Source organism: Tolypothrix sp. FACHB-123 (assembly GCF_014697075.1).
In the GTDB taxonomy this organism is placed as follows: Bacteria; Cyanobacteriota; Cyanobacteriia; order Cyanobacteriales; family Nostocaceae; genus Aulosira.
Genome location: NZ_JACJRE010000034.1, coordinates 1 through 57,671, shown reverse-complemented (window position 1 = coordinate 57,671; position 57,671 = coordinate 1). Strand labels below are relative to the sequence as shown.

At 41.1% G+C, this 57,671-nt stretch carries 48 protein-coding genes and 3 pseudogenes (1 of these 51 running past the window's edge); 29 read left to right on the top strand and 22 right to left on the bottom strand.

Annotated elements, in window-relative coordinates; translation table 11 throughout:
• Together rppA and H6G41_RS21250 are read right to left on the bottom strand one after the other, a co-directional pair.
• Positions 1-603: the 5' portion of a two-component system response regulator RppA gene (rppA, locus tag H6G41_RS21255; protein WP_190748332.1), read on the bottom strand. 96 nt of this gene lie to the left of the window's left edge; 603 of the gene's 699 nt are visible here — the first part of the coding sequence; the start codon lies at positions 601-603; its stop codon lies beyond the left edge, outside the window.
• A gap of 141 nt (positions 604-744) precedes the next feature.
• Positions 745-1,080, bottom strand: a complete 336-nt coding sequence (locus tag H6G41_RS21250; RefSeq protein ID WP_190748331.1) for an alpha/beta fold hydrolase — start codon at positions 1,078-1,080, stop codon at positions 745-747.
• A 36-nt stretch (positions 1,081-1,116) separates the two neighbouring features.
• On the opposite strand from H6G41_RS21250, the gene H6G41_RS21245 reads away from it, so the two are divergent.
• A complete protein-coding gene (locus H6G41_RS21245; protein WP_190748330.1) occupies positions 1,117-2,616 on the top strand; it encodes an IS1380 family transposase in 1,500 nt (499 codons plus the stop codon).
• A 238-nt stretch (positions 2,617-2,854) separates the two neighbouring features.
• Here H6G41_RS21245 and H6G41_RS21240 read toward each other — a convergent pair whose 3' ends face one another.
• Complete coding sequence (locus H6G41_RS21240) at positions 2,855-3,574, bottom strand: alpha/beta fold hydrolase (protein WP_190748329.1); 720 nt, start codon at positions 3,572-3,574, stop codon at positions 2,855-2,857.
• 38 nt (positions 3,575-3,612) lie between these two features.
• Between H6G41_RS21240 and H6G41_RS36225 the strand changes: the two genes are divergently transcribed.
• Both H6G41_RS36225 and H6G41_RS35255 read left to right on the top strand, forming a co-directional pair.
• Positions 3,613-3,756 carry a tyrosine-type recombinase/integrase gene (locus tag H6G41_RS36225; RefSeq protein WP_374939440.1) on the top strand — a complete coding sequence of 48 codons (144 nt, stop codon included), beginning with the start codon at positions 3,613-3,615 and terminating at the stop codon, positions 3,754-3,756.
• Between the two features lie 238 nt (positions 3,757-3,994).
• On the top strand, positions 3,995-4,249 hold the full coding sequence (locus tag H6G41_RS35255; RefSeq protein WP_242037995.1) for a hypothetical protein: 255 nt from the start codon (positions 3,995-3,997) through the stop codon (positions 4,247-4,249).
• A gap of 99 nt (positions 4,250-4,348) precedes the next feature.
• Here H6G41_RS35255 and H6G41_RS21225 read toward each other — a convergent pair whose 3' ends face one another.
• From H6G41_RS21225 to H6G41_RS21215, 3 genes and pseudogenes are all read right to left on the bottom strand, one after another.
• Positions 4,349-5,311, bottom strand: a complete 963-nt coding sequence (locus H6G41_RS21225; protein ID WP_190748327.1) for a pyridoxamine 5'-phosphate oxidase family protein — start codon at positions 5,309-5,311, stop codon at positions 4,349-4,351.
• Between the two features lie 72 nt (positions 5,312-5,383).
• Positions 5,384-5,983 carry a glutathione S-transferase family protein gene (locus H6G41_RS21220; RefSeq protein WP_190748325.1) on the bottom strand — a complete coding sequence of 200 codons (600 nt, stop codon included), beginning with the start codon at positions 5,981-5,983 and terminating at the stop codon, positions 5,384-5,386.
• 265 nt (positions 5,984-6,248) lie between these two features.
• Positions 6,249-6,488: pseudogene (locus H6G41_RS21215) on the bottom strand (NAD(P)/FAD-dependent oxidoreductase); the annotation flags it as partial.
• 411 nt (positions 6,489-6,899) lie between these two features.
• Here H6G41_RS21215 and H6G41_RS21210 point away from each other — a divergent pair.
• From H6G41_RS21210 to H6G41_RS21200, 3 genes and pseudogenes are all read left to right on the top strand, one after another.
• Positions 6,900-7,805: a LysR substrate-binding domain-containing protein gene (locus H6G41_RS21210; protein WP_190748323.1), complete on the top strand. Its 906-nt coding sequence runs from the start codon at positions 6,900-6,902 to the stop codon at positions 7,803-7,805.
• A 223-nt stretch (positions 7,806-8,028) separates the two neighbouring features.
• Positions 8,029-8,169, top strand: a pseudogene (locus H6G41_RS21205) (tyrosine-type recombinase/integrase); the annotation flags it as partial.
• A 67-nt stretch (positions 8,170-8,236) separates the two neighbouring features.
• A pseudogene (locus H6G41_RS21200) lies at positions 8,237-9,633 on the top strand (efflux RND transporter permease subunit); the annotation flags it as partial.
• Between the two features lie 309 nt (positions 9,634-9,942).
• Here the strand turns inward: H6G41_RS21200 and H6G41_RS21190 are convergent.
• Both H6G41_RS21190 and H6G41_RS21185 read right to left on the bottom strand, forming a co-directional pair.
• On the bottom strand, positions 9,943-10,485 hold the full coding sequence (locus H6G41_RS21190) for an HD domain-containing protein (RefSeq protein ID WP_190748321.1): 543 nt from the start codon (positions 10,483-10,485) through the stop codon (positions 9,943-9,945).
• Between the two features lie 18 nt (positions 10,486-10,503).
• Positions 10,504-10,707, bottom strand: coding sequence for a hypothetical protein (locus tag H6G41_RS21185; RefSeq protein ID WP_190748319.1), 204 nt, complete (start codon positions 10,705-10,707; stop codon positions 10,504-10,506).
• A gap of 218 nt (positions 10,708-10,925) precedes the next feature.
• Between H6G41_RS21185 and H6G41_RS21180 the strand changes: the two genes are divergently transcribed.
• From H6G41_RS21180 to H6G41_RS21170, 3 genes are all read left to right on the top strand, one after another.
• The gene (locus H6G41_RS21180) at positions 10,926-11,480 is read left to right on the top strand and encodes an alpha/beta hydrolase (RefSeq protein WP_190748317.1); all 555 of its coding nucleotides are present in this window, start codon (positions 10,926-10,928) and stop codon (positions 11,478-11,480) included.
• A 132-nt stretch (positions 11,481-11,612) separates the two neighbouring features.
• Positions 11,613-11,942 (top strand): hypothetical protein, encoded by a 330-nt coding sequence (locus H6G41_RS21175; protein WP_190748315.1) that lies wholly within the window; start codon positions 11,613-11,615, stop codon positions 11,940-11,942.
• 656 nt (positions 11,943-12,598) lie between these two features.
• Positions 12,599-13,006, top strand: coding sequence for a hypothetical protein (locus H6G41_RS21170; RefSeq protein WP_190748313.1), 408 nt, complete (start codon positions 12,599-12,601; stop codon positions 13,004-13,006).
• A gap of 86 nt (positions 13,007-13,092) precedes the next feature.
• Here H6G41_RS21170 and H6G41_RS21165 read toward each other — a convergent pair whose 3' ends face one another.
• The 5 genes from H6G41_RS21165 to H6G41_RS21145 form a co-directional block, all read right to left on the bottom strand.
• On the bottom strand, positions 13,093-15,903 hold the full coding sequence (locus H6G41_RS21165) for a DUF5682 family protein (protein ID WP_190748311.1): 2,811 nt from the start codon (positions 15,901-15,903) through the stop codon (positions 13,093-13,095).
• A gap of 128 nt (positions 15,904-16,031) precedes the next feature.
• The gene (locus H6G41_RS21160) at positions 16,032-17,186 is read right to left on the bottom strand and encodes an AAA family ATPase (protein ID WP_199316244.1); all 1,155 of its coding nucleotides are present in this window, start codon (positions 17,184-17,186) and stop codon (positions 16,032-16,034) included.
• A gap of 150 nt (positions 17,187-17,336) precedes the next feature.
• Positions 17,337-18,761 (bottom strand): VWA domain-containing protein, encoded by a 1,425-nt coding sequence (locus H6G41_RS21155; protein ID WP_190748309.1) that lies wholly within the window; start codon positions 18,759-18,761, stop codon positions 17,337-17,339.
• A 9-nt stretch (positions 18,762-18,770) separates the two neighbouring features.
• Positions 18,771-20,159, bottom strand: a complete 1,389-nt coding sequence (locus H6G41_RS21150) for a hypothetical protein (protein ID WP_190748307.1) — start codon at positions 20,157-20,159, stop codon at positions 18,771-18,773.
• 137 nt (positions 20,160-20,296) lie between these two features.
• Positions 20,297-20,836 carry a hypothetical protein gene (locus H6G41_RS21145; protein WP_199316243.1) on the bottom strand — a complete coding sequence of 180 codons (540 nt, stop codon included), beginning with the start codon at positions 20,834-20,836 and terminating at the stop codon, positions 20,297-20,299.
• A 963-nt stretch (positions 20,837-21,799) separates the two neighbouring features.
• On the opposite strand from H6G41_RS21145, the gene H6G41_RS21140 reads away from it, so the two are divergent.
• Together H6G41_RS21140 and H6G41_RS21135 are read left to right on the top strand one after the other, a co-directional pair.
• Positions 21,800-27,247: a translocation/assembly module TamB domain-containing protein gene (locus H6G41_RS21140; protein ID WP_190748305.1), complete on the top strand. Its 5,448-nt coding sequence runs from the start codon at positions 21,800-21,802 to the stop codon at positions 27,245-27,247.
• 87 nt (positions 27,248-27,334) lie between these two features.
• On the top strand, positions 27,335-28,024 hold the full coding sequence (locus tag H6G41_RS21135; protein WP_190748302.1) for a Uma2 family endonuclease: 690 nt from the start codon (positions 27,335-27,337) through the stop codon (positions 28,022-28,024).
• A gap of 193 nt (positions 28,025-28,217) precedes the next feature.
• Here the strand turns inward: H6G41_RS21135 and H6G41_RS21130 are convergent, their stop codons facing one another.
• Complete coding sequence (locus H6G41_RS21130) at positions 28,218-29,336, bottom strand: ferrochelatase (protein ID WP_190748300.1); 1,119 nt, start codon at positions 29,334-29,336, stop codon at positions 28,218-28,220.
• 500 nt (positions 29,337-29,836) lie between these two features.
• Here H6G41_RS21130 and H6G41_RS21125 point away from each other — a divergent pair, with 500 nt between their 5' ends.
• From H6G41_RS21125 to dacB, 5 genes are all read left to right on the top strand, one after another.
• Positions 29,837-30,409 (top strand): hypothetical protein, encoded by a 573-nt coding sequence (locus tag H6G41_RS21125; RefSeq protein WP_190748298.1) that lies wholly within the window; start codon positions 29,837-29,839, stop codon positions 30,407-30,409.
• Positions 30,410-30,615: 206 nt separating this feature from the next.
• Positions 30,616-31,878 (top strand): MFS transporter, encoded by a 1,263-nt coding sequence (locus tag H6G41_RS21120; protein ID WP_190748296.1) that lies wholly within the window; start codon positions 30,616-30,618, stop codon positions 31,876-31,878.
• A 278-nt stretch (positions 31,879-32,156) separates the two neighbouring features.
• Positions 32,157-34,052: a biosynthetic-type acetolactate synthase large subunit gene (ilvB, locus tag H6G41_RS21115; RefSeq protein WP_374939439.1), complete on the top strand. Its 1,896-nt coding sequence runs from the start codon at positions 32,157-32,159 to the stop codon at positions 34,050-34,052.
• 223 nt (positions 34,053-34,275) lie between these two features.
• The gene (locus H6G41_RS21110) at positions 34,276-34,746 is read left to right on the top strand and encodes a tellurite resistance TerB family protein (protein ID WP_190748292.1); all 471 of its coding nucleotides are present in this window, start codon (positions 34,276-34,278) and stop codon (positions 34,744-34,746) included.
• Between the two features lie 232 nt (positions 34,747-34,978).
• Positions 34,979-36,448: a D-alanyl-D-alanine carboxypeptidase/D-alanyl-D-alanine-endopeptidase gene (gene dacB, locus H6G41_RS21105; RefSeq protein ID WP_190748290.1), complete on the top strand. Its 1,470-nt coding sequence runs from the start codon at positions 34,979-34,981 to the stop codon at positions 36,446-36,448.
• Between the two features lie 59 nt (positions 36,449-36,507).
• Here the strand turns inward: dacB and H6G41_RS21100 are convergent, their stop codons facing one another.
• The 3 genes from H6G41_RS21100 to H6G41_RS21090 form a co-directional block, all read right to left on the bottom strand.
• Positions 36,508-37,683, bottom strand: a complete 1,176-nt coding sequence (locus H6G41_RS21100; RefSeq protein ID WP_190748288.1) for a DNA double-strand break repair nuclease NurA — start codon at positions 37,681-37,683, stop codon at positions 36,508-36,510.
• Positions 37,684-37,953: 270 nt separating this feature from the next.
• A complete protein-coding gene (locus tag H6G41_RS21095) occupies positions 37,954-39,156 on the bottom strand; it encodes an ATP-binding protein (RefSeq protein ID WP_190748287.1) in 1,203 nt (400 codons plus the stop codon).
• Between the two features lie 683 nt (positions 39,157-39,839).
• On the bottom strand, positions 39,840-40,037 hold the full coding sequence (locus H6G41_RS21090; protein WP_190748284.1) for a hypothetical protein: 198 nt from the start codon (positions 40,035-40,037) through the stop codon (positions 39,840-39,842).
• A gap of 221 nt (positions 40,038-40,258) precedes the next feature.
• On the opposite strand from H6G41_RS21090, the gene H6G41_RS21085 reads away from it, so the two are divergent.
• A complete protein-coding gene (locus H6G41_RS21085) occupies positions 40,259-40,765 on the top strand; it encodes a GNAT family N-acetyltransferase (protein WP_190748282.1) in 507 nt (168 codons plus the stop codon).
• Positions 40,766-40,781: 16 nt separating this feature from the next.
• Here H6G41_RS21085 and H6G41_RS21080 read toward each other — a convergent pair whose 3' ends face one another.
• On the bottom strand, positions 40,782-41,396 hold the full coding sequence (locus H6G41_RS21080) for a class I SAM-dependent methyltransferase (RefSeq protein ID WP_190748280.1): 615 nt from the start codon (positions 41,394-41,396) through the stop codon (positions 40,782-40,784).
• Between the two features lie 473 nt (positions 41,397-41,869).
• On the opposite strand from H6G41_RS21080, the gene H6G41_RS21075 reads away from it, so the two are divergent.
• The 7 genes from H6G41_RS21075 (at position 41,870) to H6G41_RS21045 (ending at position 47,898) form a co-directional block, all read left to right on the top strand.
• Positions 41,870-42,157, top strand: a complete 288-nt coding sequence (locus tag H6G41_RS21075) for a Mo-dependent nitrogenase C-terminal domain-containing protein (RefSeq protein WP_190748278.1) — start codon at positions 41,870-41,872, stop codon at positions 42,155-42,157.
• A 189-nt stretch (positions 42,158-42,346) separates the two neighbouring features.
• Positions 42,347-43,021, top strand: a complete 675-nt coding sequence (locus H6G41_RS21070; RefSeq protein WP_190748276.1) for a response regulator transcription factor — start codon at positions 42,347-42,349, stop codon at positions 43,019-43,021.
• A gap of 316 nt (positions 43,022-43,337) precedes the next feature.
• Complete coding sequence (arsM, locus tag H6G41_RS21065) at positions 43,338-44,306, top strand: arsenosugar biosynthesis arsenite methyltransferase ArsM (RefSeq protein ID WP_190748274.1); 969 nt, start codon at positions 43,338-43,340, stop codon at positions 44,304-44,306.
• A 155-nt stretch (positions 44,307-44,461) separates the two neighbouring features.
• Complete coding sequence (arsS, locus tag H6G41_RS21060) at positions 44,462-45,469, top strand: arsenosugar biosynthesis radical SAM (seleno)protein ArsS (RefSeq protein ID WP_190748272.1); 1,008 nt, start codon at positions 44,462-44,464, stop codon at positions 45,467-45,469.
• A 641-nt stretch (positions 45,470-46,110) separates the two neighbouring features.
• The gene (locus H6G41_RS21055) at positions 46,111-46,482 is read left to right on the top strand and encodes a four-helix bundle copper-binding protein (RefSeq protein WP_190748372.1); all 372 of its coding nucleotides are present in this window, start codon (positions 46,111-46,113) and stop codon (positions 46,480-46,482) included.
• A gap of 88 nt (positions 46,483-46,570) precedes the next feature.
• Complete coding sequence (locus H6G41_RS21050; protein WP_190540479.1) at positions 46,571-47,371, top strand: hypothetical protein; 801 nt, start codon at positions 46,571-46,573, stop codon at positions 47,369-47,371.
• Positions 47,372-47,442: 71 nt separating this feature from the next.
• Entirely contained in the window at positions 47,443-47,898 is a 456-nt protein-coding gene (locus H6G41_RS21045; RefSeq protein ID WP_190748270.1) for a hypothetical protein, read from the top strand.
• Between the two features lie 530 nt (positions 47,899-48,428).
• On the opposite strand, the gene H6G41_RS21040 is transcribed toward H6G41_RS21045, so the two are convergent.
• On the bottom strand, positions 48,429-52,208 hold the full coding sequence (locus H6G41_RS21040) for a tetratricopeptide repeat protein (RefSeq protein ID WP_190748269.1): 3,780 nt from the start codon (positions 52,206-52,208) through the stop codon (positions 48,429-48,431).
• Here H6G41_RS21040 and H6G41_RS35830 point away from each other — a divergent pair.
• The 5 genes from H6G41_RS35830 to H6G41_RS21020 all read left to right on the top strand — a co-directional run bounded on the left by H6G41_RS35830 (position 52,202) and on the right by H6G41_RS21020 (position 56,132).
• Positions 52,202-52,333: a hypothetical protein gene (locus H6G41_RS35830; protein ID WP_277878169.1), complete on the top strand. Its 132-nt coding sequence runs from the start codon at positions 52,202-52,204 to the stop codon at positions 52,331-52,333. The genes H6G41_RS21040 and H6G41_RS35830 overlap by 7 nt on opposite strands.
• A 153-nt stretch (positions 52,334-52,486) precedes the next feature.
• The gene (locus tag H6G41_RS21035; RefSeq protein ID WP_190748370.1) at positions 52,487-53,227 is read left to right on the top strand and encodes a prolipoprotein diacylglyceryl transferase; all 741 of its coding nucleotides are present in this window, start codon (positions 52,487-52,489) and stop codon (positions 53,225-53,227) included.
• A gap of 231 nt (positions 53,228-53,458) precedes the next feature.
• Positions 53,459-54,877 carry a radical SAM protein gene (locus tag H6G41_RS21030; protein WP_190748267.1) on the top strand — a complete coding sequence of 473 codons (1,419 nt, stop codon included), beginning with the start codon at positions 53,459-53,461 and terminating at the stop codon, positions 54,875-54,877.
• 36 nt (positions 54,878-54,913) lie between these two features.
• Positions 54,914-55,234, top strand: coding sequence for a hypothetical protein (locus tag H6G41_RS21025; protein ID WP_190748265.1), 321 nt, complete (start codon positions 54,914-54,916; stop codon positions 55,232-55,234).
• Positions 55,235-55,442: 208 nt separating this feature from the next.
• Positions 55,443-56,132 carry a hypothetical protein gene (locus H6G41_RS21020; protein ID WP_190748263.1) on the top strand — a complete coding sequence of 230 codons (690 nt, stop codon included), beginning with the start codon at positions 55,443-55,445 and terminating at the stop codon, positions 56,130-56,132.
• Between the two features lie 142 nt (positions 56,133-56,274).
• On the opposite strand, the gene H6G41_RS21015 is transcribed toward H6G41_RS21020, so the two are convergent.
• The 3 genes from H6G41_RS21015 to H6G41_RS21005 all read right to left on the bottom strand — a co-directional run bounded on the left by H6G41_RS21015 (position 56,275) and on the right by H6G41_RS21005 (position 57,485).
• A complete protein-coding gene (locus H6G41_RS21015) occupies positions 56,275-56,829 on the bottom strand; it encodes an acireductone dioxygenase (RefSeq protein WP_190632924.1) in 555 nt (184 codons plus the stop codon).
• A gap of 51 nt (positions 56,830-56,880) precedes the next feature.
• On the bottom strand, positions 56,881-57,045 hold the full coding sequence (locus H6G41_RS21010; RefSeq protein ID WP_190748261.1) for a hypothetical protein: 165 nt from the start codon (positions 57,043-57,045) through the stop codon (positions 56,881-56,883).
• A gap of 194 nt (positions 57,046-57,239) precedes the next feature.
• The gene (locus tag H6G41_RS21005) at positions 57,240-57,485 is read right to left on the bottom strand and encodes a hypothetical protein (protein ID WP_190748259.1); all 246 of its coding nucleotides are present in this window, start codon (positions 57,483-57,485) and stop codon (positions 57,240-57,242) included.
• Positions 57,486-57,671 lie beyond the last annotated feature (186 nt).

The window sequence follows — 57,671 nt, the reverse complement described above, 5'->3', positions numbered from 1 at the left end:
CATTTGCGCCGCAACTACATTACTAATCGGCTCTTCGTCCATGTCCCAAAGTTGATGACGCAATTTACTACCGGGAATGATGCGATTGGGGTTCTGCATCAAATACATGAGCAGCTGAAATTCTTTAGTGGTTAAGGGAATGACTAGAGGCGTAGATCCATCTGAATTCACTCGTAGGACATTGTTTGCTGTATCCAGAGTAAAACCTGTAACAGTCAAGTCAGAAGGTTGTAGTTGAGGCGATCGCCTCTGAAGGGCGCGCAACGGTGCCAGCAATTCTTCCATGACAAACGGTTTGACTAAATAATCATCAGCTCCCGCATCCAGCCCTGCTACACGATTTTCCGGCTGACCCAAAGCAGTCAGCATCAGCACTGGTAAAGGATTCTGGTGTAGTCTGAGCTTTTGACATAACTGTAATCCCGACATTTCCGGCAGTAGCCAATCAACAATAGCAACTGTGTAATCTGTCCACTGGCTTTCCAGGCACAGCCATGCTTGAATGCCATCTGTCACCCAATCCACAACATATCTTTCGCTAATTAGGACTTGCTTGATTGCCAGTCCCAAATCCGCTTCATCTTCCACCAGTAAAATTCGCATTGTTCCAGGAAATCAACCATGAAGCTCATATTTTACAAAAACATTTACCAGTGAAGTTGTGCGGCGCATCCACACTGAGGACTTTCGGCAGTCCGCTCCGACCTAGTTGTTATGCCGTGCCTCAATCGAAGACTCATAACTTTAGACGCTCTCAATCAACCGTTGGACTGCACTAATAACCAACTCAGGTTGATCCAGTTGCACAAGATGTCCACTATTTTCTGCAATGATACGTTGGCTATTTGACGATAGTTTGGTCAAATCTAACTGAAGCGATGCCCATTTCTGGAATCTTTCTTCACTCATCTTTGAATCTTTAGAACCTTGGCTCAACACAATCAAAGGCAGGCTGCCCAGTGATGTAACTGATTGAATTTCCTCAAAGCTCTTTTTTATATTGGCAAGTTCACTGGATGCGGTTGCCCAATACCCGGATTTCTCACAAAGCTTAAAGAAATAGGGGTCAAAAACTGCCAAAATGCATATTGGACAACAATTCCAGCAGTTTGAAGTATGACCCCAAATAAAAACGATTGTATACCGGAACAGTTTATATTTGAACAAGTAAATTCATGTCCAGTTGTAGTTAATTTCAATGGTGAGCCTGTAACATCTGATGCCGGATTAACATTAATTGCGGAACTAGATAGAAAAAGAGGAATAACATCACGGCTGGCAGCATGTTTTAAAGATTACCGAGAGCCAAATAAAATTCTGCATCCAGTTAATAGCTTAATTGCACAAAGAATATACGGCTTAATCATGGGCTATGAAGATATAAATGACCATGAAACTCTCCGTCACGATGCGATATTTGCGCTCTGTGTGGGAAAAGTCATTAATTCCTCACCTGAATCAATTAGATTGGCCGGAAAAAGTACCTTAAATCGGATCGAGCATTGTCCAGAAGATGTATCTTCAAGGGCAGATAGTAGATATCACCGGATTGAACATGATGCATCAGCTATAGAAACACTCTTAGTTGAACTATTTTTAGAATCCTATCGAAAACCACCACGACAAATAATTTTAGATTTAGATGTTACCGATGATCCGGTACATGGTCATCAAGAAGAAACATTCTTTAATCCTTATTATAGAGGATATTGTTATGCGCCACTTTATATTTTTTGTGGTAAAAATTTACTGGCAGCAAAACTTCGTGCATCTAATGTAGATCCAGCATCAGGGGGACTAGAAGAATTACAACGAGTCATAAAAATAATCCGCTCACGCTGGCAGAATGTAAAAATTATTATTCGGGGAGATAGCGCTTATTCCAGAGAAGATATTATGGCATGGTGTGAATCTCAAACTGAAATTGATTATGTGTTTGGACTCGCACCAAATAATCGACTACTCCAGGCAACTAAGACAATACAGTATCGTGCATCCCAAGAATATTCAAGGAAAATTAAACCTGTAGTAGAGTTTTTTGAAACCTTGTTTTCTCCATCAGCAGATGTAATGAAAGACGCAGCAGCATTTGTTGATAACTCAGTGTGGTATTGTTATCTTGACTATCAAACGTTAGATACTTGGAGTCGTAATCGTCGTGTTGTCGCCAAAGTTGAGTATAGTTATGAAGAAGTTGATACTCGCTTTGTAGTGACTTCACTGCCTATTAATAAAATCCCTCCAGGACGACTTTATACTCAAAAATATTGCCCAAGAGGCAACATGGAGAATTGCTTAAAAGAGCAAAAATTAGGGCTAAAAAGTGACAGGACTAGTACTCATACATTTGTAGGAAATCAATTACGTTTGTGGTTGGCATCTATCGCTTATGTTTTGATGAATCTTCTGCGAGAGCAATGTTTAGTAAATACGGAATTCAAAAATGCAACTGTTGAGACTATCCGCACCAAACTCTTGAAGCTAGGAGCAGTTATTACTATTACTAAACGACGAGTTTTAATCGCGATTAGTAGTGCTTGTCCTTATAAAGAGAGTTTTGCAACGGTTTACAAGTATTTATCTCAAATACCAAATCAATTGTTAATAATGACCTAATTTAATTCACAAGTAATAGCTGAATCTGATTTTTAATAACTAATTTTTTGGGTTATTTTCCTTGATTTAACCCATCAATTGTCATGTGAATTTTGATTATTACAAGTTTTTTGTATCAGTATTAAGCAATTGTTATGTATTTTATATATCTTTAAATGCTTCGGCTTTTACTTTGAGTTTCCTAAGCTCTGGAGTATTTTAATAATGTATTAATTAAATTATCCTAAATTTGGCTAACCTAAGCGTTTTTTTCTGACTTGTGAGAAATCCGGGAATAGTCGGGACGGTAACAGAAGGATTTATAGGTATCAAATAAGATTTTTACTGCCAGAGGATATTTTTGAATTTCTCGCTTAATATCCTCAAGAATTGGTAACAGATTCATCTCCCCGATTAATCGCAGCACTCCAACTTGACTGACAACCCTCAAAACTTGATAAAGCCAAGACTGCATTTTTATGCGCCTCCACATTTCGGATGTCATCTGATTTTCATGGGAAGAATCGACTAACACTAATCCGACCACATCTTCTGGATATTGACTTGCATACAGCCGCATATTGACTCCACCTAATGAGTGTCCAACTAAAATGTACGGAGGATTAATTCCAGCCTTAGTCAAAAGTGAATGTAATTCATCAACGCTCTGCTGACTGGTGCGGGAGATATTGGGACTGGGATCGCTCCAACCAAACCCCGCTCGATCATAAGTGCAAACCCGGGTAAATTTAGCAATTTCAGATGGAACCAAGCCCCATGTAATTGAGGGAGCACCACCACCAGCATCCATAACAACCGTTGGTGTACCCTGCCCAATACAGTTGAGATGTAGACAAAATCCCCCAATATCAACAAGTTCACCCTGTGGAGGATGTCTGCGTCGATCCAAGGCTTCACTCACTGCTTGATAGAAAATCCCTGTAAGTAATAAGATTACGGTAATACTTAGAGTAAGCATAACCAAATTTTCCGTAATTGTCATAGCAAAATTTATAGATTCATACTGCTGCATTCAAGGTTATCTTTGCTACCCATTTATTACAAAACGGCTACGACATCCGCATAGTGCAGGAATTACTGGGACACAAGGATGTAAAAACCACGATGATATTATACCCAGGTTCTGAATCGGGGTGGTAAGGCTGTGCGTAGCCCCCTTCATAAAAACATCTGCCATTTCACCTGGATTTCATCTGCCCTTTGGCAAACTATGGAGAACTTTTGTTTACATCAGTATCCATTGTGAGGAGTGATTATGAAACCTTTTATGCTAGTGAGTTCCATTCTGGCAGCCAGTTTAATTATCAGCGCGCCCACAGTTGTATTTGCTCACGTTGGGCATGGTGATGAATTTTAAGCAACGGGCGGCATTAATCCCGTGAAAGTCAATCCCCAAACCGATCAAATGTCAGGTATTGTGGTTAAAGCGATCGCCTCCTCTGCCAAATCTGGATCTGCTGTCATGATTCCGGTGACGGCATTGGTTGATGCTGATGGCAAGCAGTTAGTCTTTGTGCAGTATAAGAATTTTTATGAGCCAGTAGAAGTCACCACCGGCGCGACCAAAGGCGAACTAATCGCTGTTACCATAAGGATTATCGATTATTTTAGCAATATAGTGCAAGTATACTGAGTGAAGTGGTCGATTTAACGTTCCGCTTCACCCGCCGCAGATAAACTCGAACACCATCGGTACGATGCCAGAAGCCTGCACCATCAGGTGAGGTATCGGTTACCAGGAACCCATATGCGCCATAAAAGGTGATCGATCGGGAGATGACCAACGCAAAGGCAGACTACCTTCTGTCCGATATCCCTGCTCAAGGTGGAACCGGAATAATCGTTCAGCTCCTTCGTAGGCGGCGATTTCCGCACCTTCCCAAATGACGTGAGCCATGCCAGTCAGATAGAGCAGGTTGCCTTGATCAAAATCCACAAACAGCAATCCAGCGCGGGGATTCAGCTCGATGTTGCCGAAGGTATTAAAGTGACAATTGCCAGAAAAGTCGGGAATGGTCAAGGTGTGGGCATCATCAATCCGAACAAAGCCAGGATTGCCACCCCGATGAGAAACATCGGCACCACTAGCGGCTCCGGCTGTTTCAGATTGATAAGCCGTGGCGATGAAAAACGTATCGGCTGCTGTGATGATGGCTTGTTCTACAGATCCCAACGTGGTGACAGAATAAACGGGTTTTGGCGCAGTCGGATCGGCATCGCCTAGCTCAAACATGCGGGCTTGAATGTATTGGGGACAGTTGCCAAAGCTTTGCCCCACCTGTACCTCAAAGCCGCTGGAATGAGTTGCGGTGACCGTCCCATTGAGGCGATTGCGGCGGCGCGTGTGCAGTTCAATACCAAGAAAGCCAATATCGATACCGTCTGCGAGCGTGGTTGTTAAGGGATCGCCAAACAGCGGCTGGGCAGTAACTTGCAAGGTGCGATCGCTCAAAGAGGCAAGAAAGCCCGGATTCCCCACCAGAATAGAAGCCCAGGGATGTCCTGTGGCATCTACCGTGCCCACAATCACATAGGGCAGTTGAGCAAAGAACTGCCGAAACTGATCCGGCAGGTATTCGCGGATCACCCGTCGTCCTTGCTTGTCCATTCGCGCCTGTGCGCCTAGCCGCGCTTGAATGGCGAGTTCGCCTGCATGAAAGGGCGATTCGGCTCGTGTCCAGCCTGGGTTTGCCATGGGGCTTTTCTCCTGAGATATGGTTTCAGACTCAATGAATGCCAGACAATACCACCTTACCGATCGCAAAATCTAAATGCCTGCCATGGGCAGATAGCCGGGGAGTTGCTTCACGCGATCGATCCATGCCAATACGTTGGGATAGGCATCCAGTGCAATTTTGCCATCCCGTGCCAGGGCGACGTAAGGGAAAACGGCGATATCGGCGATCGTGGGTCGCTCAAACTCCAACCAGGTATGAGTACTCAAATGCTGATCAAGTTGAGTCAGAATATGCTCTGCCTTTTGATGGGCACGCTCAATGTTGATGGCGGTTGCACCAAACAAATAGTGCAGTCGCGCATTTTCTGGCCCCTGGCGGACTTCTCCCGCTGTCGTAGACAACCAGCGCACGATTTGAGCCAGAGGTAAAGCCTCCAACGGCAGCCATTGATCGCCACCATACTGCCGTGCCAGATAAACCAAAATCGCCTGAGCATCGGCCAGTTTGGTCTCACCATCAATCAATAGTGGCACCTGCCCAAAGGGATTGAGAGCTAGATATTCTGGCGATTTATGTTCGCCGATCATCAGATCAACTTTAACCCATTCGTACTCGATTTTCAGCAGTTCTAGTAGCAGGCGGGCTTTGTAGCTGTTGCCAGACATTTCGTGACCGTAAAGCTTAATCATGATGGTTTTCTTACTATGTAAAGGGATGGTTGCCAAAAATCTCTTGGACGTAATTCAAAACTGAGGAATTAAAGCAGCGTGAATTCTCCTTTTTTCCACTGGGCATCAGCATTGGCGTGGATAGTGGCTTCGTCCGCGTCCCACTGGGGTTTGGTATTGCCATGTTCACCGTTGTAGAATAGATACAATTTTCCATTGGTGACTTTGTAGGTTTCAGGATCAACCGGGACAAGTTTGCCTTCAGAAACTGCAATGACAAAACTTTTCAGGCAGCAGTAATAAGGGGCGATCGCCGAGTTCCCTCAGCGCGGCGAATATCACGCCAGATTTGAGTCGCAGCTAATGCACCATCAGCAGCCGCAATCAAGACCTGATTCATACCCAGTTTCAAATCACCTACCGCAAAGATACGGGGATGGGAGGTGCGGTTCATGGGGTCGGTCACTAGATTACCGCCCTGATAATCCAGTTCAATGGTTTTCAAATAATCGGCATGATATTTTGACCTGTTTTGAGAGTTGCATTTGCGCCTCCAGGGCTAAATCAGATGTCTTCTTGGTTGTACAAGGGTGAACAATCGGCTGACAAAGATTCACGCTCTAATAAAGGGAATAGATCTAATACGAACTGAACAAAATCTCGACAGGGTAATCGGCCAGTCCAATCATTCAGGGTTTTGTAGTTTTGGAATTTCATGCAGTCTCGCTTAGATTGTGGATGGTTGAAATGTCGTTCGTCGCAGATTTCTGTGTTGTTATCTTCATCATGCACGATGCCTGAAAAGCTGTCCAAGACTTGTTTTGTGGTAATCTGATACCCAAAAGGTATCAGCGGTGAAGCCGATCTTCAAACACCCTAGCTTTTCGTTACATCAGTCCCAGTAATTGCCAATGAGTAATTTATCCAAAGGATAATTATGGAACTTCGCCATCTCAAATACTTTATTGCTGTTGCTGAGGAGCTAAACTTTCGGAAAGCTGCCGAGCGGCTGCACATGGAACAACCGCCCCTCAGTCGCCAAATTCACCAGTTAGAGGAAGAGTTGAGTGTAGAACTCTTTATCCGCGATAAACGGGGCGTTTCGTTAACCGAAGCCGGAGAAGCGTTTCTCGGTGAAGCCCGGTTAACGATCGCCCAAGCTGATCGCACCGCGCGGATTGCCCAGCAATTCAATGGGACGCAACCGAAACGATTGACGATTGGGTATTTGATTTGTGCCTTCGATCGCCTGCTTTCCCAAATGATCCAAGCCTTTCGTCAAATATCCCCAGGGGTGGAGATCGTTTTAAAAGGAATGCATACGGCCCCCCAAATTGAGGCGTTGTTCGCAGGCGAAATTGATGTCGGATTTGTCTACTTTCCGGTGAATCAGCCGGAGCTTTTAACCCAACTGGTGCTGCGTGAGCCTTTGGTACTCGTGTTGCCCAAAGCCCATCCCCTCGCCGTGTTACCCACTATTCCCCTCGCGGCATTGGCAAGTGAACCGATGCTGATCTATCCCCGCTTTGTGAAGCCTGATTGTTACGACCTGATTATTTTCCTGTGTCATGAGGCGGGTTTCCAACCTCGGATTGTGCAAGAAGCCACACCACCGGAATTACTCGTTAGCCTTGTGGAAGCGGGCGTTGGCTTGGCGCTGGTGGAAGCCAGCGTGGAAAGTCGTCACGATCAGGGTGTAGTCTATCGACCCATTGCTGAATCAACCCCTTATTTAGACATGGGAGCAGTTTGGCACAAGGGGCGATCGGGAGCGATTGTCAAGCAATTTATCAGTGTTGTCAGACAGTCCATAAATTTTGATGAACACCATCAGGGCAAATAATTTCGTCCAGGGGTTCCAAAAGGTGATAAACACATAACTATTTATTATACGGAAAGTTTTCGTATAATCTTTTGTCAATTCTAATATATCAAGCATTACAACGAACTTCTGTCTGAATATACGGAAAACTTCTTTGTGACATCCCTATCTGGGAATTATACCGATTTTTTCCGTATAACCACCCTTCACGGGAGGATTATATGGAATTTTTCCGTATATCCCTTTTGCTACCCATTTATTACAAAACAGCTACGACATCCGCACAGTGCAGGAATTACTGGGACACAAGGATGTAAAAACCACGATGATTTATACCCATGTTCTGAATCGGGGTGGTAAGGCTGTGCGTAGCCCCCTTGATTAGAAATACTGGCATATATTTTGCATGAATTTTGAACACCTAAAATGGTACAAAGTTAACACCCTAGGAGCGATCGCTCAATGTTTCGCTGACCGAAGTGACCAATGCTGCCAAAGGCGCAAATTCCAACGCTCCTGGTGGATTCTTAATTGGTGGTGGTCAAGAACTGTTGGTACGCGGTATTGGGCAGGTAAAATCAATTGCAGACTTGCAGCAATCTGTGGTGAAGGTGCAAGATGGTAAACCGATTTTGCTCAAAGATGTGGCGGAAGTCAAAACGGGTGCAGCACTGAAGCGGGGGGATGCTAGTTTTAATGGGCAACTGGCTGTGGTGATGATGATTAACAAACAGCCTGATGTCGATACCCCCACCGTGACCAAAGCAGTAGAAGCGGTGTTGCAATCTTTGCAGGCGACATTTCCCCCTGATGTGCAGGTGGCGCGGACGTTCCGACAATCTAACTTTATTGATACTGCTATTGGTAATGTCAGCAGTTCCCTGATTCAAGGCATCATCGTGTCAGTGATTATGCTGTTGTTTCTGATGAATTGGCGCACCGCCGTAATTACTCTCAGTGCAATTCCTCTGTCACTGTTGATTGGCTTAATGTTCATGAAAGCTTTTGGCTTGGGCATTAACACTATGACCTTGGGCGGTTTAGTCGTAGCTATTGGTTCAGTTGTGGATGACTCAATCGTGGACATGGAGAACTGCTATCGGGGACTGCGAACCAATCAGGCGCAGGGCAACCCGAAGCATCCCTTCGAGGTGGTGTATGAAACCTCTGTACAGGTGCGGTTAGCCGTGATTTTTTCCACGGTGATTATCGTAGTCGTGTTTGCACCAATTTTTAGTTTGACAGGTGTTGAAGGCAACATTTTTGCACCGATGGGTTGGGCATATTTGCTCTCAATCTGCGCGTCTACTTTGGTGGCTATGACCCTTTCGCCTGCCCTGTGTGCCATTCTGCTGGCAAATCAAACCTTACCGCAAGAAGGTACATTCATTTCCCGTTGGGCAGAACGATTGTATCGTCCATTGTTAAATCTGTCGCTGCGATCGCCTCAAATTATTTTGGGTGCGGTGTGATTTCGATCGCTTCTTTGATTGGATTTATTACCCTATTTGGTGTTGCTGTCCGCAATGGCTTGTTGTTGGTAGACAACTATAACAATAAGTTTGCTCAGGGAATACCCCTCAAAGATGTGATTGTCAACGGTTCTCTAGAGCGAGTTAATGCGATTCTGATGACCGCACTTACTTCCGCACTAGGGATGCTGCCTTTGGCGATCGCTAGTGGGGCTGGAAATGAAATTCTGCAACCCTTGGCAATTGTAGTTTTGGGGGGTTTATTTACATCTACAGCTTTGACTTTGTTGGTTATTCCTGCTCTCTACGCCAAATTTGGCAAACAATTAATGCCTCAACAGAAACCCGTTTTGGTTAACCAATCCTGGTCAAACTAATAACGATGATGCTGTGATTGGTAGTTTAAGAACCACCTTCACTTTTTAAGATTGGTAATCCCACGACTTCTATCTGTGGGATTTTTGCTACCCTGCGGCAACTTATACCGTTTCACTTTATGGTTGATACATAGCTGGTTGCATCCATTGCGTTTCCGGAAGGGTGATTGCTAAAAGCCTTATGAGGCAATCAATACAAGCTTTCCTATTAGAACAAAATGGGTTTTGTATTTGTTATTAGAAAAAAATTGTGTTAACCCTTGGTAGATAAAAGCTCTAGAATTCAGAAATAGCAAATATTTTCAAAGACTAAATAAATGACTGATAATCTGTAATTTTTTTAGCTATACGTGAAGCCAAAAAATCACTTGCATCTTTCAAAGCTTCGTAAATTTGAATAGCTTCTTCTCGATATTTGATAATTTTTTCTCTAGTCCAATAATATGGTGGTGGTTGCAAATTACTAATTCTATCTGCTAATTTTACAATCCAAATTTCTTTTGGTTGTTGTTGGATTCTTTGCAGACTGTCTACCATTTGCAGGTGTTTTTCTAAACTCTTATATTTAGTTAAAGCAAGGACACCGTTAGCGACTGCTGTACCAAATTCGCTGGTTATTTGCTCATAAGTTATATTTGTATCTTCGATGGTATCATGCAAAATTGCACATTGAATTGCTAAATTACCATCATATTCTTGATTTTCATTGAGGGCAGCAATTACTTCCATACTCACAAAACTTAAATGCATGATGTAAGGTATTTCTGAACCAGGAATTTTCTGCCCTTGGTGTGCTTGTGCAGCAAATTTATAAGCTTTAATATAGGTTTCTTGTGACCAGTTTTGTGTCATATCTAAAAACTCTCTGATTTAATCATCGGGAAATTGCCAGGATGAAATAGTTTCGACATCTTGGCTATGACATTGGCTACAAATAGCATCAAATGTTGAATCCATCCATTCATAACCGCAATTACGACAATGACAAAAAATATTATTGCGGTTAGCGTCTTTGATTCCCTGATGCCATTGTTGTAGTTCTTGAAAATTGGAGAAAGGAAAATTCTCAGACATGCTAATTAGCCTGATAAAAAGATGTGGCTGATAAAACTATTGCCTATGAATTATACTTGAGTTCGTTAAAATCTGCGATCGCGCTTATCCATTTCCATAATCATCACCTGAATCAACCCATAGTCAGATTGTACTTTTCTCTGCACAACCTAGGATGAAGAACTAGGGCTGATTTTTTGTGTTTCTCTATGCTCCACAATAGTAGGAAGTTCGATAAAATGCAGATTTTTAAATTTTTCCATCAATTCAGCAAAGGACAATTTACTAAATTAATCGGACAAACAATAGCTTTAGGAGTCGGGGCTAGTGTTTTATTCTTCAGTCCTAATGCTGATGCTGCTGAACAGGTGATTTTAAAGTATGGGAATTTTCAAGGCGCTATTTCTGTCACCGAATTAAATCAATTTGTCGAAACTGGTAAAACTACGCCTACACTGAGGGCTTATTTACAAGCTTCTCAACAAAATCCTGCATTAGCCCGTAAAGCATTAACAGCCGGGATAAAAGCTGACCGCGCTTTTTTAAATAATATACTTTCTAGCTGGGCTGGGCCAGTTTTAGTCAACCAAATTGGTGAGGTAGTTCATCCTCCAGAAGAGGAATTAAATGCACAAGCACTGCAAACTGCTTTAAGCACATCCATTAACCAAAATGGTGAAGTAACTTTGCTGGGGGCTATTCGTCATTATCCCACCTCTACTGTAGAAATTGAAGGCGATCGCTTAATTCCAGTTTACGAACGCTTAAGTAGTTTAGCGAAAATCTTTAGCTAAAGATGATTGCAGATAATTGTCAATGGCTATTATAGGCTTGCAATGTCACTCCTAACAAAAACTGGGGGTGATGTTGCATAATTTGTATCTGTCAAACCTAAATTCTATTGCGAACCTACACAGCAATAGATAATGAAATTTATAATTAGATTTATTGGATTAGTTTTGATGCTTTTTGGCATTAAGGTTTTGGCAAGTAGTGTAATTTTTTCTGGATACTTTATTCCTAGTTTGCCTGTGATGTTGTTGATAACTAGTGGAATATTGACATTAAAATATGGTGGACAAAATCGTCAATATGCTTGGTTGATGATTGCTGCTAGCTTGGCTTATGCAATTATGAGTAGTGTCATTTTTATTGCGCCAATCTCGCTTGTTTCCTTTGCTTTATCATTAATGGCAGTGAGCATGGGCTACACTATGCTTACTACTGGAAAAGTGAAATTGCAATTATTACCTTAGTACAGGTTTGCATAAAATCGTGGCTTATTGAGGGTGAAGATTTAAACGCAAAGGTACGCAAAGGTAAACGCGGAGGTACGCAGAGAATGAGATGCGAATCGTTGTTATGTAATTGCATCATAGAGTTTTCTTTACTATTAATATCCAGCTTTTGTATTGAGTTAGTCGAAATGCTTGTTTTATAGCTGGTTGACTGAGCTATTTAGGCTTATAAGCGGATTTAGGCATTTTCAAGATGCGATCGCATTTCCGTGGATGCGGTATGATTGCCATTGGTTCTCATAACGACTGAATATTGACCTGATCTCCTAAGCAGTGCTCAATTGAACGATTGAGCATCTTGTGTTTAAAGTTACTTGCAAACTTGAAGTAAATGCGGTATCTGTATTATCTCTAACAATATGTAGCAAAAGGTTGACCGTTGTCAGTAGATTAGGCTATTGAGGAGTGGAGCTAAATCTCAAAAGCTCTGACTGCTCTTGTTTTACAAGAGTCATTCAAAATTAGCCTAGCTAGACTTGGTGTATTAAGTCTATTTAACTGCCGGGATGGCTGGCCATTAATGTGGCTATTCAATAGACTAATTTGTAATTAATGCTACATTAATTCCAGGAGCTAAATACGTATAAACTACCAAGCAAATCAAGGATAAATAGTTGAAACAGCAGCAAATTATCATGGGAAGCATCTCCGCCACAGTATCTGCGATCGCAGTCGGATATTTGGGCGTACAATACTTAAATCAGAATGCAATGTACACAGTCGCTAGTACAATGATGGGACTGGGTGCGACGACACAAATTACCCAAATTCAGTTGAAATCCAAACGCAAAAAGTCGAAGCAATCACCACCAAAACCACAACAACCCGCTTCGCCTGTCGTTGCTGTGGTTGAAGAAGCACCTCAGCCGATACAATCAATTTATCAGCCAATTGAGCCGAAAATTGAGCCGAAAATTGAGCAACCTGTTGAAGTTGTGGAATCTGATTCTCATAAGGAATTAAAAGCAGAAAAAGATCCAGTCATTGAACGATTTCTTACATTGGGTTTGGAAGATTTTTAAATCCCGTAGGGGTGGGGAAACCCCACCCTTGAGATTTTGGGCATTGGGCATTGGGCATTGGGTATTTGATTTAGCTTTATCATAAATTACAATACAGCAGCAAAGTAGTTTAAGGTTGCTGAATAGGTATTGATTAATTGTTGAGCTTTTGATTCAGATTCAGATAAATTATTGCTGGGATTTTCAGAAAGTTCTAGATTATCTTCCCAACTCAAATTTCCAATACCTAATAATTTAGCTAACACATTAGTTGTTGCTGAATAATTAAACAGAAATTCTCTAATTCTTAATTCACTTTCGCTGAGTGTGGGTGCAGCATCAACTAGCTGCACCTGCTTTTGCATATCAGGTTGCGGCTTTGACCATGCAGGAATCCAGTTATTAAAGCCGGCTAAACTCTTCGGGAAATTACTTGAGGCTTCTTTGATTAATCCTTGGAGAATTTGCGCATGAGGTCGCAGTTTAAGAATTAGGCTTGGTAGCCAAGGTAATAAAATTTTATCGGGAACTGTGGCGAATAATTTACTTAACAGTTCGACAACAAATTTACTAATTCTCGGTGCAAAGGTTAAAGATAAAATAAACCCATTTAGGTATTCAGGGAAAGATTTAATTAACATTTCGTTGTTAATCACATCATTGAAAAATTCCCGAATTTCTTCTAGTTTTCTTAATGTTAGTAACCATTCTGTTGTCCACAATAAACCGATTTTGGCGGGGTCGTCTAAACCTTGGCTGGATTGTTTCACACCGATTAATAATTGACTGCGGTTACAACCGAGAGATAAAGCTAAACTTTCCAGGGTGAAGATAAAATTCAACATCCCGGCGATTTGTTCGGGGGTGGTTCCTCTATCTGCGAAGGCTTGGGGTAGTAAGGTGGCGTAATGTCCGTAGCCTGTGGTGACAAAATTTTCTATCCATTGTGGTAAGCCTGTGGGTGTGGCGCGGTAATAATGCACTAACCTGCGGACTCGTTCAAATACTTGGGGTGCGTCGCTGACACCTGTTTCTTGTTTGAGGAGAGAAATTGCGTGTTCTCCGAGTTCTTGAGTCAGTCGCAAACTCCGCGCGTATAAAATACTATCTTCCGTGGCTTTGAGAACATCGCTGGTTTTGGCTTGGGGAGAGAAAGCTGTTTGTTTGAGACGCTGTTCTAAAACTTGCTCGATGCTGACACCTTCATAACCAACCATAATAAGATGGCGTTGGTATTTACCGATGCGAATTTCCCAAGATTCTTGAATTGGTTTGGAACCAAGACTGCGATCGCCCATAATTGGTTTTACAATCGTATCACCCAACAAATAATGCAATCGCCACAGCACATCAGAACAGGGTAAAAGTTCTGGCTGCTGTTTGAAATCCATTAAGGCGCGTTGGTTGGTTTGTGCAAGTAGGTTGACACCCAGTGGTTGAAGCCTATCGTACACATCTTGCGCTAGGGGAGGTAACGAAGCGTAACCAACCGTACCAATGCGATCGCCTCCGAGTAAAATTTGGCAAAGTTGGTAAATATTGCGTTTTTTGGGAGTGCGGTCTTTTTCTAAACAGGTAATTGCTGCATCTTGAAAATCGTAGGGTGTGGGGTGCATTCTATTTCGCATCCCAGCTAGCAGCATTGAGGTTTGATAAATGGCGATAGAGTCTGCTGTACTGGCTAAATAGGCATTTTTCCGCGCCAATCCGACAATATCCGCGCACCATTGCAATAATTGTTCTGTGTCAGCTATGGCTAGTTCTGGGGGACGAGTTAAGAAGGCTGCGAGGGTGGAATTGGTGGCTGTAACAGGACTTGGCTTTGTTTTAGTGTGTTTCTCTTCTTTATTGAGCGAGAATCCCTTTAATCCAGTAACTTTAAGATTCTTTTTCCAAGTTGCTTCTGCTAGGGATACCGTACCGGCTGGATGATGAAATTGGTATTCAATAGCCGCAAAACTAGAAGGAATTAAACCATATAACCATTTGGTTTGGGTGCGTTCCGGGATTTCCCAGAGATTATTATTATTAACGCTATATTCTGCTACATCGCTAGCGGAGTGTGCTGCACCACATATATAGATAGCTTTCGATGGTGCAATATTATGCGCCGCCATGTGTTTTTTCATGGTAGTCCACATATAGCGTTCGCGCTGACGGTCGATTTCGATATCTTTATTGCGGGTTCCTAAGCGGCGCATTAAGCTACCGATGAGGAACATGACTTGGCGGTAGGTGTCGTAGTCTGCGCCGATAATTGCGGTTTCTACATATTCATCCCACCATTCTGAAAAGTGGCGGGTATTGGAGTTGCGGAGTAAAAAGCTTAAAAATTGGTCAAAAGTAGGGACAAGACTACCGACTTCTACACCTACAGCCGAACCATGCATTTTCGCTTCATCGCTGGCGGGTTCTTCGGATTCTTCAGCAAGTTTAGTATCGGGGGGTTCCCATTGAAAGACAAAATCCACCGCCCTATCTACAAATACTAGCTGAGTTTCGGGATTTTGCAGAGCAAATGCGATCGCTTGATATTCGGCGGAAGCTTCGGTAATGGGTGCAACCACACTCAACGGCATGATTTTGGGCGAAAAATGCTCAGATTCCGCAGCGAAAGCTTGTAAAGCGACGGGTAATTTACAATCGCGGAGATTTTCAACGGTGTTTTGTAAGTCTTCGCACAGTTCCAAGTAGATGACTTTCGGCGGTTTTTCCCGTAAACGTCGCACCATCTGCAAAGCGGAGGATGGGGAGTGATGACAGACGGGGAAAATTTCTAAAGGTTCGCTGCTGGCTTTTTCTACGTCTTGTATTAAAGCGGTTAGCATTTCGCTTAATGGTTGTGCATCGGTAGCGAATTTTTTCGCAGCGTTGAGGAGTTGTTCTTGGAGTGCGTTGAATGCAGTTGGTAGGCTCATAGTTTAGGAAGTTTCCAAATATTTGGAGTTCTTCTTTGTGTCTTTGCGCCTTTGCGTGAGATAAAAGAGAAAACGAACCGCGAAGACGCGAAGGACACGAAGGAAAGAAAGTTATAGAGAGATATTGGTTAAAATAAACCCATCGCTTGTTTCCCACCTTCGAGGAAGGCTTCCCATTCACCTTTTTGTTCTTGACTGCGCTTCTCCACAACGGCGTGCCAAAATTGATTCATTACGGAAATATCTTCTGGTTGACGACGTACTAAAGTACCGACTAATGATTTAGCTAATGCACCCGCTTCTAAATTAGTCGCGCCAAAATACCGGCTGTGTAAAATCGCATCTTCTAACACACCAATTTGTTCGGCTGTGGAAAGTGCTGATTCTAAACGCTGGTCATCGGAACTGGCGGCGGCGCTGGTTTCGCGTAAGTCGGCAAAGGTCTGCAATAATACATCTAATAATGTTGGCGGAACATCGACTTCAAAGCCGTGACGGTTCATTAATTCCTTGGTGCGGAAGAGGATAATTTCTTTTTCCTGCTTCTTATTTGTCACCACCGGCATGTGTACGAAATTAAACCGCCGTTTCAACGCTGAAGAAAGTTCATTGACACCCCTGTCGCGACTGTTAGCTGTAGCGATGACATTAAATCCGGGTTGAGCAAAAGCTACGTTATCTATCTTTAATTCGGGAATTGAAATATACTTTTCACTCAGTATAGATATCAGTGCATCTTGGACATCGGAAGTACAGCGGGTTAACTCCTCAAATCTGCCCATTGCACCGCTATGCATTGCTGTCATAATTGGTGAGGGTATCAAAGAATCGCGGGATTGACCAGATGCAATCACCATCGCCACGTTCCAAGAATATTTGATTTGGTCTTCTGTGGTTCCTGCTGTTCCTTGAACTACATAAGTTGAATTACCAGAAATCGCCGCTGCGAGTAATTCAGCTAACCAGCTTTTACCTGTACCAGGGTCACCAATCAACAATAAACCCCGGTCAGAGGCTAAAGTGACAATAGCACGTTCTGCGATCGCGCGATCTCCATACCATTTCTGTTCAATTTGCCTATCTAACTTTTGCGATGGCGTACTTCCCAACACAAAAGTCCGCACCATTTGCGGCGACAGTCGCCAAGAAAATGGTTTTGTACCTTTATCAATTGACGCTAAATATTCCAACTCTTCGGCATATTTCATTTCCGCCGGCTGTCTTAACATCACAGTATTATCTTTCGTCCCGCTACTTGTATTATTACTTTTAACCCTTGCCATTTTTATCTCCTAATAATTAATGTAAAATCTCTTTTAAACTCTTCTTCCTTGGCGTACTTGGCGTCTTGGCGGTTCATTTCTTTTAACAAACCCTGTAGGCGCGGAGATCACGAAATAAGAAAATTTTGCAGCGAATATGGGTGAGTTCTTTCAACTCACAATCACCTTCTTTAACTCCTGAATTAACTTCTTCGGACTCCCTGTTAAAATCGGCATACCTAACTCCTTCAACTTATCCCGAAACCATTGATTCACGCTGAAATATCCCGAACTCGTCACCGCACCCACCGGAATAAAATGCAACCCCGACTCCTTCAAAGACTTAATATAATCAAATAAAACTTGGTCGCTACCACCTTCATAAAAATCAGAAATTAACACCATCGCCGTATTATTTGGTTCTAAAATCTTTTGTGCAGCTTCCACTAACGCCGCATAAATATGTGTTCCCCCACCTAATTGAGTCCGTAATAAAACCTCAAAGGGATCATGTACCCAAGCTGTTAAATCAATGACTTGCGTATCAAACGCCAATAAATGCACATCCACATTGGGAAGTCCAGCAAAAATTGACGCGAGAATTGTACATTGCACCATCGCATCCACCATTGAACCTGATTGGTCAACAACTACAATCATGCGAGTTGGTGTTTTTTTCTTGGCTGTATGGTGGTAATACAACCTATCAACAAATAATCTCTGTTCTTCGGGGTTCCAATTAGTTAAATTCTTCCAAATTGTCCGCTTTAAATCTAAGTTGCGAAATATCCTTTTTGGTGGAACCGAATAATCAATTTTTCCAGCAACAGCTTGCGCTACTTGTAAACGCAGTACTTGCGCTAGTTCGTCTACATATTCCTGAATCAACCGTTTAGCATTTTTCAGCGCATTTCCTGATAAATTCGCTTTTTCTCGTAATAGCTGTTCCACCAAAGCCATTGATGGCGTAAGTTGACTGGCTAATCTGTCATCTTTGAGGACTTCATGTAAAGCCATGCGGTGAATTAATTCACCTTCCAACGCTTTGAGGGTGGCGCGCAGTTGTTCTTCGGTAACGGTGAAACCGCCACCAGTACCTAAACCCGCACCCATACCACCACTTTGACTGCTACCTTGTCCTTGATTTTGCTGTCCGGGATTTTTCCCAATTCCCGGCCCTTGTCCGCGCAAACTTCCCGGTTGACATCCCAAGGCTTTTTCTAAAAATCCCACATCTTTCAGCCATTGCGCGTATTGTTGTGCGGTGACAACTCCGGTTTGGGTATTGGGGCCGAAAGCATTGAGGAGTAATTTGGAGAAAACTAAGCCTCGACGTAGGGTAGCGGTTTCAGCTTCGTTCGCGTCGTCTTGGGGAATAATGGGATTATTAAAATCTGCTTCTAATTCTGGGTAGCGGTGGAGTAAGTTTTCAATACTAATATTAGGGTCGAGGATTAATTGGGGTAAATTTAACTCGCTGACAACTTCTGTCGCCATGTGTTCAAAATTTGCACCCTGTTCGCTAAAGCCAAACATACTGGTTAGTAAGCGCCAGTATACAACTTGACGGCGTTGAGCAATTTGTTCTGTATCCATGATTTTTCCTCAACCCTTACGCAGTAGTCGGCTAGAACGTTCTTGTAAAATTCCCACGACGCTATTTTTGATGGAATCTTTCTTCGCAATGACTGATGCTGCGGTTTGTCCAGTAGATGTGATTTTGTTTTTCACTGCTACTGCTAAAGGTTGCACTGACCATTTACCCGCATCAAAGCGTAATAAGCCGAATATTTGCTGAGATTTGGCGATTATGTCTAAATTTAGTTCTGATAAACTGCTGATACGTTCATTAGCAATGCTGAGTTCACCCGCATCACCCCAACTTAAAACAATATTCTCGTCATTTTTGACGACTTGATAATTACTGAGATATATCGGTTCCGCAAGTTGGATGGGATGGCGATCGCACGCTGCCACTGTAGAATAAATCAAGCTGTTACCTGTATTCTCAGCAAAAAATTCCGCCGCCCGTTTGATTAAATTATAATTTTCACCAAGTTCACCTTGACCTTGCCACAATAAATCTCCAGTAGGTAGCAAAGGTACATCTTTAATTTGCAATCTGCGGTTTTGGGCGAAAGCATCCAATAAATTAGTCGCGTTGGGAAATAACAACCAAATTTGTTCGTTATTAATTGCATCTACCTTGTAAGCTGATTGAGTAACTCGCACCAGTTGAGTTTGATTGTTTGCATTTAGCAACCCATAGGCTGTAAAGCTAACTAAATTGGCGTGTTGGCGTAAATCTAAACCTAAAATTTCTAAATTTCCCGATATTGGCGATGATTGCGGTAGAATAGCTGGGCGCATAGTGCCTAACATCGCCTGAGTCCACAAATCAACCCAACGATAGTTAGGTATTGCTTGGCTATCAGCGACGGGAAGATTGCGCATCAATTCATGAAAATAGCCAGTCAGTAAAGCAGCTTGTCTAATTAATAAAGGTTCCGCTTGGATTTGTTCGAGTGTCCCTAAAAACGGAACCAACGTGGAAATATCTAAACGTGCATAACCGACTAAAGCAATTTCCATTAACCAGTGACGCACACTAGCTAACAACACTTTGACATTATTCGGCGGTTCTTCATCTGCATCTTTGTGTTCTACTTCAGCTATAGCTGCGCGTCCTAACAAACTCCTGACTTGAGCTTGTAATGTATCAAATAATGCTCCTTGAATAGCAGCGCGGACAGTCGCCAATACAGCAAAATGCTTATCTACAAACTCATTTGTGCTAATTGCCTGAGTAGATTCAGTTAAAGATTGTTGTAAAGGCGTGCCAGTAAATACACGCTCTATAGATTGTAAAGTTTGTAAATGTTGCTCATCTAAATTCGCAAAACCAGTAATAAAACACTCATCTAAACTTGCAATCAACTCGAATATTTCTTGATTGCTTTCGCTGATTTGATGCAATGCGCCGGGGAAAGCCATGATATTAATTCGTAATTCGTAATTCGTAATTCGTAATTTAGTTTCTGTATTTCTGTCTTCAACAACTGAAAATTGTACAGACGCGATTCATCGCGTCTCTGCCCAATGCCCAATGCCCCATGCCCCATGCCCTATAATTAAACAAACCAACTCATTTCAGGTAGGGGAGAGTTAGCGGTTTGTAATTCTAGGTAGCGGAGGTAGTTTAAAAAACGGCTGAAGACTTCGCTGGCTGGTTCTTTTTTTACTGTACCGCGACGGTTGATGATGTCGTTTAGGGAAGTAATTTGACTGGGGTCGCCGGGAACTTTAAGATAATTTATTACTTGGTCAATACCGTAAGCTGCGATCGCTTCTTTCATCACAGCTTGTAAATGTTTGCAGGGATAGCCGCTTAAACCTCCACAAGGGCGATTATTATTTGTACTGCAATAATAATCTAGGGTTCCGGCTTCAAAAAAAGATACATATACCCGTTCAATATCAGAACCGCTAGAAACTACTCCCTGTACGCGATGATTGAATAACTCAACAAACGGAACTTGCTTCACATCCCGCTTGGTTGCAGCATTTTTCTGGTTAGCAGCTATAAACGATGAATTAGGCATAATATCAATCATCCCCAGTTGGCGAAATTGTAAAATCGTCAAATCATCATGGAGTAAGTTAGTTAGCAAACTCAAAAATTCAACATGGTTTTAGCCCACTTACCATGCTCATCTATAAATTTTACATATAATAACCATACAAATACTTAAATTAGCTGCTCTTTGCAAAAGTTATCACTTCAGCGAGATTCTAAGTTGATACTGTGTATTATAAGCTACTAGTACATAGCTCTCGATATCTGAGAAAATAGACTCTGGCTGGTTGATTAGGGAACTTCAAAAAATCAATTATTCTGCTTCAATTAGTTGACTGTTCATTCACAGCCAACAGTCAACAATAGCAATTGAATATTGCTGTACTTGGAAGTCCCTTAATGAGGAAAAATATTTGGATCTAAATCAGGGGGAAATAAAAAAATTTCTTTGTCCAATATAGTTTTGGCGTTTCGATAAAGTTCAACAGCTTTTAATAAATAACAGTACTTAATCGGCACCCATTGGTTATTGTTGTAAAAATATATCACAACTTTTGCTGTTGAATAGCTTTCAACTGGTAAAGGATTTTTCCAAGACGAAATCATTATTTTATTAAAAAACTCTTAATTATTACCTCAATAATAGTGAGAAAATATATAGATTCTGAATTTTTATAAATAAACCTATCTAAAGTAAGAATTTTTGGATTTTTTTTAATTAAGTAAATTTAAGTTATAAGTTCTTTTAGATAAGCCTCCTGTATGATTTTTGTTCAAAAATCCTGGTAATTTTATTCTCTATCGAGTTGCATATTTAGGTATATTTGCTTCGATGTACCAGAGTGAGTGATGGTGATAAATCCTCAAACACAAAAAAATACTGGCTTTTAAGCAGGAATTATGTGTTTTGCCTTCTGCCTTTTTTGGTAGATTTAGGGAGAAAAAGCAATCTATCGCAGAGATGATTTTAGAATTGCCATTTTAAGGCAGTCTAATAAAGTAGACCCTATGTATAGGCGCATGTAAGAAGCATTTATACGCTTATGCTGAAAAAAAGATGACACGTTCTCCGGATTCTCATCGGCGTTTATGGCTGCTGTTATTAACTCGTACCAGCATTGGTTTGGTAATAGTTTTAATAGCTGGAATTGTCGGGGGTATTTGGTGGGCTAATATTTTCATTCGGGAGAGATTAGCACCGATAATTGAAAGTAATCTTTTAGAACTGCTAGGAAGACCTGTAAAATTAGGTGCAGTTCAAAGTTTTTCACCTAATAGTTTGCGTTTTGGTTCTACATCAGTTCCCGCAACGACTACAGATCCAGATACATTAGTAGCACAAGCAGTAGATGTAGGCTTCAATCCTTGGGAGTTAGTTTTTAACCGCAGTTTAAAGCTAAATGTTACCTTAGTTCGCCCAGATATCTATATTGAACAAGATAAACAAGGGCGTTGGGTGTCTACGAGAATTAATACAGCTACTGAAGAACGCGCTGGTTTGATTACAACTGAACTAGAAACACTCAGCTTGCAAAATGGTGTTGTCATGTTATCACCATCACTGCAACCAGGTAAACCGAGAGTTATCGTTGGGTTTAATCAACTTAATGGAATTGCGCGTTTTTTAGAACAAAATCAACGCATCAATTTTGATATTAGCACTCAGGCTATGTCTGGGGGAAGTTTACAGATTACTGGAGAAACACTTCCCAAAACAGTACAAACTACTCTGAAAATTCGCACTAGTAATTTATTAGCGACTAATTTATCGCAGTTAGTACAGACACCTGTTAGCTTACAAGCGGGAACTATTAATAGTGATTTAACTGTTAATATACCCCGCAATCAGTTGCAAACTACGGTTTTGGGAACGGTTGATGTCAATCAAGTAGTCGGACAAGTTAATAATCTTCCCACCAAAATAACCAACACTACAGGTAAATTACAGTTTGAGAATCAGCAGGTTACACTAGAAAATTTTAGCGCTAACTTAGGTAAAATTCCCGTACAAATCAACGGGGGAATCAATGCTCAAACTGGTTACAATCTGACAGCTAATGTCAAAGCTGTCACTACCCAGAATCTTTTACAAACCTTGAATGCGAAATTACCCATCACATCAACTGGGGATTGGACAGCAAATATCAAGTTGCAAGGTGCAATTAGAAAGCCTGTAATTACGGGTGCGGTGAGTACAATTAAACCTGCTGTCATTGACCGTGTCAGCTTTGATCAGATTAGCACGCAATTTCAAGGAACACCCCAGGAAATTGTGATTTCGCAAATTCAAGCTACCCCCACCCAAGGGGGAAAAATTACTGGTAAGGGAAGAGTTAGCTTAGGAAAACAGGGAAGAGTCGCGGTAAATGTACAAGCTACTAATTTACCAGGAGATGCGATCGCGCAAACTTACAATGTTAATTTACCTAATATTCGCATCGGTACAGTCTCCGCCAATACCCAAGTTTCGGGAACTCTCGCTAATTTGCAAACTCTGGTGCAAATCCAAGCACCGATGGCTACTTACCCCGGTAAAGTCGAATTAGCGATTAATAAAGGAATCGTTCAAATTCAGAATACAGCTTTGCGCGTAGCTGGGGGTACAGTTGCGGCTACAGGACAACTAAAAGGCGATCGCTGGCAAGCTGTAGTTGATGCCTCGCAAGTTCCCCTGCAAAGTCTAGCTCAAGTTACCAGCAATCCCGACAACCCGAATGCAACTTTACCGCCACAATTTCAAGGTACTTTGAACGGTGAATTCAACCTAGCCGGAACGACAAAATCCTTCCAAATTGCTAACATTCAAGCTGCTGGACAAGCTAACTTAAATCTAGCTGGCGGTACGGTTAACGTTAATAATATTCGCCTGAATAATGGTAATTGGCAAGCTGTAGCTAATGCCACTAAAATCCAACTCAATCAATTTGCAGAAAATATTCCCGGACAGATTATTAATAGTAACGTGCAGCTTGCAGGTAACGTTCAGTCCTTTGATTTAGCTAACATTCAAGCTTCTGGAGAGGCTAATTTAAATGTCGCTAGTGGTAGGGTTAACCTCAATAATATTCGCCTGAATAATGGTAATTGGCAAGCTTTAGCCAATGCCTCTAGCATTCAACTCAATCAATTTGCCAAGAATATCCCAGGGCAAATTGTGAATAGTAACTTACAAATTTCCGGTAATACTAATTCCTTTGCTTTAGCAAATATTCAAGCTGCTGGCGAAGCGCGGTTAAGTTTAGCGCAGGGAAGCGTTAACGTCAGAAATATTCAGTTGAATAATGGTAACTGGGGAGCTACAGCCACTATTTCCCAGCTTCAATTGAATAATTTATCACAAAATTTGCGCGGCAGGTTAAATGGTAACGTTAACGTTACAGGAACAACAACTTCTTTCCAACCGCAAAACATTGCAGCTGCGGGTACTGTCAGGCTTTCCCAAGGTTTAGCAGCACTCACCCAACCTTTAACAGCCCAGTTTCAATGGAATGGCAGCAACCTGCAAATTCTCCAAGCCTCCGCACCTGGTTTAAAGGCAACTGGTAATATCGCTGTGGCATTGCAACCAAATCCCCAAATTACCGGCTTAAATCTCAATGTCCAAGCACAAAATTATAATTTGCAAACTCTACCGTTTCAGCTTCCGGGAAATGTTGCTTTAGCCGGAAGGGTAGATTTTAACGGACAAGTTTCCGGTACGCCAACGACACCAATTGCTAATGGAAATATTCGCTTAGAAAATTTAGCAGTAAATAATTTAGCATTCGATCCAGTATTAACAGGAAATGTCCGCTATCAACCAGGACAAGGAACGCAATTTCAAGTTACTGGAACCCAAGACCAAATTTCTGTTTCTTTAGGCGCAGATAATCGTCCCACCGCATTTAATATTCGGCGTGATTCCACCGTCGCCACAGGACGCACCATCGGCGATAATCTTGTAGTCAACGTCCAAGATTTTCCCATATCCCTAGCTAAAACATTCATTCCAGCCAATAATAATTTAGGCACAATTGGCGGAAAACTATCGGGGAATTTAACAGTTAACTTAAATGATTATAGTTTGGTAGGCGACATAGCAGTTGCCCAACCCCAAATTGGCAGAATTACAGCAGATGAATTTCGCGGTAACATTAGTTATGATAATGGGAATTTTAATTTAAGTAATGGCGAAATCATTCAAGGCGAAAATCGTTATATACTCAGTGGAAATTTACCCACAACAGGTAATAACCCATTGCAAATTGCACTGAGTTTTGACCAAGCCAGAATTCAGAATATCTTGCAAACATTAAGTATTTACAATTTTACAGATGCGCTAACTGGTTTACAGCCACCAAACCTAGCTGGCGCTGAAGTATTACAAACTCAACCCAGAAGTTTACCAGATACAGATTTATTAACTCAAATAGATTACGTAACCAAAATTCGCCAACAAGTTGCACAGCAAAGAAGACAAGAACAAGCATCTCGGCGGATACCTTCTTTAGCAGAATTACAAGGTATAATTAGCGGCAAATTAGGCGTTACAGGTTCTTTGCAATCTGGGTTAAATATTGACTTTGACTTTGTTGGTGATAACTGGGTATGGGGTAATTATAAAATTAATCAACTTATTGCTAGCGGTAATTATGAAAACGGGAATTTAACTCTACAACCTCTGCAAGTCAATTTAAATAATTCCCTCATAGCTATTACCGGACAATTCAGCCAGCAATCCCTATCAGGACAAGCACAAATCCAAAATTTAGCCCTTGCTGATATCAAACCTTTCTTTCCCCAATTACCTGTAGATATTGCCGGAAAAATCAATGCTAATGCTACCTTCAGTGGGAGTTTAAATAGTCCCCAAGCTGTGGGAGAATTAGCATTAATAGATGGTAGCTTAAATAATCAATCTATCCAATCAGCCCAAATTGCTTATAACTATAATGATGCGCGGTTAAATTTTGGTAGTAATGTCTTAGTTACAGGTACAGAACCGATTCAAATTAACGGGAGTATTCCGGCTCCATTACCATTTGCTGATACTCAACCAAATGATAGTATTAGCATTCAAGCTAACGTACAAAATGAAGGCTTGGCATTATTAAACTTATTAAATAATCAAGTGCAGTGGGTAGATGGACAAGGACAAGTCAACGTCCAAATTCAGGGAACCTTCAAGCAACCAAGCACCACAGGCATTGCCACAATTAATAATGCCACACTCAACGTCCAAAGCCTCACAGAACCCTTAACTAATGTTACAGGCACAGCGCAATTTGCAGGCGATCGCTTAATTGTCGATAATCTCCAAGCACAATACAGTCGCGGACAATTAACAGCCACAGGAACCCTCCCCATTTTCGCCACTCCAAACGCCCAACAACAAGCAGCCAGCAACCCCCTCACCGTGGCGATAAATAACTTGCAATTGAACTTTCAAAACCTATATCAAGGCGGAGTTAGCGGTAACGCAGTCATCACAGGTACAGCCTTAGCACCCCAACTCGGCGGTACAATTAAGCTAAATAATGGTGAAGTCTTACTCGGAAACGCTACCGCTACAACTAATACCACCACACCAACAGCAAACTCTCCCGAAATCACCCTTACAACCCCACAAACAGATACTAATCCTGATAGCGCCACATCATCTACACCCGTAAATACACCGAAAATCTCTGTAGAATTTGCTAACTTACAGCTAATTCTAGCCGACGATATCCGCGTTACTCGTCAACCCCTATTTAGCTTCGTCGCTCAAGGAGACATCACACTTAACGGTAGTTTAGCTAAACCGCGTCCCCAAGGACAGATAAATCTGCAAGGAGGACAGATAAATTTGTTTACCACCCAATTTACCTTAGCTCGTGGTTACGACCAAACAGCAATATTTACCCCCAGTCGGGGACTCGACCCCATTTTAGATGTCCGCTTAGTCACAATTGTCCCTGAAGTCAGAGGTAGTATAGCTCGCACTTCCCGTATCTCTAGCGAAATTCGAGATATTTCGGCAATTAACTTTGGTACTTTAAACACAGTACGCATTCAAGCCATAGCTAAAGGCCCTGCTAGCGAATTATCAAGAAATCTAGTATTAACTAGCGAACCAAGTCGGAATCGCGGAGAAATTGTAGCTTTGCTAGGAGGCTCAATTTTAAACAACTTACAACAAGGTGACGCAGGTTTAGGACTAATCAACTTAGCAAGTTCAGCAATTTTTTCTAACTTGCAAGGTACGATTACAGAAATTGGTCAAACCATCGGCTTAAGTGAATTACGACTATTTCCCACACTCGTCACCAACCCCACAACAAATGTTTCCGTACTCGGTTTAGCAGCAGAAGGTGTATTTGATATATCGAATAACTTTTCTGCTTCCTTATCGCGGGTTTTTGCTGCTAACGAATCTTTACGTTACAACGTTATTTATCGCCTCAATGATGAAATTCGCGTGCGTGCTTCTACCAATTTAGGTGATGAAGGACGCGCTGTAGTTGAGTATGAAACCAGGTTTTAATTCGTAATACTTCGACAAGCTTAGTACAAGTTCGTAATTCGTAATTGTTGCTAGAATATTGTTTATTTACACATATATAAATGTGTTATGACTAGCGCTATTCCCAAATCAGAAATTATTTATCCCAGCAGCGATGGAGAACCTGTGGCTGAAACTTACGACCATTTGTATGCAATTTTAACCACACTAGAAGTTCTCAGACAATATCTTCAAGGTCGTCGCGCCACAGTTTTAGCTAATCAATTTTTATATTACGCCCAAGGCTTTCCTAAATTAAGAGTAGCACCTGATGTCATGGTAATTTATGACGTTGAACCAGGGGGAAGAGATAACTATAAAATTTGGGAAGAAAAACAAGTACCAAAAGTAATTTTTGAAATCACCTCAAAAGGAACTCAAGAAGAAGATAAAACCACTAAAAAAAATCTCTATGAAAGCTTAGAAGTAGAAGAATATTGGTTATTCGACCCCAAAGGGGAATGGATTGAACAACAACTACAAGGATATCGCTTGCGCGAAGATATTTATGAACCAATCACCGATAATTGCAGCCAACCCTTACAACTACGCCTCGCTGTAGAAGGAAAATTAATTGGCTTTTATCGCTTAGATAATGGCGAAAAATTATTAGTAAATGATGAATTAATTGCAGCACTCAAACAAGAAACTGATAAACGTATCCAGGCTGAAATACAAGCAGAACAAGAGCGCCAACGCGCCACCGAACTAGAATCCTTACTCTCTCGCTATCGAGAACAGTTTGGCGAACTTCCATAACAATTAAAAATTAAAGACATTTTCAGTCGGGGATTTAAACATCAACCGAAAACCTTTTAATGTAGGATAAAATTTCAAATATTAAGAGGACACTTGCATCTTTGAAATCTCAACTTCAGTCAAGTGTCCCAAATCATCATCCTTTGCGTTTCTCTGCGCTGACTTAGCGTACCTTTGCGTTTAAAACTCCCCCTTAATGATGGTGATGGTGATGATGATGTCCATCCAAGTGAGTATTAACCGCCACACCTTCCTCAGCACGCAACGCGCTAATATGTTCATCAGCCCACTCTGCAACCATCGCCAAAAACTCCGGACGATCATTCACACAAGCCATTTGTACAAAATCCACATCGGGGTGCTTCTTCTCCACAGCATGGATAATGTGGTGAACATCCAATAAAGTTTCGTGATTTTCCGTCGCAAAACCAATTGGCATAAAGATTATCACTTTTGCACCCAATTGAATCAAGTTATTAGCCGCTTGCTCCGCATTAGGTAGCGTCCATTCAATTAGTGGGGTGTCATGGTTTAGCCAACCCACAGAAATTAAAGGATAGCGATTAATCAACTTATCCCTTACCAATTCATACAGCGCTTCACTTTCGCTAATCCCAGAAGTAAAGCCCTTCGCCTTATGGGGACAACCGTGATTCATCAGCACAATCCCGATTTGCGAAGGTAGATAAGTAGCTGCTAAATCAGCATTAATTTTTTCCTCTACCAAATGCGCCATCAAATCAATATAAGCTGGCTCGTTGTAGAAAGAAGGAATGTAACGCATTCCTTTAACCCAATGTTCATCACTATCAGCCAACTCAGCTAACGCATTATTCACCTGCTCGATCGCAATCCCGCTAGTAAAGATAGAATCAACCACTAGTAGGGGATAAATCAAGATTTTGTCAAAGCCTTGATTTTTAATTTCTGCTAAAACTTGTTTCGGTAAAAAAGGCGCGCAGAAGTTAAACGCTTTGAATACTTGAACGCCTTCACCCCACTTAGCTTGTAAATTCTTCTCAATCCCAGCGCGTTGCTGTTCAAAGATAGCGTTATGTGGGGAAATGAAATCATGATGTGTGTGTCCCCACTCATGACGGTCAAATAAAGCCAGCAGCTTGGCTAAAGGCGGGTAAATCCAGGTAGGGACTGGTGCAAATTTTGCTGTCAGTAGATTTAAAGCCTGTTCGTTATAGTTAGCGAAATCCTCGTAGCTTTCGACTTCGCCGTAGCCCATAAGTAATACGGCTACTCGGTCTTGACGTGATGATTGCTCATGGGTATGTTGTACTTTTTCCGGCGTCGCTACCACAGTGAGTTCCTCAATATAACCAGAATGGAGAGAAGTATCAAAGAAATAACTTGATTATTTCCCGGCTGAGTAAAATAAAATCCTATCCGGGGGGATAGGATAGTTACAAATATCATAACGGGGCATTGATTTTCCTACCTCTATCGTGAGGATCTAGACAGAAAAATTTACCTAAATATACTTAAATCAATTAATTAGTACAGATATCTGAGAAGTTAAGTGGAAAAAAGGGACTAGGGGCTAGAGGCTAGGGATTAGATGCTAGTACAGCATTTCCTTAATTACTAACCAATCCTCCGCACACCTACCCTGCGGGAACGCCTAACGGCGAATGCGTTTACCTTTGCGCGCCTCTGCGTTAAAAACGATTTTATGCAAAGCTGTAATAAGCTGAATTTGTCTAACGACGTTGTAATTGCTTAAAATATTAATGTTGCATTGATAACCAGTGAAAGTGTAGCAATGCTCAACCCTAGCTCTGAACCAGATATTGAAGATAGATGAACATCATCATTTGCCCTGGAATGCATGAGCGAGAATTAACTGAAAGTTTTATCTCAGGGTGCTTAAATTTAAATTCTGATAGTTCAATTACTAAAAAATCAGTAAATATACTAGTTTACCCACAACAGGGTGTACTGACAATATCGCCATTGCATATTTTACAATTTTTACACAATTGCTTAGGCGATAGGTTAGAATCATCCGCGATCTTCATTAGCTTTAGCGCAGGTGTAGTCGGAGCAATCCTGGCTGCCCATTCTTGGCAACTCCTAGGGAGAAAAGTGACTGCTTTTATTGCTATAGATGGATGGGGTGTGCCACTATGGGGTGATTTTCCCATCCACCGGATGAGCCATGATTATTTCACCCACTGGAGTTCGTCTTTATTGGGTAGCGGGAAAAATCACTTTTATGCCCAACCGGCAGTTGACCATTTATCTATTTGGCGATCGCCCCAAACTGTCTTAGGTTTTGCGGTAAAACCATCTGAGGAATTTTACCCCAAAAGCGATCGCATTAGTGCCGCCCAATTCATACACCTGTTGTTAAGACACTATGAAGGCAATTAGTCCGGAAAATAAACTTGGCCAGCAGGAGTGAGAAATAGGGAAATTTTGCCAACGGAGCGATAAAAATAAGGAGATAAGGGAAGGGAGGACAAGGAGGACATAAAGATTATTTTATCCCCTGCCCCCTACACCCTGCCCCCTTGCCTCCTGCCCTCTGCCCTATACCCCTGCTCCCATCTACCCTAGTACCTCTTACGTAGTATCAAATGTTTCCAACAGAACCTGCTGCGGTTAATAACGGGTTTGGCGCACTGCTAAAGAACCGTAATTTTATGCTCCTATGGATTGGGCAACTAGTTTCTCAGTTAGCAGATAAGGTATTCTTCGTGTTGATGATTGCCCTGCTAGAAAACTACCCGCCCCTTCCCGGCTTGGCAGAAAGCTCGATGCACTCTACTCTAATGGTAGTGTTTACCATACCTGCGATTCTCTTCGGCTCGGCAGGAGGCATCTTTGTTGACCTATGGCCTAAAAAGCTAATTATGGTTGGCTCAGATGTTATACGTGGTTTCTTAACTTTAGCAATTCCGTTTTTACCACGAGAATTTTTGTTCTTATTAATACTAGTTTTTGCGATTTCTACAGTAACGCAATTTTTTGCCCCAGCGGAACAAGCTGCCATTCCCCTGTTAGTGCGCCCAGAGAATTTAATGGCAGCCAATGCCCTGTTTAGCAGCACAATGATGGGTGCTTTAATCGTCGGCTTCGCAGTGGGAGAGCCGATTTTGAGTTGGTCAAAAGACTTTCTAGGAGAACAGTACGGACAGGAAATAATTGTTACTGGATTATATTTCCTATCAGCTGTCATGATGCAGCCGATTACCATGAAAGAACACAAAGCGCCTGAGACGCAGCAGGTTACAGGTAAGCCTTGGACAGAACTCACAGAAAGTTTGCGCTATCTCAAGAAAAATCGTTTAGTGGTCAATGCCATGCTGCAACTGGTCACCTTGTATTGTGTATTTGCAGCTTTAACAGTTTTGACAATTCGATTAGCTGAAGACTTTGGCTTAAAAGAAAAACAGTTTGGCTTTTTCTTAGCAGCTGCTGGCGTGGGCATGGTATTAGGTGCCGGAATTTTAGGTCACTGGAGTGTAAAATTGCATGGCAAACCCTTACCCTTAATCGGATTTTTGCTGATGGCGTTGGTTTTAGGAGTGTTTACCTTCACTCACAACTTATTAGTCGCCCTGGGACTTTGTGCATTATTAGGCATAGGCGCGGCCTTTATTGGCGTACCGATGCAAACTCTCATTCAACAACAAGCACCTCCCAACATGCATGGTAAAGTGTTTGGTTTTCAAAATCATGCCGTGAATATAGCTTTATCCTTACCTTTGGCAATTACCGGGCCGTTAACCGACCTTTTGGGTTTGCGGACTGTACTTGTAGCCATGAGTCTCATTGTTGCGGCTGTCGGTGTTTGGGCTTGGAAAAATACCCGCCGAGTATTACAAGATGTCATTTAATTATGCAGTAATTGACTATTGATTGTTAAATGTTGACTGTTGACTGTTGACTGCGCCGCACTGAGCCTGTCGAAGTGTTGACTGTTGAATAAAAAAACTCGGAAGGCTGAATAAATCTAGGATTAAGTCTTGTTGGCAAAAATCAAATCTTAGTTGTATAGTCTTAGCTGATATAAAAAATAGATATTAATGTACAGATTTTATTAAACTTTTACATTAAAATGAATTCTTAATTACAGAATCCACGCATTAACTTAGCTATTGTCAGAGGTTTGACAGTGCGATCGCCAACCCGAATCAGTCCCCCCCAGACCGAGAATCACACCCAGCCCAATACCAGCATTCCAGCCGTCTCGGTAGCCCCTACCAGGGCATCCGGCGGTTTTGCTCTGCTTGACAGCCTCCAGCGCCACGGTGTTGAGTATATTTTTGGTTATCCCGGTGGAGCCATTCTGCCTATTTACGATGACCTTTACAAAGTAGAAGCAACTGGTACTATTAAGCACATTCTCGTGCGCCACGAACAAGGTGCTTCTCACGCAGCTGATGGCTATGCCCGCGCTACAGGTAAAGTAGGAGTGTGCTTTGGGACTTCCGGCCCAGGGGCGACTAACTTGGTAACAGGTATCGCCACCGCCTACATGGACTCAATCCCCATGATTGTGGTTACAGGACAAGTACCACGGGCGTCTATTGGTACGGATGCATTCCAAGAAACTGATATTTATGGGATCACCCTACCAGTTGTTAAACACTCCTATGTAGTGCGCGACCCGAAAGATATGGCGCGGATTGTCGCCGAAGCTTTCCACATCGCCAGTACTGGACGCCCCGGCCCAGTTTTAATTGATGTGCCTAAAGATGTAGCTTTAGAAGAATTTGACTATGTACCTGTAGAACCAGGTTCTGTAAAATTACGCGGCTACCGTCCGACAGTCAAGGGTAACCCCCGGCAAATTAACGCCGCTATTCAATTAATTCGCGAAAGTAACCGACCATTATTGTATGTTGGTGGCGGTGCGATCGCGGCTAGTGCCCACGAAGAAATTAAAGAACTCGCAGAATTATTTAGCATTCCCGTCACCACCACCCTCATGGGGATTGGTGCTTTTGACGAACATCATCCCCTCGCTTTGGGTATGTTGGGGATGCACGGTACAGCCTACGCTAACTTTGCGGTGACAGATTGCGACTTGTTAATCTGTGTTGGCGCAAGATTTGATGACCGCGTAACTGGCAAATTAGATGAATTTGCTTCCAAAGCCAAAGTCATTCACATCGATATTGATCCCGCTGAAGTTGGCAAAAACCGCGTCCCAGAAGTGCCCATCGTCGGTGATGTTCGCAATGTTTTAGTTGACTTGTTACGTCGTTGCAAACAAGCAGGTATCAAGGCGAAACCCAACCAAAATCAAGAATGGTTGAGCTTAATTAACCGCTGGCGGGAAGAATACCCCTTAATAGTTCCCCAGCACCCAGACAGTATCTCACCCCAAGAGGTAATTGTCGAAATCGGTCGCCAAGCACCTAACGCTTTCTACACCACAGATGTCGGTCAGCATCAAATGTGGGCAGCACAATTCCTCAAGAATGGCCCCCGTCGCTGGATTTCTAGTGCTGGTTTAGGCACTATGGGTTTTGGCGTCCCCGCCGCTATGGGTGCAAAAGCAGCTTTCCCCGATGAAGAAGTGATCTGTATCAGCGGCGATGCTAGTTTCCAAATGTGTTTGCAAGAATTGGGGACATTAGCACAATATGGCTTAAATGTCAAGACTGTTATTCTCAACAACGGCTGGCAGGGAATGGTACGCCAGTGGCAGCAAGCCTTTTATGGTGAGCGTTATTCCTGCTCCAATATGGAAGTGGGAATGCCGGATATTGAGTTTTTGACCAAAGCCTATGGTATTAAAGGCATGGTGATTCGCAAACGGGAAGAACTCGCTGATGCGATCGCCGAAATGCTAGCACACAATGGCCCGGTAGTTGTCGATGTGCGCGTTACCAGAGATGAAAACTGCTATCCAATGGTAGCCCCTGGTAAGAGTAATGCTCAAATGATTGGCTTACCCAAGCAAGCACCAAAAACTGCTGTAGAGCCATTGTATTGTAACCACTGCGGGACGAAAAACCAGCCCACTCATAACTTCTGTTCTGAATGTGGCAATAAACTTTAAGATGGTCATTGGTCAATAGTCATTAGTGAATAAAACTATTTTTTCCGCAGCGGATTGTATCCTCTGCGTTTTTTTATGGGTTTTAGTCTACACAATCACAAATAACACGCTTCATGCAAAAAAAATTTTAGGTGATGTGCATTTAGCGATTTTTTTGGGAATCCTAAAACTCAGGACAAAAGATAGCTATTCCCAACGATCGCAAAACTTTTAAAGGATAATTATGTTTCAACGTAAATTTCCCAATAGAGGAAGCAACAGTTCCGTTGCCTTAGAACCAGAAGTAGCCATCGCAGTTATTGGATTGTTTTCTGCTGCATCTGATGATGAAGGTGTCAGCAGAACCGAAGAATTTGCTTTGAGCGAAATGCTAGCTGGAATTTCCCAGTTTGAAGATTTCTCCGAGAAAGACTTTGATCAATTAACGGAAAAAGTTTACGATTTGTTAGAAGAAGAAGATCCAGAAGAAGTTATTGAACAGGCGATCGCTTCTTTACCAGATGAAGAATATCGAGAAGCTGCCTATATTACTGCCTTGTTAGTAGTAGGGATTGACGGTGAAGTCCCCGAAAGCGAACAGGAATATATCTCTGAACTTCAGGATGCCTTAAATATTTCCAATAGGCGCGCACAAAACATTATAGACCACATCTTTGGCGACGATGATGAACAGGAGTACCCAGAGGAAGATTAACAAGTTTGTTGCTGAAAGTCCCACTCTTATAGGCTGGGTTACCTGAGATTGGGACAAAGCTTGATGTATAAACTTGCAGAATCAATTAGCTCATGATAGTGTTTTCAGCGCTACTCATGAGCTTTTTATTGCCATAGTAAAATCCTGCCAAAACAATCTTATTATTACCAACCAGAAGTTAAAAAAACACATCCCTAAGTTATTATCATCAAATAGTTTTCAGCGCTATTTAATGACTCAAAAACTTTCCATCAGTTTGACGCTACTGCTGCTCACTACCCAAATTGGTATTACCCAGCAAACAGCTACAGCTCAAACCCCAACACCAACAGCACCAGCAACTACCACAAAACAAATTTGTCCCGCTCAACTGGGAACATCTATAGAGGCTGTGATCAATCGTCCTGAATTTAGTCGAGTGCGTTGGGGAATATTAATCCAACCTCTATCATCTGGGCAAACTCTCTATAGTCGAGATGCCCAAAAATACTTTACACCAGCTTCTAATACAAAATTACTGACCACCGCCGCCGCATTACAACATTTAGGTGCAAACTTTCGCATTCGCACCTCTATTTATCAAAATTCCAATGGAGTCTTGCGTGTTGTGGGTAGGGGAGATCCCAGTTTAAGTGATACTCAGTTGCAAGCATTAGCACAGCAATTAAAACAAAAAGGTATTACTCAAATTAAGCAATTGATTGCTGATGATAGTTATATCCAAGGAGATATAGTTAACCCTACTTGGCAATGGGAAGATGTGCAATCAGATTATGGTGCACCTGTTAGTAGTTTTATTTTAAATGAAAATATTTTTAGCTTCAGACTTGCACCACAAACTCTAGGTAAACCTTTACAAATAGCCTGGACTGATAGCAATGAAGAAAGACGGTGGCGGATTGTTAATCAGTCAACAACTGTGAGTAAAAATCAAACCAATTATATTGATGTTACTCGCGATTTAACAGGTACAGTTCTCCGCATTCAAGGACAGCTAACACAAAATTCTCAACCTTATTTAGTTACCTTACCTGTAGTCGATCCCAATTATTATTTTCTGCGGCGCTTCCGGACTATTTTAGCAACAGAAAAAATCAGTTTAGGACAAACATTAGTATTCAATGGTGGCAATAATCAACAAGAAATTGCTGCTATTGATTCGCCTCCTCTATCACAGCTAGTTACAGAGGTAAATGTTAATAGTAATAATTTATATGCTGAGGCATTGCTGCGAGCATTAGCGGTGAAACAACCAAGAGTACAAAATAAAATTACTGCGAATATTGGGTTAGAGGTTTTAAAGGCAAGTTTAACTCAATTGGGAGTCGATCCTACAAGTTACTCATTAGTAGATGGTTCTGGGTTATCACGGCGTAATTTATTGTCACCAGAAGCTTTAGTACAAACTCTGCGTTTAATGGCGAAAACACCAGTCGCCGCTATTTATCGCGCATCTTTACCTATTGCAGGTAAAACTGGTACTTTAAAAAATCGCTTTCGCAACACTCCTGCTGAGGGTATTGTGCAAGCAAAAACAGGGACATTAACTGGTGCAGTTTCTTTAGCTGGATATATGAATGGTACGAAGTATGAACCTTTAGTTTTTAGTATTATGGTAAATCAAAGCGATCGCCTAGCCAGCAGTTTACGCCAAGCCATTGATGAAATTGTCGTATTATTAACACAGCTACAGCGTTGTTAATCTTATTTAATCTAGGGTGTGTTGTCCCGCAGTGCAACGCGCCAAAACCCCCCAAAAAATTACGCAATACTTCCGCGCTTTCTGGCTTCTTTGTAAGAAGTACCCACATTTCTCAAGCCCGCTTTAATCATTTGCTTCTCTAGCAGGGCAAAAAAGCGTGTTTTATCACCACCACGCACCACAGCTTGATTATGGGCTTCAGCGATCGCTACTGGATAACCATAGCCTTTTTGCACTTGTGCCAGCATCAATCCTAGGGCTTGATCAAACATGGTCGTATTTTTCGCTACCCATGCCGGGACTTCTATCCGGGCAATTTCGGTGCCGACATGAACGTAGCAAAAGTAAATTGTTTGGTCTTCATATAAATCTAAAATCCTGGCATTGCTGCGCCATAGGGGGCCGCGCTGTCCTGGCTTGAGTTGAGTTGTCCACAGGGAAGTATCGCGCAATGGTTCAAAGACTTTGCAAGGAACCTTTTCTAGTTGATTGGGGCAATAACTTATACAATCAGGTACGGGATGGGGACAAGCTAACAACCGCAAAAAGTTCATGCCTTCGACGTTGCGAGAAGCGCTAAGATAGCCCATCAAGGGAATTTGCGCATCCCGCATTCGCTGCCAAGCTTCGAGGATAGGGGGTAAAATGCGATCGCGCGCATCCAAGGGTAACTGTTCTAAAAACCAGTAAATTAAAGAACCATCTACCATCGCCAGGATGGGAACTTCGCCTTTGACAGCACAAGCGAGTTCTGCCAAAACAGTGGCTTCACTAGCAGTCCGACGATAACCCATCCATTCTTCAGTTCTAATTCCCCACTGCCGAGACATATATAAATCTTCGGGACGGTAAAATACCTCTGGCAAACTATCTAATAATGGATGGCGGTTTTGTCCGTAGTGTAAAACCACTCTACCAATATTGAGCAAATAACAGTAAGCAATTTCATGGTGGTTAGGCGCAATCTGCGAACCATCAGTAGCAATCACAGTATGAATTTTCGGCGGTACTGGGATATCAATACAGGTTTGCAGTGGCTCCATCGGTGTAGCATTGGCAAAGAGAATGCGATCGCGCCATTTCTCCTGGCGAGCAATTAAATCCTCTTGTTCTGCATAAGCTTTGTGAAGATACTGTTGCGCTAATTCTAAACGCTGGCGGCTCGCAGCAGCTTCTAAACTCAGGTGTTGGCTTAAACCTTGCATTTGCCGCGCTAGTTTTGTCAGGTCAAGCATAGGATTTTAAAATAATTCGTAGTTTTTCATTAACAACTGTTGAAGGCTTAACAGAAGTAGTTAAATTTTAACTTAAGTGTTTCTGTGATCTAACTTGAAAATGGGCATTGGGCATTGGGCATTGGGCATTGGGCATGGGAAAGACAGATTTTCATGTTTAAATAAGGCTCAAACTCTTTCTCCTCCTGCTCCCTACCCCCTGCCTTATTCCAACAACAATTATTTACGCCGACCTACTTAGACTGTCTTCCCAGGCAAAAAATTTTTGAGCTAAATTGAACGTAATTGATTAGACAGCCGCAATGGTAAATTTACTGTAACTTTTGTCCCCACATTCTCTTGACTTTCTATTTGAATTTCTCCTTCATGGAGATCTACACACTTTTTGACAATAGCCAGTCCTAGCCCCGTACCTTGAGTTGTACCCACATTACTAGCGCGATAAAAAGTATCAAATATATGAGGGCGATCGCTAATGGGAATTCCTCTTCCTTCGTCTTGGACTATAAAAGTGGCAATATCATTTTGACAAGTCAAGTTTAATAAAATATTGCTCTGTGGTGGGGAATATTTTATTGCATTAGAAAATAAATTAGTCAAAATACAATTGAGTAATTCTTCATCCATTTCCGCATTGGTGCATTCTCCTTGAATATTAAAAATCAGATTGTGCTGATTACCTGGACTGACTTGAAAAATCTCAATCAGTTCATGACAAAAATTTTCTAAATTCAAAGCTGTAGGATACATTTCTGTTTTAGATGCTTCCGTTCTGCTCAAGAACAAGATTTCATCTAAAAGCTGAAGCGTTTGATTGATAGCTTTTTGAATGCGACTAAAGTATTTAGCTCGGCGCTCGTTAGTGAGTTTATCGTTGTTATATTCTAGAATTTCTATTGCAGTGCGAATCGTGGTCATGGGAGTCCGAAACTCGTGTGAAGCCATCGCCACTAAATTTGATTTTATTTTGTTAAGTTCTTGCTCTTTTACTAAAGCTTGACGGCTGCGTTCCTCACTCTCTCGCAATTTGTTGAGAATTTCGCCCCGCTCTACGGCGTAACGAATTGCACGCAGTAAGCGTTGGACTGTAATTTGGTCTTTAACAAGATAATCTTGTGCGCCTTCTGTCATCGCCTGGAGTGCTAAATCTTCATCATCCAGCCCAGTTAATACAACAACGGAAATATTAGGAATTGCTGCGAGATATTTTTTTACCGTATCTAGTCCAGTAGAATCGGGGAGGTGGAGGTCTAACAAAACAATATCAAATAGCCGTTGCTTAGGACTTTGATTTTGAGAATTATCGGTATTTTGTCTAGTATTTTCTCTACTAATATCTATGGCCTCAGATAAGCAGCGAACATGGGTTATCTCCCAATCACTGGGATTTGCACGCAGTAAGACTCTACTGATTAGCATGGCATCAGTAGGAGTATCTTCTACCAGTAGGATGTGAATTTTACTCTTTTCCATAAGGTAGGCTTTGATAAATTGAGTAGATAATCTGCTTGTTTCCCCTCTGTCACTAAGCATTTACAGGTGTCCGCTACAATCAAATACAGACTTATCTGTGTTAAGTAATGTTTTTATGCTTGCTTTTGTAAAAGCTTAATATTTCTTAATACTTTATTGTTTGTTGGCAAAATTAGTAATAAATAGAACTTATATAAAGCTTGAAATTTAACTTCTAAACTTTATAATCCAATTTAAAATAATTAAGCCTGCTAAAGCAGAGAATTATCGCGCCACTGCGCCCTTGATGCTTCCCAAAGCAACTTTACTTTTTGTACCTATATCAAATATAGAAATCGTACTTGAATCTAGCTAAGTATACTGATAGACAAACCCTTATATGACAAGCTTCTAGGGAATTGGGTTTTTCAGAAATCAAATATGGTTTCTATATATTAGCAGAGGTAGAAGAAGTCTTTATATTAGAATCAAAGGTTAATATTGTGGGATAAATATAACGATTTACTATCTATATTTTTCTCATCTATTATTGATAACTCTGGATACTTATCAAAGTAGTATTATCTATGAAAAGGAGTGGATAACTGCCGGATAACCAACAATTCCCACTCGGAAGTTGTGCAATTTTAATTAACAGAACAAGGTTCTATGAAGTTGGGTAAATTGGACGTGCAGGAGAGTAATTAGCGTGATTCGGTTCCTTGATTGGGGCTACCTGCTACATTATCTTCACCAGGTGCTTCTGGTGTAGCGGTTTGTCTAGCATCGCTTTGTTCAGCATCGCCAGTTTTGCGGATGCTGTCTTCTAGAGGAGTTTGATAGCCACCAGAAGCGCTGGGTGTACCTTCTTTTTTAGATTTTTGCTTTTTTTCTTCAGACATGATGACAAGTCCTGTGATTAATTATTGACTACATTTTAAGAACCACAGGAGGGCAATTGTATCTATCTAGAATATAGTTATGTCTGCTTCATACCTCTATCGGAAGTAATGTTTAATTAAGGGCAGTACAATTAAAGATAACTAGTAAAAGTCGTCAGTTTTCTGGTGTAGCCAGGCGTTTGGCAAGTTTTGTAAAAATCAAATATGAGTCCGATAGATTCATGCAACAGAAAAATTTAACTTTACCATCTGGATGTAGTATTCGCAGGGCAAATTCTGAGGATAATTGGCCAATTCGGTTGTTAGTCTTAGGAGCTAAACTAGACCCGACCCAGTTACGCTGGGAGCAGTTTTGGGTGATTGAGTGCGATCGCCAATTAGCAGCTTGCGGTCAGCTACGAAGTTTTGCTGGTATCCAAGAACTAGGTAGTTTAGTTGTGGCTAAGGCTTGGCGCGATCGCGGTTTGGGTAGTTTTCTCACCCAGCATTTAATTAATACAGCAACTGGGCCTTTATATTTAGAATGTCTCGGTCAGCGCTTAGCAGAATTTTACCAGCGATTTGGTTTTGTCCAGGTGGCTTTTGAAGATTTACCGCGATCGCTCAAACCTAAATTTCGCTGGTCACACTTAGGTAAAAAGTTGATTCGAGTTCCTGTAGTCTTCATGCATTATCCCGGAACAGAAGCAACAAACCTTAATCAACCGCCGCTACAAGAAGAAATTTAACCACCAAAAATATCATTCAGACTGGTTTGGCAAAAATTGTCAGCAAAACAGGCCCTAACAAATAGTAATGACCCACACAAGCTAATCCAGCCGTCGCGCCCATCAATTCTCTTTGCTGAGGACTATAAAATTTTACTTTCCCCAGAGCGCCTAAAGTTACATTGAGTTCTGGCTGACTTTTAGCCGTAGTATCAACTAAATAAAAGCGTCCGTCAGGAGATAACACCCGCGAAACTTCACTAAAAATCTGTTTTGGCTCTAAATAGTGTAAGAAACTGATAGTGTTAAACACAGCATTAAACTGACCATCAGCAAAGGGAAGAGACTCAGCTTTACCTTCAACAAAAATCAACCGGGGACGATGGCGGTTACTCTGTCTAGCTACACGCACCATTTTCTGAGATAAATCTAATCCCGTACCCCACAAATCAGGAAATTTAGCAGCCAAGCGATCCAACAAGCGACCAGTACCACAACCTAAGTCTAGGACATGGGGTTGTGGTGGTAAATCAACGTATTCTAGCAACCTCTTGTGGATACTTTGGTAAAACACTGAAGGTAAAAGCCAGTCATAGCTTGGGGCCCAAAGGTCAAAAGCTTGCTTTTTGTTAGTTATAAAGTCATTTGTCATTGGTCATTGGTCAGTGGTCAGTGGTCAGTGGTCAGTAGGGGCGGGTTTATGGGAGATCTTCATCAATCAGTGAGGATATCTGTGAACCCGCCCGTACAACAATCAACAGTCAACCGTCAACCGTCAACCGTCAACAATCTCCTTGTTGTAATCTAGCCTAAAGCTGACAGTCTTGCATTTAGGCATAAACGACCGATTGGGTTCGGGGAAACCTACTGAAAAATCGCCAACTTGGCGTGGCAATTTTATCTTGAGACGTTAGGATAATAGCGGCAAGAGACAAATTATCCGGAATACAGCTACTTAAGTGCGTAGTTAGATTTGTCTCAAACAGCAAAATACACCCAGCAAATCATTAACGAAAACTGCAAAGTGCGTGCATAAGTGTCAACTATCTAAACCTATAGATTTCTGGGGATGTAAATCTAAGAACTAAGCGAACTTTGCAATTATAAATTATTAGGAGAAAAATTATGTCATGCTTTACTCAAATTCTCGTCCATCACGACTTACTCTATCCAGTACGTGAATGGTTAGAAACTATAGAAATTCATAACCGCAAACTAGCGCATTTCTTGTGCAAAGCCATTCCTGCTCAATGTCCTTTTGAAAGAGACATTACACTTTTCGGTCGCAAGTTAGTTCACATTCCGCCGATGTGTAAGTTAAATCCGCTTTATGAACAAGTGGTAACTTTGCGTTTTAAAGCTCTCTGTTATCTTGCGGATGAGTGTGGTGAAGATATAGGAGTATACTGCTAAATGATGATGATTTTGTGATGTAGCAGTCATCAGTAACCGCAGATTTACGGTTGTTACGTACTTTGAACTATACTAAGCTGACGGAGTACTAATTAGATGTCTAACTATATATAAGAGTTAGTACCTCTCTAAAATAGCCGAATTTCAATCTGTGCTAACCGTATCCTGCTGAAATTAACAACATCATCTATGACGCACATCTTACTGGTTGAAGATGAAGTCAAACTAGCTCGATTTTTAGAATTAGAACTAAATTATGAGGGTTATCAAGTCAGTGTTGCTTACGATGGATTAACCGCCATTACCGCAGCGCAGAAGTTACATCCTGATTTAGTAATTTTAGACTGGATGTTAAAAGGGTTATCGGGGTACGAAACGTGCCATCGCCTGCGCAGTATTAACGAGCAAGTACCGATAATTTTATTAACTGTTAAGGATGAAACAAGCGATCGCATTGTTGGTTTAGATGCTGATGCTGACGATCGTATAGTTAAACCCTTTTGTATCGAAGAGTTAGTTGTCATAATCCGTACCCATCTGCGAAGAACTCAGCGAACAAACGCCGCAGATATCTTAGAATTTGAAGACTTGAGTTTAAATCGTCTGACGCGCAAAGTATATCGAGGCCAGCGGTTAATTGATTTAACCGAACAGGAATTTGATTTACTGGAATATTTACTGATACATCCCCGCGAGATCATTACAAGCGATCGCATTTTAGAAGAAGTCTGGAGTCATAACTTTATCGCTGACCCTCAGATCATTGAAATGTCTATTCGCTACCTACGTCAAAAACTCGAAGCTAATAACGAAAAGCCTCTACTACAAACTGTACATGGTATCGGCTACGTTTTACATAACTAATTCTCACCACCACTAATCCCCTAAACTCCATTTTGTATGGGTGTTTGGGGGATTATTATTTGTCGATAAATCCTAAGTAATTATACATCTCCTGCTTGCAATTAAACTGCACAAATAATACCAATTTGGAACCAGAAGGCGACAGATGGTAGGGCAAGGCACTGCCGTAACCTCTAGAATATATTGATGTGTCGCCAACATTATTTAAATCGGTAAGAGAAGTCCCTAAAGGCTGATTAGCTGATTCTCATCTCAGACTAATACAATTGAAAGTTAATTGTATTAGGATGCGTAAAGTTGACTCTACGCGATCGCAATGACCTATTTAGAAACAGCAGCAGAATTCTACCGTGAAGTTGCACAAACACCACAAGTGGGACTTTGTTGTGTCCAAAGTACACCCCTGCAACTACCAGGATTGAAAGTACCTTTGGCGATGCAGGAAATGAACTATGGTTGTGGTACCACTGTTCACCCAACTGAATTAGCTAATCAACCCACCGTCTTGTATGTTGGCGTGGGTGGTGGCTTAGAAGCCTTACAATTTGCTTATTTTTCTCGTCGTCCTGGTGCTGTAATTGCAGTGGAACCAGTGGAAGCCATGCGAGAAGCAGCTACACGCAATTTAGAAATCGCTGCTCAAGAAAATCCCTGGTTTGATCCCAGTTTTGTCCAAATTTACCCAGGTGACGCCTTTAACTTACCCGTTGCTGATGCGGCTGTAGATGTTGTAGCGCAAAACTGTCTTTTCAACATCTTTCAACCAGAAGATTTAACCCGCGCTTTAAAAGAAGCATATCGCGTTTTAAAACCAGGCGGACGTTTACAGATGAGCGATCCCATCGCTACTCGTCCCATACCCCTACATCTACAACAAGATGAACGCCTCAGAGCCATGTGCTTATCAGGCGCACTCACATATCAAGATTATACACAATTGATTGTTAATGCTGGCTTTGGTCAAGTAGAAATTCGTGCCCGTCGTCCTTACCGATTACTAGATACTTTAACTTATAACCTAGATGAAAATTTACTTTTAGAAAGTCTAGATTCTGTATCTTTTAAAGTTGCCATACCCGCAGATGGAGCCTGTATTTTTACTGGTAAAACTGCAATTTATGCAGGTACAGAACCATTATTTGATGATGCAGCCGGACATTTATTACAGCGTGGTATTCCCGCAGCCGTGTGCGATAAAACTGCCGCTAAACTTGCAGCTTTAAAGCCAACAGAAATCATAATTACTGATTCAACATGGCATTATGACGGTGGTGGTTGCTGCTAATTTTTAACCACAAATTACTATCTATATTAGTAGGGTGCGTTATGCCAACAGCTAACGCACCACCTGAATATTTTGGTGCGTTGCGCTGTGCGACAACACACCCGACGAATAATCTACAAATAATCAGAATAAATCTTGTTAAAGACAAAATAAAAATGCAGACTCAATCGTTACATTCCCAAAATATAAAAATAACCCCATTTCAACAAAAACTCAGTCAACCGTTAACTAAAACTGCCATATCTGTATTACAAATTAATTTAGGAAAACGCTGTAATCTAGCCTGCACACACTGTCATGTAGAAGCTAGTCCAAAACGCACAGAAGAATTATCTCCAGAAATTTGCGAACAATTAATCGAGTTAATTTATAAATTTCCCGAAATTCAAATTGTTGATTTAACTGGTGGTGCGCCAGAAATGAATTATGGCTTTAAGCCATTAGTAGCCGCCGCCAAAAAAACTGGAAAGCAAGTAATTGTCCGTTCTAATTTGACTATTTATTTTGCTGATGGATTTGGCGATTTACCCGAATACTTTGCGGAAAATAAATTAAGAATAGTCGCTTCCTTACCTTGTTACCTAGCAGATAATGTAGATAAAATGCGCGGTTCTGGTGTTTTTGATGATTCTATTAAAGCTTTGCAGTGGCTAAATCGTCTTGGCTATGGAAAAGAATCAGATTTAATTTTGGATTTAGTTTATAATCCTCAATTGCCAAAATCAGAAAAATTCTCTTTAGCTCCCGAACAAACAAACCTAGAGAAAGCTTACAAAATGTTCTTGCAAGAACATTTTGGTATAGTATTTAATAACCTCTTCACCATCACCAATCTACCAGTCGGTAGAACAAAAATGTATTTAGAACGGCAGAAATTATATGCTAGCTATTTGCAGTTTTTAGAATCTAACTTTAATGCTGGCACAGTTGAGAATTTAATGTGTCGCAATCAATTATCGATTGACTACTTAGGTAACGTTTATGATTGCGACTTTAACCAAATGATGAATTTACCAGCAAAAAGCCATAATGGTGAAACTTTGACAATTGCTAGCTTGTTAGCGGCTGGTAGTTTAGACTTGATTGATGAGATTCAAACCGCAGCTTATTGCTATGGTTGTACAGCTGGCTGTGGTTCTAGTTGCGGTGGTGCTTTAGTCTAAATTTTAATTGATTTTCAATTTGCTTATTTGCTAGCACCACATTTACATGTCATCAAAGGATAATTTTGTTACAAACCTGTTAAGCTTCCAATCCCTAAAGTGATATGGGTTTATCATGGCATTAATTAAGTCTCCTCACACCACACCAAAGCCGTGGACTATTGTTAGTCTCACGGTTTTTATTTTAGGGGCTAGGGATTAGGGGCTAGGGGCTAGAAAGAATAAAAGAAGATAAAGGTACGTCAATAATATACAATGCCCAATGCCCAATGCCCAATGCCCAATGCCCAACTCACAACTTTTTATAGATATTTGTTAAAAGAAACTGACATAAATATATCTTTAGGCTTAAGCCGATTAGCGATCGCATATTAACAAATTTAGTGATTTGCGAAAACTCCGATTCTTTACGAGAGTATCCAGCGCCTTATCTGTAACAATTCTCATGTAATTACCAAGATAAATAACACTAAACTATGTGGAATTAATCGAAATTAGCGGTAAGCATATCGAGATAGTGACCATATAAATACCCTCGTAAAAACACTATTGACTCTCTAAAAATCTCAGTCTAAATTGATAGTTAAGTCCTCCACAGGACGAGTCAAAAAAGCATCAGCTAGTTAGGAGGTTTTCCTATGATGATGATGATGATGAACGAATCCATGACAACTGAAATGCAAACTTGCATGGACGCTTGCATGGAATGTCACAAGATGTGTATGGAAACCATGACTCACTGCATGTCTATGTCTAAAGGCAAGCAGATGGACATGAAAATGATGAGCATGATGAGCATGATGCGCGACTGCGCGGAAATGTGCATGATGTGCATGAACATGATGATGAGTGGTTCCGAATTCATGGGACGTACTTGTATGCTATGTGCAGAAATGTGCGATCGCTGTGCAATGGCTTGTGACGAAATGGGCGGTGATAAAATGATGGAATGTGCCGCAGCTTGCCGCAAATGTGCAGAAACTTGCCGTATGATGCAAATGATGCCTGCTTAAATTCCATAACCAGCAGAAGTTTCTCTGCAACCTAATATTCAAGCGCTCAGGCTCAACAAGTCTGGGCGCTTGAAGTATATTTATAAGGATGAAGCACCTTAAATCCCGTTCTCAAGATTTGCGGAGTTTATTTGAGAACAACATCACGATTGAATACGTAGCAGAACCCCTCAAAGCAGTGTCGGCGGAAGCTGAGGTAACAGAGGTGCTGCAATGGATGCAAGCACGCGACTTTGATGTCGTTGGTGTTGAGTCAGGTGATACCATTACTGGCTATGTAGAACGCGCCAACTTACACAAAGCAACATCGGGAAAAGTATGCAGCGATTATCAGCGCGTATTTCATCCCAGAGAACTCATCGCTATTTCTACCCCACTGATGAAACTGCTACCAATTCTGCAACAAACTCCCCGATTATTTGTGCTGGATTGCAATCAAGTAACGGGAATTGTTACCTGTGGCGATTTGCAAAAAGCACCTGCAAGAATGTTGTTATTTGGCTTAGTCACGCTGTTAGAAATGAATTTGCTGCGACTGGTGCGGCTTTATTATGTAGATAATAGTTGGCAGAAAGTTTTAAAACCAGAACGTTTACAAGTCGCACAAAGATTGTGGCGCGAAAGCCAAGAAAGAAATGAAGCCACAGATTTATTAGATTATCTGCAATTTTGCGATAAGCGCGAGTTAGTTTTAAATCAACCAGAATTGCTAGAACAATTAGGATTAAAATCTAAGCGATTTGGCGAAAGGTTTTTGAAATCAGCCGAACAGCTACGCAACCGATTAGCACATGCGCAAAATTTAGTTAGCGGCTCCTCTTGGACAGATTTAATTTCTTTAGCTGAAGCGATGGAAAAATTATTGATTCTGTGTGAAGAAATTGAATGATCATGATATGACATTGTACAGACGCGATTAATCGCGTCTCTGACAAATGACTATGACAACCCAGAATAACTATGGATACTCAACTAACAAATAATGAAATTAATGTAACACGGGAGTTATTGGCAGATTACGCTCCCGGAAAGCACGCATTAGATATTTTAGAAAAACACAATGGTAATTATGATTCTTCTTTCCATGAATTGTGGGTAGAAAAAAATGGGATGCTAGTAATGCCTGAAGGTAAATCACTTTGGCAGACGACGCTGAAAGTATTGCGTCAAGAACTTTGCGGTGATGATGGCTTTCGCGGACAACTTAAAGAATATACTAAAAATCAGGGAAGTGCGCCTTTGCTGACAGGGTTGATTGTCTCCCTAGTGGGTGTAGCATCCGCGCATGGCTTACCCCTTGATCCTGCCATTGCAACTGTGATTGTTTTATATATTCTGAAAATTGGACTCAATATATTTTGCGACTACACCGAACCACCGGCTGGTAATTCTGGCACTCTCCCGCCAGCAAACTAAATACTAAGGGAACTCCAAGAAATAAATTATGCGACTCGTAGGGGCACGGCATCCACAAACTTTCGGTAATAGCAATATTTTATCGGTGCCGTGCCCCTACTACTGAATCATATTGACCGATAAGAGATAATGAGTCTACATTTGCCATCAACATCCTGCCATTTGTGGCAAACGTCGTCATGTTTTTGATGAATCAGACAATTTTTATCACCAACATCACGACATTTGTGACTAACATCGTCATGTTTTTGATAAATGAAACGATATTTATTACAAATATTGTGATATCCATAATAAACATCGCAATATTTACGAAAAAACCTTGATGTTTTCTATGGATGAAGCATTATTCATAATAAACATTGCAATATTTACGAAAAAACCTTGATGTTTTCTATGGATGAAGCATTATTCATAATAAACATTGCAATATTTACGAAAAAATCGTGATGTTTTCTATGGATGAGACAATCTTTATAACAAACATTACGATATTTACGACAAAAGTCGGTTTTACATCGCTTTCTTAATTACGAATCACGATTTTCATCAAAACTCTGCCTCACTTCTTCAACCGACACGCCAAAAATCTCGGACACGGCTGCTAATAAACTCTCATCCTGAGTAACTTGGTAGAAACGGGCAAGATTACGAAGACAAATTCCTAAACTATGCTCATCATTAAACTCGACAAAAATCTGTAAAGCTTGCAGATAATTCGCTTTACCTGACTCCAGTTCCCCTAATTTTTCTGCAAGTTTACTAAGATTAAAATAGGTTTTGGCACAATTATAGCGATCGCCATATTCGATAAAAATATCCAAACCCTGTTGATAATTGCGCCTAGCTTCGGCAAATTCCCGCAATTCTTGGGCAACATATCCCAACTGGTGGTAGGTGCTGGCACAATTATAGCGATCACCATATTCGATAAAAATCTCTAAAGCCTGTTGATAATTGCGTCTTGCTTGTTCATATTCTCGCACATCTTCGGCAACCATTCCCAACTGGTGGTAAGTAATGGCACAATTATAGCGTTCGCTAAATTCGATAAAAATATCTAAAGCTGATTGATAATTGCACCTTGCTTCTTCAAATTCTCCTAATTCTTGGGCAATAATTCCCAACTGGTGGTAAGTGAGCGCACAAGAATAATGATCTCCAAATTCAATTTTAATATCCAAAGCTGATTGATAATTGTGCCTTGCTTCTTCAAATTCACCCAATTTTTGGGTAACAATTCCTAAATTGTGATGTGTGCGGGCACACTCATAGTGATCGCCATATTCTATAAAAATATCCAAAGCTTGTTGATAATTGTGTCTTGCTTGTTCCCATTCACGCAATTCTTCGGCAACAATTCCCAACTGTCCGTAGGTGCGAGCACATTCATAGCGCTCATCATATTCGATGTTAATATCCAAAGCCTGTTGATAATTGCGCCTTGCTTGTTCCCATTCACGCAATTCTTCGGCAACTCTTCCCAACTGGTGGTAGGTGACAGCCTGCCAAAGTTGTTTGTGACTTTCTTCTTCACTTTCTAACGCATCATTAATTTCCAAAGTTTTTTCATAAGTCTTTCTAGCTTGTTCGTACTGCTTGGCTTCCAGTTGACAGCTACCCAATCTGTCAATTGCAAATGCTATTTGATAACCTAATTCAGCTTTGATAAATTCTGGGGGATAATTCTCTAAATGTTGACAAACTGTTTCTGCCAACTTCAGGTTACTTTGGTTATCCCTAATTAACTCAAAGTATTTATATAAACAAAAATATATGCTGATACTTTCTTGCTTCTCTAAACAAATCTGCAACGCATTATAGAGATTTTCATATTCCAACCTACAGAAGAATATTCCCAATTGCCTTTCTTGAGCATCTTTGGAATTCATAAAATGGTGATAGTGACCTGCCAAACCTTGATAGTGATTTTTAAATCCCTCACGCAAAGCTGTACGAGTTGCTTCGTCTATAGTCTCTAACTTAGTCTTCAAAAAATAGGGAAAAATAGGTTGAATCGTCAACAAGCTCGAATCTTCATTAATTGGTGACAGCAAACCCCAGTTAATCGCCTCTTGAATTGCATCGCTGAATTTGTCAAAGGGATAATCTTTTAATGGCTCAAAGCTTTGTAATTTCTCGATATACTTGGGAATACAAGGAGCTAAAATAAACTTACTAAACTCAGCTAAACACAACAGCAATTTTTGCGCTTCTGGCGATAAATTACTGTGAGAATATTCTACACACTGCAAAATACTTTTGGTTTTATCTGCACTCCCCGTATCTAAATCCACATCTCCAGCTTGCAACCCCTGCAAAATTTCCTGTGGTGATTGCTTTCGCAAATTTGCTAACACAACTTGCATCGCCAAGGGATATCCTGCTAACAAATTCATCAACTTCTGAAAATCACCATCTTGGCGAATATTAGCAATCTTGTTGTGGGGTACATTCCGTTCTAAAATTTTCTCTGCTAATTCTGTCCTGGCTTCTTTATCTAAGCCTTGCAATTCATAAATATTTTGTTTAAATGTCGTAGCTTGCAACCAATCTTCCCGACTGCGAGAACCTAAAACAACCTTAGTATTCCCACCTAACAAACGCCCTAAAAAATCGCGGATTTGCTGACGTTCTATCTCTGGTAAAGTATTTTGAATTGCTAGTTGTTGCCCTGTCACAGATTCTAAATTATCTAAAATCAAAGCGTAAGATTCAGCCCGCAGTTTTGCGACTAATTTTTGTACCTGCGCCGCCTGACTCATGGCTTGAAATTGAGCTTGTTCAAATCTGCCATATACCTGCTTACCAATTTCAAACAAAATTTGTGTGATTGTCCACGCTTTTTCGTCATAGCCAAAATAAAAGACATTCTTCACAAAACTTGTCCGTTGCCACCATTCCCGCAGATAATTTAACAGAGTAGTTTTGCCTGTTCCCCCCATTCCCTGCAACAGTAAAATATTCTGTCTGAGTACAGCTTTCTCAATTTTGAGAATCTCTAAATCCCGCCCGACAAAACCATATTCTGGCAAGGGGAACCGATACTGACTGCCAAAAGTTTCCCAATATTTTTCTTCTTCTTCTGGTGTAAAGGAGCGTAAATTAAAATTCACTGTCTGATTGCAATACACCACAGGTAGCAACCAATCTTCTAAATCAATCGACTTATTAAAATAAGCTTTGCGTGATTTATTATTAAACAATTCCCGCCGACTCAAGCGAATCGCTTCAGTGATGGGTTGGTTATTAAATAAATGGCGATAAAGTTGTTCCATCATCAACTTAGCCGCCGACACGGTGACAGAATAGCCCATCGCCACTACCATCTGCATTCCCGCCGTCATTAACCGACTTCCTAAGCTGGTTTCCCGGATATCTTCGTCGGGTGTGGAGTTCTTCACCTGCTTCCCTGACTGACAAGCATTGAGAATACAAACGGGAATTCCCTTCCCTGTGAGTAAATCGGCTAACTCCTGCGCTTCGACTAAATCAACTTTTCCCTGAGTCTCGCCCTCAAAGGCTAAAAACGCCCTCAATCCGGCAAATTTCTGCCAATCACTCCGCCCATAGCGCCCTTGATATAAATAGCGTCCGGGTTTGCTTGGTTGTTGTATTTGTTCATAAGTCATCAGCGCCCCATGACAATCTAAATGGATGACATGGTAATATCCCGCGCCTTTGGTTTCCAAATGCTGCGATAAAGCTTGGTAAGTTCCGGGGCGCAGTAATTCTACATTCACCCGCAAGTGGCTATTTTCAATCAACTCCAGCAACGGGCGCGAAATTGTCCGATAACCTACGTCCTGTTCTTCATCTGGACGCGCTACCACTACCAATAAATTGATTGTGGGGGAAGTTTGCACTTCTGCATAGATGGGTGTTGGTTTGTTACTCTTGCGCACCATCACACAATTCACTGCTAGGGGATAAGGTAAATCTGGATCTCGCAACGCTTCCCAATGCAGTGCTTGAAATTCTGGTGTTGTACCAACAATTTCAATTTGTAATTGACTTAAATTACCCCGCAGCCGTTGATATTCGCCATAAGCATTAAAATCTACCCGAAAAACTTGCTGAAATAATTCTTCGCCATAAGTCTTAATACTAGCTGCTGCTGCTTCTGCTTTCACCGTATCCAGGAGGGGAAAAATCAACCATTCTTCAAAATACCACTCTAGGTCTTTTTCTACCTTGGATGTAAAGGGATCGGTGATTTTTACTAGATAATCTCCTCTACCATCAAAACTGAGAATGGCATTAAATCCCCCTTCTGTTGTCGATTCTTCGCGAATAGTGATAATTGGCATGGTGCAGTCTGCTTGATGCTAAAGGCGATCGCATAGTCATATACTACACAACAGATTTAGCGATCGCCTTTGGGTACTTTGTAGAACGATACCGTTCAGTTAAGGATAAATGTAGGTTGGGTTGAACGCAGTGAAACCCAACAAAGCGCCGAAAATGTTGGGTTTCGTCCCTCAACCCAACCTACGCCAAATCAGTTAACGCTAACTGAACCGTATTGCTTTATTTATGTTTAACTACTTATTAATACAACTTGAGACTTTATAAATTACAAATTATGTTGACTTTCCCTGTTTATATCGGGATAGGTTCGTTGCGAATTCATCCACATATTTTATTTGAATCTTTAGCTTATGCTACTGCTTTTCGTTTATTAATAAAGCGTGTCCGTAAAGATTCAATTACACCTAGTCAACGTACTTCTGTAATTGTTGGGGGGATGATAGGTGCTTTAATTGGTGCCAAAATGTTGGTTTGGCTGCAACATATTGATTTAATTTGGCAAAATCAACAGCAATTACTTTTACTCTTATTGCAAGGTAAAACAGTAGTCGGCGCACTTTTGGGGGGATTAATTGGCGTAGAAATTACCAAAAAAATTCTGGGAATTCATCAGTCTACAGGCGATGTATTTGTATTTCCCTTAATTCTCGGAACAGCCATCGGGAGAATTGGCTGCTTTCTCACCGGTTTGAGCGATCGCACTTATGGAATCGCCACCACATTACCTTGGGGTGTAGATTTTGGTGATGGCGTTCTGCGACATCCCACACAATTGTATGAAATCTTATTTTTATTATTGTTAATTATATTCTTAAGCTGGCGCAGCCGTTTTCAATATGAAAATGGCGAATTATTTAAATTTTATTTAATTTCTTACTTTGGCTTTCGTTTGCTGATAGATTTCATTAAACCGGATTTTCATCCCTTTTTTGGCTTGAGTGCGATTCAATTTGCTTGCTTACTCACTATTCTGTATTACCGCCGCAGCATTCCTCAGATGATTCAACTCAAAAACTAATTTGAAATTGCATTTACAGCAGTTTTCACCTATTTAAACCACATCTGTCGTAGGGGCACGGCACTGACAATCTTTTGGCACATAAAATAATTTTACTGGTGCCGTGCCCCTACAGTGTGGTCTATTTACAGGAAGATGCTGTAACTGACATATTGCAACATTTTTAATCAGCGTAAGGTGGGCATTGCCCTACCCTACAAAAACTGTCCTCTGCGTTATTAAAAAATTACCATGCCTACCCGCAATTATTTATTTTACGCCTTAACTAATAGTGTTTGCTCAAAATGTTTAGTTAAGGTAGAAGCCAAAATCATTTTTCAAGATGATTGTGTTTATTTAGTTAAACATTGTCCTACTCACGGAAAAGAAGAAGTTTTAATTGCTGATGATATTGAATATTATAAAAAATCTCTAGAATTTATTAAACCTGGAGATATGCCTCTCAAGTTTAATACGCCAATTAAATATGGTTGTCCTTATGATTGTGGACTTTGCCCCGATCACGAACAGCATAGTTGTTTAACATTAATTGAAGTCACAGATAAATGCAATCTTTCCTGCCCAATTTGTTATGCTGATTCTGGCGCAGAAGAAGTTTCCCCATTATCCCAGCAACCAAGACTGCATCGCAGTTTAGCACAAATTGAAAGTATGATTGATGCGGTAGTCGCTAATGAAGGCGAACCGCAGATAGTACAACTCAGTGGTGGCGAACCTACTACTCATCCTGAGTTTTTTCAAATCTTGGATATTATCAAAACCAAGCCGATTAAGCATTTAATGATCAATACCAATGGCGTGATGATTGCTAAGGATAAATCATTTTGCGATCGCTTGGGTCAATACATGCCCGGAATTGAGATATATTTACAATTTGATAGCTTTGAAGCCGCAGCTTTAAAAGAGTTACGCGGTGCAGATTTACGCCATATACGCGAACAAGCAATTGCTAATCTCAATGAATATAATATTTCGACTACATTAGTTGTCACCCTCAAGAAAGGGTTAAATGACAACGAAATCGGTAAAATCATCGAATATGCTTTACAGCAAAAATGTATCCGGGGTGTGACTTTTCAACCGATACAAGCAGCCGGAAGATTAGCAGGATTTAACCCCAAGCAAGACAGGTACACTTTAACAGAAGTTCGTCGCTCGATTTTAGAACAAAGTCCTTATTTTAAACCAGAAGATATTCTCCCAGTTCCCTGTCATCCTGATTGCTTGGCGATGGCTTACGCCTTGAAATTAAATGGTAAAGTTATCCCGCTAACTGGGTTAATTAATCCAGATGTTTTTGTAAAAATTATGCCTAATAGCGTACTTTATGAACAAAATGAAGAACTAAAGCAGCAAATTTTTCAATTATTTTCTACCAGCCATTCGCCTAATTCTGCTGCTTTATCACTCAAGCAGCTTTTATGTTGTTTACCCATGATAGCCGTACCTGAAGGTATTAATTACTCAAATGTTTTTCGAGTAATGATAGTTCAATTTCTCGACCCTTTTAACTTTGATGTTCGCTCAGTGAAGCGCTCTTGTATTCATATTGTACATCCAGATGGTAGGATAATTCCATTTGATACATTCAATATGTTTTATCGTGTAGGAAGTGCTGGATATCAGTTGGTTAATAACCGTACTGATTGAATTTGAGCGATCGGTGTCATCTATAGGGTTAAATTAATGTCTCAAAGAAATGAAATTTTCCAAATTTTATTAGGATTATTTCTGATAGTTGGCTTACATTCATTAGCAATACTGATCATATTTGGCTTGGGTTGGCTTTCTGGGCAAATATTTGGTTATAGTAATTATTATTATTTAGGTATATGGTTAGTTGGCGCTTGGGGATTTTTTATTTGGCAAATGTTATATGTAATTCCCGTTTGTATTTGGCTTAGAAGACAACAGCGCCTAGCAATGATGAAAGGGGTAATTATTGGTGCAGTAATTACGGCTTTATTAAATGGTAGTTGTTTTTTATTAATATTTAGTAATCGTTAATTAATGTTCAGTTAAGAGTGGAGCATCAGGCTGCTAGCGATAGGCTATAGGAATCATAATTTGATTTATGAAAAAAAATAAGAGATAATATTGAGGGAAATAGGGTATTTTAGGTGACTGTTTTTTAAGTCATAAAATAAAGTAAGAATAATAGCTGAAAAAAATGTTGTAGTATCTACAGATTTTTTGCTCCTAGTGGAGGTAAATTATGGTTTGGCAAGAAGTGATTGCAGGCAGCAAAGTTTGGGTTTATGAATATGTTGCCAACGGTTACAAAGCTAATGCGATCGCCATTCCGCTCAATGAAGATAATTTAGCGATTGTCAGTCCACCAACTAACGTGTTAGAAGCTGACTTTGCGGCAATCGATGCTAAAGGAGAGGTCACAGCACTGATTGCGCCTCATTCCGGACACGATCTTGGTCAAGTAGAATGGCAAACCCGTTATCCAAAGGCTATTTCCTACGCTCCTACTACTGCTTTAGATCAACTTCATCTCGTCGGGCGACCATTTATGCCACTATCACAACTTTCTGCGGCAAAAGTGGAATTTCGCGAAGTTCCGGGCACAAAAAAAGGAGGGACAATTGCTATTTCACGACAAGGTGAACGACCTGTAGTCTATCTCGATGAGTTAGTGACTAACTGGTCATCTCTACCAAACGCTTGGACAAAGCTGTTGTTTTGGTTAACGGGGAGTGCGCCTGGACTCAAGATAAATCGGTTATATCTGAACTTGCTTTGTTCAGATGTGAAGGCTGTAGCTCAAACTGTATTGGATGTGCTGATTGATGATCCGGCGATTGTGCCGGCACACGGAACCCCCTTAATTTATCCGGGTGATGCAGCACGAGTGCGATCGCTGGTAGATCCATTAGTACAATCAGCTATAGCTTAAGTTTTATTCTGCTTGTATCAGTTTTCGCAGAATTTTGCCATTGATCACAAATACAAGAGCCATTTTTTTTCATAGGATAGCTTGTATAGATTGTCTGATCGGGCTTCTAGTAATCGTCCTACCGGAAAGTAACAAAAGAAGGTTAACGCGGCTTGTTCATCGAGTCGCTTAACTGAGTTCCTGTGTAATTTGGTAACCAACCTTCTGCGGTGATAAAATAGCGTACTGCTTTAAAATTCAAGGATGCATTCGGACTACACCAATGTTCTACACCCGCAGGAATCACCAGATAATCTTGCGCTTGAACTAGTAACTGAATCTGACTACCATCTGGTTTGACAAAGCCAAAAATCATTTCTCCTGCTAAAACGTAGATAGGTTCAGCCGCAGTATGAGTATGATAACGGCTGTAAGTGGCTATTAATGTTTCGATATGTGGGGAACCTGGGTGTATATTCAGTAAGTCACACCAAAGATAGCCTGTTTCTTGCTGGAGAAATTCAAACACTCCATTATGTAGTTCTAAGATGTAGCGCTTCTCGGATTCGGTAACAACGTCTTGATCGATTAAGTGGGGAAAAAGTAGCGATGTTCCTGGATCGTAGTGTTTTAAGTGAATGCCCAAAGGAGACAATTCACGGACTATTTCGCTTAAATCGCTCTCAATTGTACCGTCATCCAGCAATAGGGTAGCCATAACAGAAACGCTAATTCACCATTAAGAAAAGTATACTTAATTTTTTTTTAATTAGCCATTATGCCGATAGGCAAACCGGAGTTGTTTATATGCATTCTCTGACATATAGCATCCTAGTACGGTGGTGAAAAATATCGGTTTTGGTTGTTGACGGTTGACGGTTGACTGTTGACTGTTGACGGTTGACTGTTGACGGTTGACTGTTGACCGCGCCAATTTTAGATTTTAGATTTTAGATTTTAGATTATTTCGGTTCATGCCCCGCCCCTTGTGGGTGGAACAAATCCAAAATCGTCAATTTAAAATCGCCAAGCTGCATCCCTTTATGGGTGTAGTCAATCCAAAATCGTAAATCCAAAATCCAAAATTGATTGACGGTTGACTGTTGACTGTTGACTGTTGACTATTGACTATTGATTGTATAAACCGAAAGATGACTTGGTTTTCCATTGATTATTGTTTCTTTCCAGATAGAGAATACTTGCATAATTTGGACTGGATGGACAATAGGCTGCTAATTGAATCAATGCTTGGGAAAAATCAACAGAAAATCCTGGCCGAGTTAACCAATAAAAATTAGCCCAGCGATAATTGTAGTCAGCGCACAATTGGTTAGCTTCTGCGTCAGAAATTAGGGTGACTTGAGGGACTTCCAAAGAATAAATTATTCCAAGAAAAACAAGAGACAGGTTTTCTCAAGAATGATAATCATTTTAAGGGGGAGAAAAGGGGTTGCCGAGAGCAACCCCTTTTCTCCCCCTCATCTATGCATGAAGAATCTATACACTTGTCGTCTGCTTTGAAGTTAAACAGTGTAAATAAGGGATGTTTTGTAGCTAAAT

Bases quoted from the DNA above. Each gene is read 5' to 3' on its own strand.
- H6G41_RS21100 (WP_190748288.1), bottom strand. From the start codon at position 37,683: ATGCTTGACCTGACAAAACTAGCGCGGCAAATGCAAGGTTTAAGCCAA.
- H6G41_RS21045 (WP_190748270.1), top strand. From the start codon at position 47,443: ATGGATACTCAACTAACAAATAATGAAATTAATGTAACACGGGAGTTA.
- H6G41_RS21080 (WP_190748280.1), bottom strand. From the start codon at position 41,396: ATGACAAATGACTTTATAACTAACAAAAAGCAAGCTTTTGACCTTTGG.
- H6G41_RS21150 (WP_190748307.1), bottom strand. From the start codon at position 20,159: ATGGCTTTCCCCGGCGCATTGCATCAAATCAGCGAAAGCAATCAAGAA.
- H6G41_RS21025 (WP_190748265.1), top strand. From the start codon at position 54,914: ATGTCTCAAAGAAATGAAATTTTCCAAATTTTATTAGGATTATTTCTG.
- H6G41_RS21180 (WP_190748317.1), top strand. From the start codon at position 10,926: ATGCAGATTTTTAAATTTTTCCATCAATTCAGCAAAGGACAATTTACT.
- H6G41_RS21245 (WP_190748330.1), top strand. From the start codon at position 1,117: ATGACCCCAAATAAAAACGATTGTATACCGGAACAGTTTATATTTGAA.
- H6G41_RS21110 (WP_190748292.1), top strand. From the start codon at position 34,276: ATGTTTCAACGTAAATTTCCCAATAGAGGAAGCAACAGTTCCGTTGCC.
- H6G41_RS21015 (WP_190632924.1), bottom strand. From the start codon at position 56,829: ATGGCTACCCTATTGCTGGATGACGGTACAATTGAGAGCGATTTAAGC.
- H6G41_RS21120 (WP_190748296.1), top strand. From the start codon at position 30,616: ATGTTTCCAACAGAACCTGCTGCGGTTAATAACGGGTTTGGCGCACTG.
- H6G41_RS21155 (WP_190748309.1), bottom strand. From the start codon at position 18,761: ATGGATACAGAACAAATTGCTCAACGCCGTCAAGTTGTATACTGGCGC.
- H6G41_RS21140 (WP_190748305.1), top strand. From the start codon at position 21,800: ATGACACGTTCTCCGGATTCTCATCGGCGTTTATGGCTGCTGTTATTA.
- H6G41_RS21210 (WP_190748323.1), top strand. From the start codon at position 6,900: ATGGAACTTCGCCATCTCAAATACTTTATTGCTGTTGCTGAGGAGCTA.
- H6G41_RS21225 (WP_190748327.1), bottom strand. From the start codon at position 5,311: ATGGCAAACCCAGGCTGGACACGAGCCGAATCGCCCTTTCATGCAGGC.
- H6G41_RS21050 (WP_190540479.1), top strand. From the start codon at position 46,571: ATGAAGCACCTTAAATCCCGTTCTCAAGATTTGCGGAGTTTATTTGAG.
- H6G41_RS21075 (WP_190748278.1), top strand. From the start codon at position 41,870: ATGTCATGCTTTACTCAAATTCTCGTCCATCACGACTTACTCTATCCA.
- arsS (WP_190748272.1), top strand. From the start codon at position 44,462: ATGCAGACTCAATCGTTACATTCCCAAAATATAAAAATAACCCCATTT.
- H6G41_RS21190 (WP_190748321.1), bottom strand. From the start codon at position 10,485: ATGACACAAAACTGGTCACAAGAAACCTATATTAAAGCTTATAAATTT.
- H6G41_RS21030 (WP_190748267.1), top strand. From the start codon at position 53,459: ATGCCTACCCGCAATTATTTATTTTACGCCTTAACTAATAGTGTTTGC.
- H6G41_RS21175 (WP_190748315.1), top strand. From the start codon at position 11,613: ATGAAATTTATAATTAGATTTATTGGATTAGTTTTGATGCTTTTTGGC.
- H6G41_RS21135 (WP_190748302.1), top strand. From the start codon at position 27,335: ATGACTAGCGCTATTCCCAAATCAGAAATTATTTATCCCAGCAGCGAT.
- H6G41_RS21040 (WP_190748269.1), bottom strand. From the start codon at position 52,208: ATGCCAATTATCACTATTCGCGAAGAATCGACAACAGAAGGGGGATTT.
- H6G41_RS21165 (WP_190748311.1), bottom strand. From the start codon at position 15,903: ATGAGCCTACCAACTGCATTCAACGCACTCCAAGAACAACTCCTCAAC.
- H6G41_RS21085 (WP_190748282.1), top strand. From the start codon at position 40,259: ATGCAACAGAAAAATTTAACTTTACCATCTGGATGTAGTATTCGCAGG.
- H6G41_RS21090 (WP_190748284.1), bottom strand. From the start codon at position 40,037: ATGTCTGAAGAAAAAAAGCAAAAATCTAAAAAAGAAGGTACACCCAGC.
- H6G41_RS21185 (WP_190748319.1), bottom strand. From the start codon at position 10,707: ATGTCTGAGAATTTTCCTTTCTCCAATTTTCAAGAACTACAACAATGG.
- dacB (WP_190748290.1), top strand. From the start codon at position 34,979: ATGACTCAAAAACTTTCCATCAGTTTGACGCTACTGCTGCTCACTACC.
- H6G41_RS21055 (WP_190748372.1), top strand. From the start codon at position 46,111: ATGATGATGATGATGAACGAATCCATGACAACTGAAATGCAAACTTGC.
- H6G41_RS21160 (WP_199316244.1), bottom strand. From the start codon at position 17,186: ATGGCAAGGGTTAAAAGTAATAATACAAGTAGCGGGACGAAAGATAAT.
- H6G41_RS21070 (WP_190748276.1), top strand. From the start codon at position 42,347: ATGACGCACATCTTACTGGTTGAAGATGAAGTCAAACTAGCTCGATTT.
- H6G41_RS21095 (WP_190748287.1), bottom strand. From the start codon at position 39,156: ATGGAAAAGAGTAAAATTCACATCCTACTGGTAGAAGATACTCCTACT.
- arsM (WP_190748274.1), top strand. From the start codon at position 43,338: ATGACCTATTTAGAAACAGCAGCAGAATTCTACCGTGAAGTTGCACAA.
- H6G41_RS21220 (WP_190748325.1), bottom strand. From the start codon at position 5,983: ATGATTAAGCTTTACGGTCACGAAATGTCTGGCAACAGCTACAAAGCC.
- H6G41_RS21240 (WP_190748329.1), bottom strand. From the start codon at position 3,574: ATGCTTACTCTAAGTATTACCGTAATCTTATTACTTACAGGGATTTTC.
- H6G41_RS21020 (WP_190748263.1), top strand. From the start codon at position 55,443: ATGGTTTGGCAAGAAGTGATTGCAGGCAGCAAAGTTTGGGTTTATGAA.
- H6G41_RS21125 (WP_190748298.1), top strand. From the start codon at position 29,837: ATGAACATCATCATTTGCCCTGGAATGCATGAGCGAGAATTAACTGAA.